A 53,230-nucleotide genomic window follows, 5' to 3' on the forward strand; every position below is an offset into this window, starting at 1 on the left:
GCAATTCTGAACGGGCCTATATCGCGGTGATGCTGCTCACTCCGATCCTTCGCCTGTTCGAAACTTGGATAGATCCCTTCCGCGCCAGCGACAATCTTCAGCCGCCGCGCAATACTTTTGGATTCATCTGGTTCTATATCGGTCAGGCCAAGTGGCCGTTTATCGCCATGCTGGTGCTCGGGGGCATGTCGGCGGCAATCGAAGCAGCCCTCTTCTGGTTCGTCGGGCGGCTCATCGACATCCTCAGCACGATCAAGCCCGGAGCCGGCTGGGGGACGCTTCTGGCCGCCCATGGCGGCGAGATTTTCGGCATGCTGGCGCTGATCGGCATTGTCCGTTTCGTCGTTGCCTTCCTGATTGCGCTGATCGACCAGCAGGTGATCACGCCGGGTTTTTATAATCTGGCGCGCTGGCAGTCCTATCTGCATGTGTCGCGCCAATCGCTTGCCTTCTTCCAGAGCGATTTTTCCGGCCGCATCGTTACCAAGGTCTGGTCGGCGGGGCAGGCGACGGGCGATCTCGTGACGTCGCTGATGGAAAGCGTCTGGTTCGTCGGCATCTATGCCGTCACCACGCTGGTTCTGGTCGGGCAGCTCGATTTCTCGCTGGCGGCGGTGGTTCTCTTCTGGCTGGCGGCTTTCAGCGTGCTTGCCCGCTATTTCGTGCCGCGCATCCGCTATCACTCGCGTGAGACCGCGGAGGCGGCCTCGCTGCTCAATGGCCGCATCGTCGATGCCTACAGCAATATCCAGACGCTGAAGCTCTTCGCACGCGACGAGGAGAGTGACCGCTACATGCTTGACGGCTTCAACGCCTATCAGGAAACAGTGCTGCAATTCACGCGCTTCATCACCGGCGTTCGTGCGTCCATGGCGCTGCTCTCAGGCCTGATGATCGTCACCATGGCCGGCCTCAGCGTCGATTTGTGGCTGCGCGGGCTGATCAGCTCGGGTGGGGTCGCCTTTTCGCTGACGCTGGTTCTGAGGTTGAACTTCCTTCTCGGCCGATTGATGACGCAGTTTAACGGCATCATGCGCAATCTCGGCACCATTCAGAATGCGGCCGAGCTGATTTCCCAACCGCTGCATCTCGTCAACCGTCCCGATGCGAAGGAACTCGTCGTCAAGCAGCCGAGTATCCGTTTCGAGAATGTTTCCTTCCATTACGGCAAGGAAAACGCGGTCATTGACAATTTCTCGCTGACGATCCGTCCTGGCGAAAAGGTCGGCATTATCGGCCGCTCCGGTGCGGGCAAGTCCACGCTCGTGAATATTCTCCTGCGTCTCTACGATCTCGAAGGCGGGCGCATTTTGATCGATGGGCAGGATATCGCCGCCGTCACCCAGGAATCATTGCGCATGCAGATCGGCATGGTCAGCCAGGATACGTCGCTGCTGCATCGCTCCGTGCGTGACAATATCCTGTTCGGCCGGCCTGATGCCGGAGAGGAACGCCTTGTCGAGGCCGCCGGACGCGCCGAAGCGCTCGATTTCATCGAGCGGCTGCGGGACCAGCAGGGCCGCAAGGGTTTTGACGCGCATGTCGGGGAGCGCGGAGTCAAGCTCTCGGGCGGCCAGCGCCAGCGTATCGCCATTGCGCGGGTGATGCTCAAGGATGCGCCGATCCTTGTTCTCGACGAGGCGACGTCGGCGCTCGATTCGGAAGTGGAAGAGGCGATACAGTCGAACCTCAGCCGTGTGATGGAAGGCAAGACGGTGCTTGCGATCGCTCACCGGCTTTCGACGATCGCCGCACTCGACAGGCTTGTCGTGATCGACCGCGGCAAGATCATCGAGGAAGGAACGCATGATACGCTCCTCAAGCAGGGCGGGCTCTATGCCGAGCTCTGGGCACGCCAGTCGGGCGGCTTCCTCGCCTCCGATGACGATACGCGCTCAGTATTCGCGAACGAAATCGCTGACTAGGCCGTAATGGTTCGAGCCGAAGCTGTCCTCCAGCCGGCTCGTCGAGCGGATGAGCAGCGGCGGTCTTGCGAAGATATGGTCGATGCTGATGCCGAACGAGCCGGCGCCGACCGGCCAGGTGGTTGGTTCCGGGAAATCTGTGGTCAGGCCGGTTCCGCGCAGAAAGTGCTGAATCGTCGGCGCGAGGATCGAGGAATTGAAGTCTCCGGCGACCACCAGTGCACCCGTGTGAGACTGCATGAAGGCCGTGAGATCCTGAAGCTCGTCAGCCTGGAAATCATCAAAATATGGCTTTGACAGGTGAGGGAACAGGAGGTCGACAGGCGTTCCGTCGAAGTCGATCGATACCGACACGAGCCGCTGTTTCCAAAGCTCGCCGATGTCATGGATCTCCTGCCGGGCAAAGGGACGCTTCGACAGCACAAGCGTATCGCATGCCTCGCTCGCATCGCAGCCGATACGGTAGGGATAGAGCTGCTGAAGCCGTGGCAACTGCGCAAAGACCGGCTCGGCCTCCATGATGTCGACCACATCGGCGCCTGAAGCCAGTATGGCGTCGGCAATCCGCTCACTGTTTTCAAAATTGTCATTCTCGATGTTGAAGGACATCAGCCGGAAAAGGCGAGGGGCATCTTCAGCGGGATTCTTGCCGGCAAATTCGCGCAGCATGATGACGCCGTGGATATTCAGGAAGGTCGCCACCGCCAGCATCAGAAAGCCATACCAATGCCGCTTGAAAAAGAGGGCAATGACCGCGCCGACTGCGCAGACGATGCTGAGATGAATCTGGAAGCTGTAAACGAGCGAAAGCAGCCAGAAATCGGTGACATAACGGAGCGAAACGAGGGCCAGGACAATGGTGATGAGGACGCTCAATACGCAGAAAACAGTATGCCTCATCGGCGCAAATCCAAATTCGTATGGCAAACTCACCAGCGCCTAACACGGCCCCCGGTTTGTTGCAATGCAGCAAAGCTGCAAGCCAGTGATTGCCTTAAAAAATTCACTGAAATTTCCCGCGACATTGTGCCCTCATCCCCTTGCCAAGGCTGGACATAATTTGCGATCAAGCATAGAACGCGCCGGATTGGTGGGGAATCTATGGCCGAAATATGTTCTGATAGATTCGCCGCCTCTGGAGGGGCAGGGCGGAATTCCGCGACAATTGCGCAGAGGATGGTTAAGCCGTGAGCGAACACGTAACGACAAGCGAGGCCTCAGAGCCCACTCGCCGTGATTTCCTTTATCTCACCACCGGCATGGCTGGTGCGGTCGGCGCCGTTGCGGTTGCCTGGCCGTTCATCGATCAGATGCGCCCGGATGCTTCGACGCTGGCTCTTGCCTCCATCGAAGTCGATGTCGCGAGCCTCACGCCCGGTATGTCGCTGACGGTCAAATGGCGCGGCAAGCCGATCTTTATCCGCAATCGTACGCCGGAAGAAGTGAAGGCCGCAGCCGACGTCCAACTGTCGGACCTCAAGGATCCGATCGCGCGCAATGCGAACCTTCCGCCTGATGCGTCTGCAACGGGCGACGACCGCTCTGGCGGCAAGGGCAAGGAAAACTGGATCGTCATGGTTGGCGTCTGCACCCATCTCGGCTGCATTCCGCTCGGTCAGGCCGGCGAATACAATGGTTGGTTCTGTCCCTGCCACGGTTCTGTCTACGATACGGCCGGCCGTATCCGCAAAGGTCCGGCGCCGCAGAACATGGCGATTCCGACCTTTTCATTTTTGTCCGATACAAAGATCAAGATCGGTTGAGGGGAGACTGATTAATGAGTGGCCATTCCAGCTACGAGCCATCAACCGGCTTGGAAAAATGGGTCGATGCGCGCCTTCCGCTGCCGCGCATGGTCTATGACAGCTTCATCGCCTATCCGGTTCCGCGGAACCTGAACTACGCATACACCTTCGGCGCCATGCTCGCCGTCATGCTGATCGTGCAGATCCTGACGGGTGTCACGCTCGCCATGCACTATGCCGCCGATACGACGATCGCCTTCAACTCCGTTGAAAAGATCATGCGCGACGTCAACCACGGCTGGCTGCTGCGCTACATGCATGCCAACGGCGCATCCTTCTTCTTCGTTGCCGTCTATCTGCACATCGCCCGCGGCCTCTACTACGGCTCCTACAAGGCGCCTCGCGAAATCCTCTGGATCCTCGGCGTCGTCATCTACCTGCTGATGATGGCAACCGGCTTCATGGGCTACGTTCTGCCCTGGGGTCAGATGTCTTTCTGGGGCGCGACCGTCATCACCGGCTTCTTCTCGGCCTTCCCGCTGGTCGGTGAATGGATCCAACAGTTCCTGCTCGGCGGCTTCGCCGTCGATCAGCCGACGCTGAACCGCTTCTTCTCGCTGCATTACCTGCTGCCCTTCATGATTGCCGGCGTCGTCGTCCTGCATATCTGGGCTCTGCACGTGACCGGCCAGACAAACCCGACGGGCGTCGAGGTCAAGACCAAGACGGACACGGTTCGCTTCACGCCTTACGCAACGCTCAAGGATGCGCTCGGCGTTTCGGTCTTCCTCATCGTCTATGCGTACTTCGTCTTCTACCTGCCGAACTATCTCGGTCACGCCGACAACTACATCCCGGCCGATCCGCTGAAGACGCCGGCTCACATCGTTCCGGAATGGTACTTCCTGCCGTTCTACGCGATGCTGCGCTCGATCACCTTCAATGTCGGCCCGATCGACTCCAAGCTCGGCGGCGTCCTGGTCATGTTCGGTGCGATCATCGTGCTGTTCTTCCTGCCCTGGCTCGACACCTCTAAGGTTCGTTCAGCGGTCTATCGTCCGTGGTACAAGCTGTTCTACTGGCTGTTTGTGATCAACGCGATCATTCTCGGCTGGCTTGGCTCGCAGCCCGCGGAAGGTCTCTACACGACGATCTCGCAGTTCTGCACGCTGCTCTACTTCGCCTTCTTCCTGGTCGCGATGCCGGTCCTCGGTCTGGTTGAAACACCGCGCCGCATTCCGAACTCGATCACTGAAGCAGTGCTCGAAAAGCGCAACAAGATTGCTGCGGCCAAGGCCTGAGCGAGCGACGGGAAGGATTAGAAATATGAAAAAGCTTGTTACAAGCATCCTCTCGCTCGCTGTCATAGCTGGCCTTGGTGGTATCGCTCTTGCTCAGGAAGCTGCCGCTCCGGCCGCTCACCACGAGGAAGGCGCCACCCCGCATTATCCGCTGAAGGAGCCGAAGGAGGTCGATTGGACCTTCGCCGGTCCGTTCGGACACTACGACAAGGCCCAGCTCCAGCGTGGCTTGAAGGTCTATACGGAAGTCTGTTCCGCCTGCCACTCAATGAACCTTGTTCCATTCCGCATGCTGAGCGAACTCGGCTATTCGGATGCGCAGGTGAAGACCTTTGCCGCGAATTACGAAGTCCAGGACGGCCCGGACGCAAGCGGCGAAATGTTCACCCGCAAGGCGGTTCCATCCGACCACTTCCCGGCGCCCTATCCGAACACGGAAGCTGCCAAAGCTGCAAACAACGGCGCGGCTCCGCCGGATATGTCGCTGCTTGCCAAGGCGCGCGAAGTCGAACGCGGTTTCCCGCAGTTCGTCTTCGATATCTTCACCCAGTATCAGGAAAGCGGCCCGGACTATATTCACGGGCTGCTGACCGGCTACGAAGAGCCGCCGGCCGGTTTCCAGGTTCCTGCTGGTGCGCATTACAACCCGTATTTCAACGCCGCCGCCGCCTTCGCCATGCCGAAGCCGCTCTCCGACGACCAGGTCACTTATGACGATGGATCGCCGCAGACGGTCGATCAGTATGCCAAGGACGTTTCGTCCTTCCTGATGTGGGCTGCCGAACCGCATCTCGAAGAGCGCAAGCGCACCGGCTTCATGGTCATGATCTTCCTGCTGATCTTCACAGTGCTGATCTACCTGACCAAGCGCTCGATCTATTCCCGGACCGATCACTAAGCGGACCCTTAGTCCCGAGGAAAAGGCGGCTTTATAGCCGCCTTTTTTATTTGGTTTGATCCGACGCAGTTGATAGTGTGCGGGCGCTTTGTGCCCCTCGCAGATACGGATTATCGATGAACAATACGCTTTCGGAGCTTGCGGCCAGCATCCGCTCCATTCCGGATTACCCCAAGCCCGGCATCATCTTTCGCGACATCACCACGCTGCTCGGCAATCCGCGTGCCTTCCGCCGTGCCGTCGATGAGCTCGTGCAGCCCTATGCCGGCCTGAAGGTCGACAAGATCGCCGGCATGGAAGCGCGGGGCTTCATCCTCGGCGGCGCGGTTGCGCATCAGCTTTCCTCGGGCTTCGTGCCGATCCGCAAGAAAGGCAAGCTGCCGCATGATACGGTGCGCATCGCCTATAGCCTGGAATATGGCGTGGATGAGATGGAAATGCATCGGGATGCCGTCCAGCCGGGCGAGAAGGTGATCCTCGTCGACGATCTGATCGCCACGGGTGGCACTGCTGTGGGTGCAACGCAGCTTCTTCGCCAGATCGGCGCGGAAGTGGTCGGTGCCTGCTTCGTCATCGACTTGCCGGATCTCGGCGGCCGCAAGAAGCTCGAAGACCTGGGTGTCGACGTGCACACGCTCGTAGAGTTCGCCGGCCACTGAGCATCTCAATTTCAGTAGAGCCGTTGCAGGCTCTGCTGAAATTGCTCCGGCCGGATCATTCGAATTCCAGCACGCTGCTTTCGAAACGGATGACGGGAATACCGTCCTGATTGACACCTTCGCAAAGAATGGTGTTGAGATGCCAGCCCGGCCGCGATGCAAGCGGCCGGCCGGAGAGAAAGGTCACGGAGTAGCTGACCGTCTCATCAACAAAAACCGGCTTCAGCCATTGCAGCTTCTGGAAGCCGGGTGAGGGGCCGAGGTTCGGTGGCTCCAGGCCCTCCTTCTTCAGCCGGCCAATCTCCGCCATCCAGTATCTGAGGAAGCATTGCATCCAGGCGGCCGTCGTGTGCCAGCCAGAGGCGCAGAGCGCGCCGAACATGGTGTCTTTCGCAGCCTGGCTATCGGTATGAAAACGCTGCGGATCGTATTTCCGTGCGAAGCGGAGGATATTTTCCTCTGTAAAGACGTAGGTGCCGATCTCAATCTTGTCGCGGGCGGCGTAAAGTTCGGTCATTCTCATACGCCAGCCTCCGGGCTGCCACGCATGCCGAAGATGACGGAATTTTCCGATAGGCAGACCAGTTCGCCGCGCTGGTTTTCCACTTCGTGGCGGAATTTGACGATGCCGAGGCCTGGACGCGAGCGCATCGGACGCGCCTCCAGCACCGTCGAATGGCCGGAGAGCGTGTCGCCTGCCAGCACCGGTTTGCGCCATTCCATGAAATCGACGCCCGGTGCACCTTCGCAAAGCGAGTTCAGCACGAAACTGTCGGCCATCATGCGCATGAACATCGCCGACGTGTGCCAGCCGGAGGCGGCAAGGCCGCCGAGGATGCTCGCGCGGCCTGCCGCTTCGTCCAGATGCATCGGCTGCGGGTCGAACTCCGCGGCGAATTCGATGATTTCGGGTGCCGTTACCGGCTTCGGGCCGAGCGGGAAGCGCCGGCCGGGCTGGAAATCCTCATAGGCGAGCTTTTCTGCAGGCATCAGGGTCTCTCATCATAGGCAGGCCTCATTGCTTACAATAGCATCCGCGCGGGCTCAATGATTCCCTGGGGGCGAACCAGAATGACAGAACTAAGGTCGATACTCGATGAGGCGGCGCGGGAGGGGCTGATTACCGCCGAGGCCGGCGAGAGGCTGGCGCCGTTCCTTGCGGAGCGTGGCGTGATCGTTGAGGCGCAGGCGGCCGGGCCTCAAGAACCTGCCTGGTCTGATACCGAGACACCGCGCTTCGTCCGCGGCTTCCACGATGTGCTGATCACCATCGGCATTCTCATCGCACTTGCGGGCCTCTGGGGGCTTGCCTCGCTCTATGCGGTGCTGCCTGCGATCCTGGTGCTGGCTGAAATCCTCGTGAAGCGCCAGCGCCTCGCGCTGCCGGCCGTCGTGCTGACGCTGGCGGTTTTTTTCTGGACCTTCCGGATGATGCTGTCGGTCTATCCCTCCAATGCCGATCTGTGGCTGACCGGCGATGGTATCGATAGGTTCATCGTCGCATTCCCCGTCATCATGGGGCTTTTCTATCTGCGCTACCGTGTGCCGCTTGCGCTTGCGCTTTGCATCTTCTCGGGGCTGGCCCTCGTGCTCGCGCTCGTCTTCCGCCTGCTGCAATGGGGGAGCGGCGACGATGCCTTCATTCTCAACCATCCGACGCTCGTGTCGATCATCCTGTTTGCCTGCGCCGTCGGTCTGTTCGTTGCCGCACTCGGATTCGATCTCAGCGACAGGTTCCGCCGCACGACGCGATCGGATGTCGCCTTCTGGCTTCATCTCGTCGCCGCGCCGGCCCTGCTTTACAGCATCCGGATATTGCTCTCACTAGACGGCGGCTGGCTGGATATCATGGACGCCAACTCCTTCAAGACGCCTGTTGTCGTCATAATCGTCGCGCTGCTGATGCTGATTGGCCTGATCATCGATCGGCGCGCTTTCGTGACGTCCGGCCTGCTGACGCTGGGACTGGCGATCTATGGGATATTCCGGCAGGGGAGTGCGACCGTCGATACCTACATCTTCGGGACGCTTGTTATCGTCGGCGTGATCGTGCTCGTCATCGGTACGGGCTGGATGCCGCTTCGGCGCATCGTGCTGCGCGCTTTGCCCTCAGGCGTAGTGGAAAGGCTGCCGCCCGGCTGAGCGGAAACTGAAGCGTGTCGCGATCTTTCAGATCCGCTTCCCACGCTTCAGGTCTTGTTTTTCCGCATCGTTATCGCAAACCGCTGCACGGCTTTGCGCGACATGCTTTGGTCAATCAGGTGTTGAAGCGGAAGTGGATGACGTCGCCGTCCTGGACGACATATTCCTTGCCTTCGTCGCGTGCCTTGCCAGCTTCCTTGGCGCCGACTTCGCCGCCGAATTGGATATAGTCGTCATAGGCGATGGTGTTGGCGCGGATGAAGCCGCGTTCGAAATCCGAGTGGATGACGCCGGCCGCCTGCGGCGCCTTAGTGCCGCGCTCGATCGTCCAGGCACGTGTTTCCTTTGGGCCGACCGTGAAATAGGTGATGAGATGGAGCAGCTTGTAACCGGCGCGGATCAGGCGGTCGAGGCCCGCTTCGTCAAGGCCGAGGGCCGAGAGGAATTCCTTGGCCTCTTCGTCCGGAAGCTGGGCGACTTCGGATTCGATCGCCGCCGAGATGGTGACGGTTTCGGCACCCTGAGCCTTCGCCATCGCAGCGACGGCCTCGGTATATTTGTTGCCGGTCGAGGCATCGCCTTCTGCGACGTTGCAGACATAGAGAACCGGGTGCGATGTCAGAAGGTTGAGGCCCTTCAGGATGTTGGTCTCTTCGGCATCGAGCTTCGAAAGCAGCGTGCGGACTGGCTTGCCGTCCTGCAGCAGCGCCAGTGAGGCTTCCATGATCGGCAGCATCGCCATGGAATCCTTGTCCTTGCCGGTGGCGCGCTTGCGCGTCTGCTCCGTGCGGCGCTCGAGGCTGTCGAGGTCGGCGAGCATCAGCTCGGTCTCGATCGTGTCGGCGTCGGCAACCGGGTCGATGCGGCCTTCCACGTGGGTGATGTCGCCGTCTTCGAAGCAGCGCAGCACATGTACGATGGCATCGACTTCGCGGATATTGGCGAGGAACTGGTTGCCGAGACCTTCACCCTTCGATGCGCCGCGCACGAGGCCGGCAATATCGACGAAGTTGATGCGGGTCGGGATGATTTCCTTCGACTTGGCGATGTCGGCAAGCTTCTTCATGCGCACGTCGGGAACGGCCACTTCGCCGGTGTTCGGTTCGATCGTGCAGAAGGGATAGTTTGCCGCCTGCGCAGCTGCCGTCTTGGTGAGTGCATTGAAGAGGGTCGATTTGCCGACATTCGGCAGGCCGACGATACCGCATTTGAAGCCCATGGCTGAAACCTGCTGTTCTCTGGAAGTCCTTGGCCGTGCCTATGGGATAAAGGAGGGGAGCGGTCAAGTCTTAGAGAGCTTTTCTCGCGGCTCCCTTGCCGACAGGGTCTAGTGGCCTTATTCTTATTGCGGCGGGATTTTTGCCGACACCAAGTGTCGAAATTCTGCAATCGAAATAGTTTAGTTAGGTCAAACCCCCTTCCCATGTCATCAACGGGCGGATTTCCGATGGTTGACAACGATATTGCCTTGAAACCCAAGACCAGAACGAAGCTCAAGCTGGACAAGCCGAAGCTTTACAAAGTCATTCTCGTCAATGACGATTATACGCCGCGCGAGTTCGTCATCATGGTGCTGAAGATCGTCTTCCGCATGAGCGAGGATACCGGCTACCGCGTGATGATGACGGCGCACAAGCTCGGCTCGTGCGTGGTCGTTGTCTGCACCAAGGACATAGCGGAGACAAAGGCCAAGGAGGCTATCGACCTTGCCAAGGAGATGGACTTTCCGCTGATGTTCACCACGGAGCCTGAGGAATAGGGGTCTGAGAAATAGGACAGGCGTCTCAAGACGGCCGGCGGATCTGGTAGCCGGTCTTGTCCTGCATGAAGCCGCAATTTTCATAGAAACGCAACGTCGCCGGATTTTTCGATCCGGTCAGTAGCATGACCTTGTAGCAGCCGGCATTCCAGGCTTGCGCAATCGCATGCCGGATGACTTTGCCGGCATAACCTTGCTTGCGGTGATCGCCGTGGGTGACGACGTTTTCTATCAGTGCATAGGAGGCGCCATTGCGCGTCAGGTTGGGCACGATGATCAGCGTGACGGTCGCAGCGGCAATCTCGCCGGCAACGCCGATGAGGACCGTCATGCCGGGCTGCGCCAGAATGGCGGAGAAACGTTCCATTGCCACATCAGGCGCGAGGACCGGATCGGTCGGGCTGAGGTGCTGGTAAAGGGTGATCAGGTTCTGCAGATCGCCGACGACCGCAGGTCGGATGATGAAATCCCCGCCAGCCATAGCGTTCAGTCGCCCTTGTTGCCGAACATCTTCTTCAGCATCTCGGCCATGGGACCGGTTGCAGGAAGCTTCTGCTGGCTCTGATTGCGGGCCTGATGGATATGGGACTTTCCCGCCGGCTTCTTCTCCTGTTTCGGCTTTTCCTCTTCCGCCTTACCGCCCAGCGCCAGCGCGATCTTGTTCATGAGCTGGGAATCCTCTTTGCGGACCAGCATCTCGGCATTGTCGGCGAGCGTGTCGAGCAGTGGCTCCAGCCAGTCGCTGTCAACCTTGGCGAAATCGCCGAGCACATGGTTATGCACCAGTTCCTTGACGCCGGGATGGCCGATGCCAAGGCGCAGGCGGCGGTATTCCTTGCCGCAATGCGCATCGAGCGACTTGATGCCGTTGTGGCCTCCATGGCCGCCGCCGGTCTTCAGCCGCGCTTTGCCGGCTGGCAGATCGAGCTCGTCATAGATCGCCACGAGATCGGAAGGCTGCAGCTTGTAAAAGCGCATGGCTTCGCCGACTGCTTCGCCCGACAGATTCATGAAGGTCTGCGGCTTGATCAGCAGCACCTTCTCACCCGCCAGCTCGCCTTCGGAAATCTCAGCCTTGAACTTCTTCGACCAGGGCGAAAAGCTGTGGCGGCGGTAGATGGCATCCACCGCCATGAAGCCAATATTGTGCCGGTTGCCGGCATATTTCGCGCCGGGATTGCCGAGACCCGCAATGATCAGCATGGCCTGTCTTCCTTGCAAGAGCTGTTGGCGTTCACCACCGCGAAATGGCGGCAAAGTCAAGTGGCAAAGGCGGGCGTGAACGGCAGGCGGCCGATCATTTCAGCAGATGCAGACCATATTTCAGGAAGATCTGCTTCTGTTCACCGCTGGCGATCAGCTTGTCCAGCGAGGCCCGCATGCGGCCCAGAAGATCGTCCGGGAAGTTCTTCTCGCAGGCAATACCCATCGGCTGGGAGGACAGCACCGTCACCATTTCCAGCGGCTGGTCGGCCTTCAGCTTGTCGAAATAGAGTTCGGAGATCGGCATCATGTCGATGCGCCCGCCAAGCAGCTTTCGCAGCGTTGCGTTGAAATCGCTGGCGACGTCGAGCTTGGTAAAGCCCTTCTCCTTCAGCGTCACTTCGGTGTAATCGTCGCGCTGCGTGCCGATCACATATTTCTTCGCCTCTTCGAGATTGGTGGCAGAGACGCCCGAACCCTGGCGGGTGATCAGGATGTTGCGGTCTACAAGAAGCGGCTCGACCCATTTGAACAGGCTGTCACGGGCGGCATTGTGGGCGGTCGCGAATACGCAGGTCATCGGTGTCGCGCGCGCGAGACTGAAGGCGCGGGCCCAGGGCATTATCTCGATCGTATACTCGACGCCGATATCGGCCATGATCTTCTCGACCTGCTCGACGGTCGCGCCCTTGATGACTTTTCCGTCGCGGTAGTTGAAGGGGGCGTATTCCTCGGTCACGAAGGATACCGTCTCGGCCGAGGCGGATGCGGCAAAACAGGGCAGGGTCAAAAGTGCAAGAAGCAGCAGCTTTTTCATCGCGATACCTCCCGTATCTCGTCAGTTCATGAAGCACGCGCCACGTTCGGCAGCGAGCTGCTTAGTTCCTCGATCAGCTTGGCGGCATTCTGCGGACGGTGGAACAGATAGCCCTGACCATAATCAAGGCCCATCTGGTGCAGCGTACTGCATTCCTCCTCCGTCTCGATGCCTTCGGCGATGACGGTGCAGTTCATCTTGTGCGACAGCGTGGTGATGCCTTCGATCAACATGCGGCTCTTCTGGCGCACGTCATCGTCAGCATCATTGATGGCGCGCGTGAAGGACTGGTCGATCTTGATGATGTCGACCGGGAAGCGATTGAGATAGCTCAGCGACGAGTAGCCGGTACCGAAATCGTCAAGCGCGATGCGGCAGCCGAAGCGGCGCAGTTCCGTCACGATCATACGGATCTGCGGGTTGTCGTGCATCAGCACAGCCTCCGTGATCTCGACGACGATACGATCCGGCAGGATGCCATGGCGGCCGAGGATGGCGGCAAGGCGGGCGGCAAGCGCCGGCTCGAACTGCAACGGCGAGAAATTGATCGCGAGATAGCTGTCCTGCATGCCGGGCAGGCGAGAAATCTTCGCCAGATTGGCGATCGCCTTTTCCATGATGACATTGCCGACGCGGACGATCTTGGCAGTCTCTTCGGCCACGCTGACGATCTCGGCCGGCGGCATGAGACCCTTCTGGGGGTGATTGAGGCGCATCAACGCCTCGAAGCCGGCGATACCGCGGCCGTTCAGGTTGACGATCGGCTGGAGATAGGCCTCGAACCAGTCGTCGGCGAGGCCGGCTTCGATATGGGCTTCGATCTCGGCGCGGCGGCGGGCATGATCGAGCATGCCGCTATCGAAGATCTGTGCGCCGTTCTTGCCGTCGCGCTTCTTGGCGTACATGGCCATGTCGGATTTCTGCAGCAGTTCGGCAGCGGTCGCGGCGTGGCGAGGATAGATAGCGATACCGACAGAGGCGCTGAGATGCATGTCCGGGCCGAAGGGTGTCTCGAAGATCGAAGCGATCTGGTCGCACATGGCGCGGGCACGCTTTTCGGCATTCTTGGCCGGCAGCAGGATGGCGAATTCATCGCCGCCTAGACGGGCAGCTTCATCGGAGGGGGCAAGCAGCGTCTTCAGCCGTTCCACGAGTTCAATGAGGGCAGCATCACCTGCTGCGTGGCCCATATTGTCGTTGATCCACTTGAAGCGGTCGAGGTCGACGAAGAGGCAGGCGAGTTCCTGATCGGCGGCATCGGCGGCTGCGATCTTGCTGTCGAGCACGGCTTCGAAGCCCTGGCGGTTCAATAGGCCGGTCAGATGGTCTGATATCGCCTGGCGATGGTTGCGGTCTTCGGAGGCCTTCAGCTCCGTCACATCGGTCATGACGGAGAGCGACTGACCTTCCTGTCCATGGGTCGTGAGTGCCGATTCCATGATGAGGACGTCCATGATGCGGCCGTCCATGCAGATGAACTTGACGGTGACGTCACCTGTGCCGTTCTCACGCTGGCTCTTGCGCTTGATGAACTTGTCGCGGGTGAAGGAGGTAACGAGATCGGAGAAGCTCCGGCCGATGACGGCGGCGCGGTGATAACCGGTCGCAAGCAGCCAGTAGTCGCTGACGGCGGTGATGCGGTCTTCCTCGTCGAGGGAGAAGAGCATGGCGGGCGTTAGGTTGTAGATGTCGGTGGCGCGGCGATGCGCGAGCTTCAGCTCGGTTTCCTCGTTTTCAAGCTTCGTCTGCATTTCGTTGAAGCTCTGGGCGAGGCGGCCCATTTCGTCGTTCGACTGCCAGTCGACATGGTGGCGGGAGCCGAGCTGGCGTGTCGCCTCGATCGCAGCCGTCAGGCGCATCAGAGGCTGGATGACGAAGATGCGGTTGCCGATGAGCGCGGTCGCGAAAACGGCTAGCACCGCGAAAATGAAGATTGAGATGAAGACGACCTCTTCCTGCTTCAGGCCGGAAAACAGTCCGAGTGCCGGATAGAAGACGGAAATGCTGCCGAGGTTCTTCGGTCCATCGACGGTGTTGTAGATGATGGCGCGGGAAACCTGAACCAGCTTGCCATCGAAGGACCTTGGAATGGTCGACTGGCTGACATCGAGCTCGCCGGACTGGTCGCGGACCTCCACCTTGACGATGGCGCCCTGCGAAACGACCGTCGCGCTGATCTGGGTCACGCTATCGGCATCGAGATCCCAAAGCGGCTTGGCGAGCGCCTGAGCATTCGCCACAAGAAGAACGGAAATATGGTCGCGTATTTCCTTATCGGCGCGTTCAGAGGAAAGGAAAAGAAAAAGAACAAAGAGGGGAGCTACAAAAACAAGCAGCGCGCCGCAAACAATCGCAAAAAATCTGTTCTCAACGGAATTATTCATGGTTCCGTTTGCTCCACGGGGTCGGAATATTCTGCGGTTGCGCAGCAGGGCGGGGACTTCGCAACCAGCCGGAGCATGCTTCCATGAATGTGTTAAATGTTGCTGAAATGGGCTTTTTTCGATAATGAAAAAGCCCGCCTTCCTCACGGAAAACGGGCCTTATGCTTTACAAATTGGTAGAAGCGATCAGGCTTGTGCTTCGCCTTCGGCAGCAGCTTCGTCGATGCCGCCAGCCGGAGCAATGATCGTCGCGATGGTGAAGTCGCGATCTGCGATGACGGGCGTTACACCCTTCGGCAGGGTGACTTCCGAAATATGAATGCTGTCGCCGATCTTGTGACCGGAAAGGTCAACCGTGAAGAATTCCGGGATGGCGTCAGCCGGGCAGTGAACTTCGACTTCGTGACGAACGATGTTCAGAACGCCGCCGACCTTGAGGCCCGGGGACTTGTCTTCGTTGACGAAGTGAACCGGGATTTCAACGGTAACCTGGGTGTTGCCAGATACGCGCAGGAAATCGACGTGCATCGTGAAGTCGCGGACCGGATCGAGCTGGTAGTCCTTCGGCAGAACCTTGTACTTCTTGCCGTCGACGTCGATGGTCGCAACGGTGGTCATGAAGCCACCGGCATGAATGCGCTTCGTCACCTCATTGGTGTTGATAGCGATAGAAACTGGGGCCTGCTTGTCACCATAGATGACAGCGGGAATAAAGCCGTTGCGGCGGAGTTCACGGGCGGACCCCTTACCAACCCGTTCGCGCGCCTCGGCCTTGAGCTCGTAAGTTTCGTGGCTCATGGCTAGTCCTTTCGAGGTTATTTGGAGAGCCCGCGGCGGCTGCGAAGCCTTGTGCCGTCGGACCGGAGGTGGGCAAGCCCATCCTCATCCGCGTTGCCTCCAAGGGTGTCTACGCGGACGCGTGGCCTATAATATAAGTGTCACGCAAACGCAAGCGGTGACAGGCTCTGTCGAGAAGAGCGATGCCGTTGGCCGTATCCGCTGTACACTCGAAAGATCGCGAAATGCAATCCCTGGTGTTTTGCAAGTAATTCCAAAAACCGCTGATAAGCCTTCGTTGTTCGGGCGTTAATCACAAAGTCGAACAGAAGGTTCCACTTTACCTGTGAAGGCGCCGGATTATCCCTTCTTTAACGCGGCAAGACCGATGTCGAGCTTGAAAAGAATGGGTTTTCTCATGTTTGCGATCGTATACTGCCTGACATACCAACACGACCTGACGCTGGTTCTTCTGGCTGCCGTATTATGCCTTGTGTCCAATTTCGGAACGATCCTGTTCCTGAGAAGCGCTGGCAGGTCAAACGGCGTGCCGCGCTGGATCTGGCTTTCCGTGGCGGGGGCGGCCGGCGGCTTCGGCATTTGGTCGACGCATTTCGTCGCTATGCTCGCCTATGATCCGGGCATCGTTGTCGGTTATGATCGCGATCTGACGCTTATTTCGCTCGGCGCGGCCTTTGCCTCTACCTTTGTGGCAGGCCTTGCCGCGGTGTCGCTTCCGGGTTCTCAGGCCAATATTGCTGCAGGCCTTGTCTTTGGCGTCGGCGTCGCAGCCATGCATTTCGTCGGCATGGCCGGTCTGCAGGTTCCTGGGACCATCGTCTGGGATCGACATCTCGTTATCGCTGCGCTGATCATATCGGCTGCCATGGCGACTTGGGGATTTACGCTCACAAAGAACTGGAAGGGTTCGAACTGGAGCATTCTCGCTGCGGCGTCTACGCTGTCGCTCGGCATCGTTTTGATGCATTTCACCGCGATGGGCGCGCTGACGATTATCGAAGGGGGCGCAAACGCGATCGAGCCGCAGGCGCTTTCGAAACCGTTCCTTCTGGTGACCATTCTCGTCGTATCGATCTCAATGCTCGCCTCGGGCATTTCGGCATCGATCATTGCGTTTCGCGCCGCCAAGCAGGCGAGTGCAAGCGAGACTAGGTTTGAGCTGCTCCTGCAGGGCGTGACGGATTACGCAATCTACATGCTCGATCCTTCAGGCGTCGTGACGAACTGGAATGCCGGGGCGGAACGCGCGAAGGGCTACAGCGCCGCTGATATCGTCGGCCAGAACTTCGCCCGGTTCTACTCCGCAGAGGATCAGCGGAATGGCCTTCCGCAGCGAGCTCTCGAATCCGCTCTCGCCAATGGCAGGTTTGAGGCAGAGGGGCTGCGTTTTCGCAAGGACGGATCCTCGTTCTGGGCACATGTCGTCATCCAACCCGTGTATGACGATGGCCATCATCTCATCGGATACGCGAAGATTACCCGTGATATCACGCAGGCTAAGATCGACGGGGACCGCATCAAAGAAGTATCGAGGAACCTCGATCTGGCACTGGAGAACATGAGCCAGGGTATCTCGATGTTTGACCACAATGAGCGGCTGATCCTCGCAAACGCCAGGTATAGCCAGCTCTTCGGATTCCCTGCGAATTTCATTCGCCCAGGTCTTGCCTATTCCGAGATCGTTCGCAGCGGCTATCAGATCGTTTTTGGCGATAGTGATGCTGCGGATTCGAGGGCGACCGATCACTATCGCAGGCATATGGCGACCATGCGCTCCGGCCAGAAGACCCTGGTGCATCAGACGACGAGCGGCCGGTCAATTCTTGCGACGTTTAATGTTCTCGCGGATGGTGGCTGGGTTACGACATTCGAAGACATTACCGAACGGCTGGCGCGCGAAGAGAAAATCGCGTTCATGGCCAAGCACGATGCTTTGACCGGTCTTCCGAACCGTCCCACCTTCAATGACTATCTCTCGCATCAGCTTACAATTGCCAAAAGGCTGTCGACCAAGGTTGCGGTGATCGGCATCGATCTGGATAAATTCAAAGAAATCAATGACCAGATGGGCCATGTCGCAGGCGATTTCGTGTTGAGCACATTGGCCGCACGGTTGAACGGGATCCTGCGTGACGAGGAGCTCGTCGCCAGGCTTGGCGGCGATGAGTTCGCGGCTGTGAAGCGCTTCAATGACAGGGCAGAGCTGGACGACTTCGTTGCGCGGCTGGAAGCCACGCTCATGGAGAAGATGGATTTCGAGGGGCATCACATCGTCCCCGGCGCAAGCGTTGGTGTCGCACTTTACCCCGAGGCCGGCGAAAACGCCGAAACGCTTCTCGCAAACGCAGATCTGGCCATGTATCGCGCAAAACACGAGGTCGGGCGCAATGTCTGCTTCTATGAGGAGTCCATGGATGAAGTGTCGCGCGACAGGAGAAGGCTGGCGCGTGACCTCTGGGTCGCGATCGAGCGCGACCAGATGTACCTTCACTATCAGGTGCAGAAGTCGGTGGCGACCGGCAAGACGACTGGCTACGAAGTGCTGCTCAGATGGAACCATCCTGAGCGCGGAAATATCCCGCCCGTCGATTTCATTCCGATTGCCGAGGAATGCGGTGCGATCATGCCGATCGGAGAATGGGTCCTTCGCGAGGCATGCAGGGAAGCGGTCAGTTGGAAGGACGACATCAAGATCGCCGTCAATATTTCGCCCATCCAGATCGCCCATGCAAACATCGCCGAGCTGGTTCGCTCCGTCCTCCAGGAAACGGGCCTGCCAGCATCGCGGCTCGAACTTGAAATAACCGAGTCATCGATCATCGTCGACAAAAGCAAGGCGCTGCTTGCAATGCGCGCGCTCAAGCAGCAGGGCGTTGCGATCGCGATCGACGATTTCGGAACAGGCTATTCGTCGCTCGAGACCCTTCGCTCGTTCCCCTTCGACAAGATCAAGCTCGATCGCAGCTTCATGAACGAAGTCGAGACCAGTCAGGAAGCAAAGGCGGTCATTCGCTCCATCCTGGCGCTGGGACGCGGCCTGTCGATCCCCGTGCTTGCTGAAGGAGTCGAAACGCTGAGCCAGCTCGAACTATTGACATCCGAAGGCTGCGACGAAGCCCAAGGCTACTATTTCGGTCGCCCGGCGCGAATGGAACAACAATCGGTCACGTTCAACACTGCGGCCTGACGCAGGGCGAGATCAGGATCGAGGGCCTTCGCGTGCGGCAGTGCCCGGCAGCATACGTTCGCTCTCAGCCGTGATCGCAAAATAACATTTGTCCAAACGTGGCGGGTTGACACCGGAAGATATCCGATCTTCCTATGGCCGCATTCAAAGCGGCTGAGGAGAGTGTGAATGCGTCTCAAACTTGTCACGACAACAAGCCTTGTTGCCCTATCGCTGTTCGGGGCAGCGCAAGGGGCTGAGATCAATCAGGACGGAGCGAACAAGCTTCGCGACAGCCTGACGGGCTTCCTGCCCAAGGATTTCGCAAAGAGCGGTTTCGTGACTGTCAACCCGGCGGGTACCCGCTATGAGGTTATCTACGATCTCGCCAAGCTGCTTTCGAAAGTGGATACGACCAAGTACGTGGTGAACGGGCTGACGCCCTGGTCGGTCTTCGCTACACCGCTCGACAGCGGGCTCTGGAATCTCGAAGGCAACAACAGCTTCAACATCTCCGGCAACGTCAAGGGGCCGGACGACAAGAGCACTGACTTCACCTATTCCATTGCCTCGATGGTCTATAACGGCGTCTTCGATCCGGCGATCGCTTATCTGCGTTCCGGCGATTTCAAGGCCAGCGATATCCACCTCACGTCGAAGTCCGATGCCGACCAGGTCGATGCGAGCTTTGCCGGCATGAATTACAGGCTCGATTCGACTGACAGCGCCAGCGGCAATGGCCGACTGGACTTCAAGGCGAACGGCGCGTTTACCGCGCTGTCGGAGACGGTTACCAGCGCGCAGACGCCGCCGGTCACCATCAAGGCGGATTCGATCGACTTCAATGCCGATGTGGCCAGCCTCCCGGCGAAGGAAATTCGCGATATCGTCTTCTTTGTCCTTGACCATGTGGATGAGAAGGAGCTCAGCAAGGAAGACGGCGAAAAGCTGAAGTCCGTCCTCAAGGCATCCTTTCCGCTATTCTCCTCGGCCAACGAAACGATCACGGTAAATAATCTGACGCTCGGCACCGTCGCCGGAAGTGGCGGCGCCAAGGCCTTCGGCTATAATTTCTCGGTCGACGGACCGAGCGATGCGGTCCGATTTGCCTTCGGCATGAATGCCCAGGAGGTCACGCTCGACAGCCCGGTCGTGCCGGCGAGCTACCACGCCTTCCTGCCGAAGAGCATCGATATGCAGATCGCTGTGCCGGACATGGATTTCGCCGCTTTCGGCGACGAGTTCATGAAGATCGATTTCTCGTCGGGCAACAATTCGGAAGAAAGCGGCAAGCTGGCTGCTGAAAAGCTCTTCCACGACGGCGTCGTCGTCGTCGACCTGCCGAAGTTCACAGCGGTCTCGGATGTCTACGATATCGACGTCACCGGCAAGCTGCAGGGCCGCGTCGATACGCAGAAGGATTATTCGCTCCAAGCTTCGATTTTGGCGCGCGATCTCGACAAGTCGATCGCTGCCATCCAGGAGCTTGCCAAGAGCGATCCGAACCTCCAGCAGGTCTCCTTCGGCGTGATGATGGCCAAGGGCTTTGCCAAGACGGACCCGGATGGCCGCTCGCGCTGGGATATCAGCGTCGCCGGCGACGGTTCCGTGGCGATCAACGGCCAGCAGATCAAGGGGCCGGATGCCGAGGAACCGGATCAGGATCAAGATCAGGGGCTGGAGCCAGACCAGGAGCAGGGGCAGGAACCGGAGCAAGGTCAGCCGCAATAAGTGCTCTGAACTGCAGCCTGAAACGAAAGGAGCCGGCCTCGTGCCGGCTTTTTTGCGTCTGATGTCACAGGCATATTGGTCGGCAAATCGATTGCTGCCGTTCAGGAGCTCACAAGAAAGGACCTGATCTCTGCCAGGTCGGCTTTGGGATGATGATGGCCAAAGGCTTTGCTGACACCGACAGCTCTGACGGCAATGGTGCGCGGAGGACACAGTGACCGTTAATGGTCAATCTCTGAGAGAACCACACAGCACGGATCAGCGGTAAATGTCAGGGAACTGCAGTTCGAAGATCAAAAGAGCCGGTCGAATGCCGGCTCTTTTAGTCGAAGAGGCTGGAGACGGACTCTTCCTGGGCCGTACGGCTGATGGCTTCGCCGATCAGCGGTGCTGTCGTCACGACGCGGATATTGTGGGCCGAAAGCACGGCCGTGGTCGGCTGGATCGAGTCCGTGATGACGAGTTCGCGCAGCTTCGAGGAGGTCACGCGGGTGACCGCGCCGCCGGAGAGGACGCCGTGGGTGATATAGGCGGTGACGCTGGATGCGCCCTTGGCGAGCATCGCATCGGCCGCGTTGCAGAGCGTGCCGCCGGAATCGACGATGTCGTCGATCAGCAGGCAGTCCTTGCCGGTAATGTCGCCAATGATGTTCATGACTTCGGATTCACCCGGCCGATCGCGACGCTTGTCGACGATGGCCAGAAGACAGTCCAGCCGYTTGGCGAGCGCGCGGGCGCGCACCACGCCGCCGACGTCAGGCGAGACGACCATGACGTTGCTGAGGTCATAGTGGCTCTTGATGTCGCGCGTTAGCACGGGAAGAGCGAAGAGATTGTCTGTGGGTATATCGAAGAAGCCCTGGATCTGCCCGGCATGGAGATCGAGCGTCATGACGCGGTCGGCGCCAGCTTCGGTGATGAGGTTTGCGACCAGCTTGGCGGAGATCGGCGTGCGGCCGGAGGCTCGGCGGTCCTGACGGGCATACCCGAAATAGGGGAGAACGGCAGTGATGCGGCGGGCTGACGAACGACGCATGGCGTCGATCATGATCAGCAGTTCCATCAGGTGGTCGTTGGCGGGAAAGGCGGTCGGCTGAACGAGGAAAACGTCCTCACCGCGCACATTTTCCTGGATCTCCACGAAGATTTCCTGATCGGCAAACCTTCGGACACTGGCTTTCCCTAAGGGAACATTGAGATAGTTGCAGATCGCTTCGGCGAGTTGCCGGTTCGAATTGCCTGCGAAAACCTTCATCTTGGTCCGCCTGTTATGCGCTGATAGCCGCGCTTTTTAGCCAGCTTCCCGGTGAATGCAAGGGCTAAGGCGTCACATACTTTTATATTTATAAAAAGCTTGTGACTAACCGCCCTGGCTTTGCCGCCAGGATGTGAACTCGGTGATCGTCTTTGAGGCGATCTGCTGCATCACGGAGGCGGGCACGCCGGCCCAGGGATCGGTCGCCGCCGTCGGCACGCTTTCCTGTCCCTGAATGCGGTGCAGGCGGGCGCCGGCATTGTCAAGCACGTCCCAGACATAGACCACGGTGACCTTGCCCTCGTCGCTGAAAGCGGAGAGGTAACCCTTCAGAATATAGTCGCTGCTGGTGTCGTTGGAGCTCTTGATGGCGAGGCCATGAGCGCGGGCCTCCGCGCCAAGCTGGCGGGACAGCGGGGTGACGGCCTGTACGGGCGCACCGATGATGGGCAGGAAGCGCACCGTATTGCCGCGTACCGAGGTCGATGACGAAACCGAAGGGTCAAGCGCCGCTGTCTGCGTCGGCTGCTGCGGTGCCGGTTGCTCGGTGGCGGCGGATGGTGGCGCTAGTGATTGGCCTTCGATCGGTCCGGAGGCAGCGGTCGAAGAGCCGTCACGGGAAAGCGCATCGGCCTGGGCTTGCATGGTCGTCGGCGGAACGCCGGTGCCGGGCCGGTAGGCCTGCGCTTGGTAGTTCGGCTGGGTCGGATAGGTCTGCTCGCTGTAGGCTGGCGTATAGCCGTTCCGGCGGGGTGCCGCCGGGAAGGTCCGTTGCGGCGCTCCGGCCATACGCTCGGCTTCGCTCTGCGTCACCGGTGTGGATGAGCGCTGACTCATCGAAGAGCCGCCGATTTCCATCGGCGGCGTGAGCGTCAACGCATCGGTCGTGTTGCAAGCAGAAAGCAAGGCAAGACAGATCAGGAGCGTGGGCGCAGTCGCAACTCGCGTCATCCCTCGGTTCGTCCTTCCCACAATCGCATCAGCCCCGTGCGAATTTATGGGGGTGGGGGGACCTGTCTGTCAATTCCGGATTCTTGCCGGTGATTGCGGAGGTTAGACCCCGATGAAATCCAGCGGATGGCGCGAAAGTGCACGCGGGGCTTCACCTGTCGTCAGATAGGTCTGTCCGAGGGTCATGGCCGTGCCGGTGTCGGAATCGGCAATGATCATGTGCACGAAGAGCGACATGCTCGGCTCAATCGGCTGCGGATTGCCTGCATGGAACATCTGGTGCTCCATCCAGGACGGTGAGAAGCGGGCGCCGAGCGAGTAGCCGCAAGCATTCAGGCGATGGCGGGCAAGGCCGCGCTCGTCCATGATCCTGGCATGCATGTCGAAGACATCGCCGAAAGTATGGCCAGGCTTCAGCACGGTCTCGATCGCCTGGATCGTTTCGAGGCAGGCATTGTAGAGTTCTCGGTGGCGGTGCGTCGGCTCGCCGATGACGATCGTGCGCATCATGGCGGCATGATAATGCGCGTAAACACCGGCCCATTCGAGAGTCAGCTGGTCATTGGCGTCGAGCTTGCGGCGGCCGGCCTTGTAGCGGCAGAGCAGGGCGTCGGCGCCGGAGCCGATGATGAATTCGTTGGCCGGATAGTCGCCGCCGCCGGAGAAGACCGCGCCCTGCATGGCGGCGAGGATATCGGCCTCATCGGCACCGGGCTTGGCCAGGCGGATCGCTGCGTCCAGCGCATCGTCTGCCAGCACGGCGGCATGCTCGACATAGGCAACCTCGGTCGGGCTCTTGATGAGGCGCAGGTGGCTGACGAGGTAGGAAGCGTCACTGATCTGGCCGAAGGTCGTCAGCTGCGCGTCGAGCAGTCGGGCGACGCGGCCAGTCATACCATGCGTGTCGTATTCGACGCCGATGCGGGCGCCGAGCAGGTCCATTTCAACGAGCAGGTTCTTGAGGTCCATCGTCGGATCGGCATTGACGCGGTCGACCCAGACATGAATGTCCTCGATGACCGAGGTGTGCCGGGCCTGACGCAGGTCGGCCGAGCGGGTGAGGAGCGTCATTGTGCTGTCAGCCTTGACGACCAACGTCTGGAAGAAGCAGTAGCCGAACGTGTCGTAGCCGGTCAGCCAGTACATGCTTTCCTGCGCAAAGAGCAGCAGGGCGTCGAGCTTTTCTTCCTTCATCTTGTCCGTCAGGCGGGCAAGCCGGCTTGCGAATTCAGCCCGTTCGAAATGAAGTGCCATGCTGCTTACATCTCCCTGATGCTGATCGCCGAAATCTGGCGGCCGTAATCCGGCTCCTTTTTATGTGTGGTCCGCCGATAGGAAAAAAAGCGCTCGCTATCGGGATAAGTGCAGAGACCGAGGCTTTCGGCGCGCACGCCCGCGTTTTTCAGCCGCTCGACGGTCAGGCCTGGCAGGTCGAACATGGCGTGACCCGCTGACGGGGAAGGGATGAAGTAACGCTCATAGGCCGGATCATAAGCAAGGAAGCGCTCGATGAATTCCGGACCGACCTCATAACTTGCCTGGCTGATCGAGGGGCCGAGGCAGGCAACGATATTGGCCCTGTCGGCACCAAGGGCTTCCATGGCATCGATGGTGTTTTCAAGCACACCTGTCAGCGCGCCCTTCCAGCCGGCGTGGGCGGCACCGATGACGCGGTTTTCGGGGTCGGTGAAGAGGATTGGGCCGCAATCGGCGGCGAGCACACCAAGCGCGATACCCGGTGTCGCAGTCACCATCGCGTCCGCCGGCGGCCGCACACCATCATAGTTGGGCCCGATGGTGACGACGTCAGGCGAATGGACCTGATGGACGGTTGCCAGTCGCTCTACCGGCAGGTCGAACCAGGCGGCGACGCGTCTGCGGTTCTCCTGCACATTTTCGCGTTCGTCATGCGAGCCAAGGCCGACATTGAGGCCGCGATAGATGCCCTGCGAAACGCCGCCTGCGCGGGTGAAATAGCCGTGGCGGATCGCGCCGCCGGCCGCTTCGTTCAGCAGCGCGCTTTCGATCGGTGCGGGAGAGGCCGCGTCTGTCATCTGATATTCCGGAACTTTTGGAGAGGGATCGACGTCATCCTGGCCGGACATCGTCCGGCGAAGCGTTGTCATTTTGCGGCGGATGTTGGCGAGCGTAAGGCTGGCTGTCAATCCACCGGACGGAACGGCATCAGGTCGATCGCCGGATAGGAGACGGCGAGCACCTTGAAGAGTTCGCCCATGCGACCTTCTCCTGCACCGGCGAGTCGCTCGACCGCGCTCTGGATGATCTGCTGCGTGTTCGGCTCGCGGTCGCGGCCGAGGGCTGCAGCGCGTTCGAGGATGCCGAGGCCGGTCAGGAAGTCGCCCTGGTGCAGTGCGCCGTTAATGTGGACGCCGGCAGACGCTGCCGTTTCGGCAAGCTGCTGGAAATCGACATGGCTGGTCAGATCCGCTTCGCCGGGATGGGCAAGCGGCGGATCGAATTCGTGCATTCGCACGGCCTGCAGCGTATCGCCGAAACCGGTGACGAGATGTCCGTAGTCGATCGCAAGCGCCGTGCCACTGAAGATCCGCAGCCTTTCGCAGATGGCGCTCATGACCGCCTGGCGGGCAGGCGAAATCTCGAACAGGGTGCCGACCGGCACGTTTTGCGCGGGTTCCGGCAGCAGCGTTGGATCGAGGCCGGCGACGCCGGCCGCAAACATCAGTTCGCCATCGGCGTCGAGGCCGACCATGCGTTCACGAAAGCCGGTCGAGGTGCGGATGAACTGGCGGATCGGGATCGCGTCGAAGAGTTCGTTGGCGACGATCAGCGTGAAGCCGGGGGGCACTTCATCAAACCCGCCATGCCAGCTGATCTTGCCTTCATAGGCCTCCAGCGTCTGGCTCTGGACATCGCGCAGGCGTTCGCTGGTTTCGACGAGATGGATCGTCATGTTGTCGAAGAGCGGCGGGGCGATGCGCGATATCACGCGCAGCATGTCCGCCATCATCGTACCGCGGCCGGGGCCGATTTCGACGAGGCGGACGCCGGCAGGCGTTGCGTGGCGCTGCCAGGCGTGGACGACGAAGACGCCGATCATTTCGCCGAAGAGCTGGCTGACCTCAGGTGCTGTGACGAAATCGCCCGAACGGCCGAAGGGCTCGCGGGTGCGGTAATAGCCGTGTTCGGGATCGGCAAGGCAGAGCGAAAAATAGTCGGTGACGCTGAGCGGCCCGTTTGCCTGGATGATCGTCTTGATCTTTTCGCTTAATGCGGTGGTCATGGCGGTCGTTCCGGGAGCTTCAGTGCTGCAGGGCAGCAGCCTGGCGGCGGGCGCGGAAGATCGCCCAAATGCCGAGCAGGATCATCGGGAGGGACAGGACTATGCCCATCGTCAGCCAGTTTGTGCCGAGCAGATAGCCGAGCTGCGCATCCGGCTCGCGGAAGAATTCCACGAAGATGCGCGAGAGCGCGTAGCCGCAGACGAAGACACCGGTGATGAGCCCGGGGCTCTTCAGGGCCTTGGCGCCGTAGACGAGGGCGGCAAGAACGAGCAGCAGGACGATGCCCTCGAGGCCGGCTTCATAGAGCTGGCTCGGATGGCGGGCGAAGGGGCCGCCAGTCGGAAACACGACTGCCCAAGGCACATCCGTCAGCCGGCCCCAGAGCTCGCCGTTGATGAAATTGGCGATACGGCCGAAGAACAGGCCACAGGGCACGACCGTCGCAACGATATCGAAGAGGCTCCAGATCGGGATGCGGTTGCGGCGGGCAAAGAGTATCATGGCGATCGTCGTGCCGGTCAGGCCGCCATGAAAGGACATGCCGCCGTTCCAGATCTGCACGGCGCGGATCGGATTTTCGATGATGGCGCCGAGATCGTAGAAGAAAATGTAGCCGATGCGGCCGCCGAGAACGATGCCTAGGGCTGCCCAGACGATGAAGTCGTCGAGCTGGGCCCTTGTTATGGGCGAGGTATTGTTCGGCCAGAGTGTATCGTTTGCAGCAATGCGGCGGGCATAGGCCCAGCCGAGCAGGATGCCGGCGACATAGGCCAGGCCATACCAATGAATCGCCAGCGGGCCGATCGAAAAAGCGATCGGGTCGATATTAGGGAAAGGCATTATAGCAAGAAGATCAGCAGCTATCGGCAAGGTTTTCCCACCCGTTGAGATGCGCGGAACATGGCGCTGCGATCTTTGGCGGTCAAGTGCATTGTTCGTCACGGCCCCGTGCGCAAGGGCTTATCCCGTGCAAAGCGCTTGCATCCTTAACGGCGAAGCCCTACCTCCATTTCAGTGGCCGCAAGGCCTGACATTCACGTCGTGCGAAGGGAGAAATACGCCATGACGACCGGAACGAACCGCATCATGGATGAATTCGCCAAGCTGATGACCGATGCGGCAGGTGCCGCGCAGGGTGTGCGCAAGGAGGTCGAGACCGCCTTCAACGCTCATGCCGAGCGCTGGCTGAACAGCATGGATGTCGTCAAGCGCGAGGAATTCGAAGCCGTGCGTGAAATGGCGATCAAGGCCCGTGACGAAAACGAGGCGCTCGCAGCCCGCATCGCTGCGCTCGAAGCCAAGCTCGCCGCAAAGGGCAAGTGATATCAGCTTAAAGAAGATGCTGTATAAGGTGCGGCGTGGCCCATATGTTACATGCCGCATCCTGGATAAAAAAATCGGGTGTGATTTTTCACCTGTGGACACTGCCAAAAAAGCCAATGGGCAGAGTCTTTTACCTCCCCCGCTGAATTTGATTCCATAAGTGCTTTCCACAGCAGGTCCGGCCAAATTTCCGTGAAGGGGGCTGGCAGGGTGCGAGGGGCATTATACACTGATTTTAAATGATGATTCGAAGCGAATTGGTAAGCTCCGGGCAGGTTCACTGCGTTAGTCTGGCAGCGGTTCAGCGATCATCCCCAGTGGTTGTTTCCGGTATTGCGTGTGTCTCGTTTTGTGTTTTTCACGAAGTTAGGCCGCATTCATTCCGGTCAAGAAGGTGCTGCATGAGCCTTATGGAATTGGAAGTCGAACGCCAGTCGAACCCGGTCGACATGATCGAGTACGTGGCTTCAAACAATGACTGGGCCTTCGAACGCTCCGGCGAAGACGAGATCGCGATGACGGTCGAAGGGCGCTGGGCCGACTATCACGTCTCCTTCTCGTGGATGGAGGAATTCGAAGCGCTGCATCTTGGCTGCGCCTTCGACATCAAGGTTCCCGAAATCAGGGTCAACGAGGTGGTGAAGCTGCTCTCGGCGATCAACGGCCAGGTGCTGATGGGTCATTTCGACCTGTGGCGCCAGGAAGATGTCGTCATCTTCCGCCAGTCGCTGCTGCTTGCCGGCGGTGCCGAGCCCACCAACCGTCAGGTGGAAGTTCTGCTTTCCAGCGCGCTCGATACCTGCGAAGCTTATTTTCAAGCTTTCCAGTTCGTCGTCTGGTCCGGTATGGAAGCCAACAAGGCGATGGAAGCGGTCCTCTTTGAAACCGTCGGTGAGGCGTAAAACATGCCTGCGAATGCCTTTTCCGCTGCCAATCCGGTCGTTCTCATCGGTGCCGGCAATATGGGCGGAGCGATGCTCTCCGGCTGGCTGAAGAGCGGCGTTCCGGGTTCTGCCGTGGTCGTGGTCGATCCCGGCCCACCGCCGGCGATGCTGGCAACCATTGCCGATGCGGGTGCCTCCCATGTCACGGCCGCTCCCGCCAGTCTCAAGGCCGGGGTCCTGTTCCTTGCCGTGAAACCGCAGGTGATGGAAGCCGTGCTTCCGACGGTCAAAAGTGTCGTCGGGCCTCAGACGGTGGTGGTTTCGGTCGCTGCCGGCAAGACGCTCGCCTTCCTCGAAAAGCATCTCGGCGAGGCGGCCATGGTGCGCGCCATGCCGAACACGCCTGCCATGGTCGGGCGCGGTGTGACGGGCGCGTATGCCAATGCGCGTGTCAGCGCTGAACAGCGCGACGGCGTCAATGCTCTTCTTCGTGTATCCGGTCCGGTCGAGTGGGTGCCTTCCGAATCCGATATTGATTCCGTGACGGCACTGTCGGGCAGCGGGCCTGCTTATGTGTTTTATCTCGTCGAGTGTATGGCAGAGGCAGGCCGTAAACTTGGCCTGCAGGCGGACCTTGCCATGCGTCTTGCGCGGGAAACTGTCGCGGGGGCTGGTGAGTTGCTGCACCAGTCCCCCGACGACGCTGCGCGCCTGCGCCAGAACGTCACCTCGCCGGGCGGCACGACTGCGGCGGCACTTTCCGTATTGATGGCTGAAGATGGCATGCAGCCACTGTTCGACGAGGCGCTCGCGGCGGCCCGCAAGCGCGCCGAAGAGCTCGCAGGCTGAGAAAGACCGTTATATGGCTGAAGAGATCACTTTTGCCGATTTCGAGCGTGTGGATATCCGTGTCGGGACTGTCATCGAGGCAAATCCCTTTCCGGAAGCACGAAAGCCGGCGATCAAGCTTCTGATCGATTTCGGCTCCGAGGTCGGCGTCAAGAAATCGTCGGCGCAGATCACGGTTCATTATTCGCCGGAGCGGCTCGTCGGGCGACAGGTGCTCGCCGTCGTCAACTTTCCGCCGCGCCAGATTGGTCCGTTCCGCTCGGAAGTGCTGACACTCGGTTTTGCCGATGAGAAGGGCGATATCGTCCTTGCGGCTGTCGAGCGGTCAGTGCCGAATGGCCAGAAGCTGATGTAGGTCGGCCAGACCGGTCAGCTGCGTTTTGCTATTGCATAAATGATCTGGTCTTCGCCGAAGCGCGAAGCGCATGTGCGGCTGACTTCACGGCAAGCAGGCTCAATGGATGTCGCGCGAGAGCGGGTCGCTCAATGTGAAATCGTGGAAGACGGCTTCGAAGCCGGCGCGTTGCGGTGAACAGAAGACAGGCCCGACCAGCGCGTCCTCGAAAGCCGGATCGAACCAGGCGAGGCGGGCCATGCGCCATTCGTCCATGGTGTCCGTGCTGTACTGAATGAACAGGGCGTCGCCGTTGCGGGTGGCGCGCACCGAGATGGCATCAAAGTCATGGCCGATGCGGAAGGCCGACCAGTCGGAATTGCCGTTGGTGACCACGGTGCTGAAATGCCTGGCCCCATCGGTATATTCGATCCCGCATTTCACCCAGTGCTTCTCATCAGCACGGATCATCAGGCCGGCCTGATCGTAGAGCGCTTCATAATTGCCGGAGAAGGTGACTTCGGCGGTGAAGTCACCCTTGCGGCTTTCATGCAGGAAGTGGCCGTCGTCGCGGTGGAAGCCGTAATAGGTGCCCTGCCAGAAATCGGTCTTTTCGCCGGAGCGGACATGGAGCGCGCCGTCACGTTGCTCGAAGAATGGTGGCGGGTTCAGCCAGCTCATATGTTTCATGTTCAGATCTCCCGCAGGAAGGGGTTCTCACGGCGTTCGTCACCGATGCGGCTGCCCGGGCCGTGGCCGCAGATAAAGCCGACATCGTCGCCGAGCGGCAGCACCTTGTCCCTGATGGAATCGAGAAGCTGGCGATGATTGCCACCGGGCAGGTCGGTACGACCGATCGAGCCGTTGAAGAGTACATCGCCCAGATGGGCAAATTTCTGGGCGCGGTTGAAATAGATGACGTGACCCGGCGCATGGCCCGGCGTGTGATAGACTTCGAATTCATGAGAGCCGAAGGAGATCTTGTCGCCATCCTTCAGCCAGCGGTCGGGCGTGACGTTCTGAAGGCCCTGTACGCCATATTTCGCGGCCTGGGTTTCGATGCGCTGCAGGAGCGGCAGGTCGTCCTCATGCGGGCCGACGATATCGACCCCGAGCTTTTCCTTGAGCTCCTTGGCGCCGCCGGCGTGGTCCAGATGACCGTGGGTGAGCCAGATTTCCTTGATCTTGAAGCCCTGCTCTTCGATCACGCCCGAAATGACAGAGACGTCGCCGCCGGGGTCGACAACCACGCCTTCCTTCGTATCGGGGTCGAAGAGAATGGTGCAGTTCTGCTGGAAGGGGGTTACCGGAATGATGCCGGCCTGGAGCATGCCCATGAATGCCTCGCTTCGCGTCTTTCAATTGCCTGTCTCTATAGGCGCAAACGCGGCCGAAGGCAGCCGGAATTTTCGGCCGGCTCACGCGGAAAGACAGGCTGCAACAGGAATTTATCGGCTTGCGGATGGCGGTTCGGCGCTACGGATAAGCGAATTTTTGAAGCGATTTCAGATGCTTGCTGCAGCCTTCTTTATGCCATTCTTCAGCCATGCCGGCCGCGGCGGAACAACCACGCAACCCGTGCGTTCTCAGCCCATCGCAACAAGGAGACCTTAGAATGACCTTGAAGAGAAACCTTTTGCTGGCCGGCGCCTTTCTGGCTGCGAGTGCCGGCCTTGCTCAGGCGGAGATGGTGGCGACGTCCATCAGCGACCTGAACATCCGCTCCGGGCCTGGCCCGCAATATCCCTCCGTCGGCCTTGCCACGCGCGGCTCGACTGCCGTGCTCGACGGCTGCATCGAAGGCAGCCGCTGGTGCCGGGTCGATGTAAACGGCGTGCGCGGCTGGGTCTATGCCGAATATCTGCAGGTCGATCAGGGCGGCTCGCCTGTCATCGTCGAGCAGCATCGCGACGATCTCGGCGTGCCTGTGGTGACTTATGAGACGACCTCCAGTGTCGTGCCGGCTGAACCGATGCCTGCACCTGGTGATGAGCTGATCGGTCCGGTCGGCTCGGTCGAGGCGATTACGCCGCCGGAGGAAGTCCGCAGCTATATCGACACCACGCCGGGGCAGGCCGTGAGGCTTGGCGGTGATGTGGTCGTCGGTGCCGAAGTGCCCGCCGACGTGACATTCGAGAGGATTCCGGATTACCAGTATCGCTATGTCCGCATCAACGATCAGCCGGTGCTGGTGGACCCGGGCACGCGCCGCATCGTGTATGTCTATCAATAAGCTCAATAAGCTCATGGGAAAGACGGCCATGCTGCCGCCTTTCTCCTTTCCTTGACGGATCCGCAGAGCTCTCGCATGGGTTGTCAGAATCCTCTACTTCTCCTCCTAAATATGATAATATTCTAACATGTCATCAGGTGATGGCATGAGTCGGCGATCGGGGAGATCGCCAGAGGAGAAAATCATGGAAGCGCTACTTCCGCTCATCACACAACTGGTTGCAGGCGCAGTCGGTGGCAATGTCGCAAGCGCCGCGCTGAAACAGCAGGCGATCAATGTCGTTGCGCGCACGATTGCGGGCGCCATCGGCGGCATTGGCGGCGGCATGCTGCTCAGCATGGTCGGCGGGGAAGCAGCAATGACCGGGCTGATTGCCGACGGCATTGGCGGATTGATCGGTGGCGGCATCCTTTCGACGGTCGCCGGGCTGGTTATGGCCAAGGCACGCTGAAGGTTCGGACGCGCTGGACGCTGGACAACGAAACGGCCCGGCAGACGCACGCGCCTGGCCGGGTCGGCATGATCGGTGGATGGTTTATTCGGCGGCGATAGCAGCGGCCGAAGAGACTTTCTTCCTGTAGTCGTTCATCAGCGCTTCGGAGATCGTCGCCGGCGTGACGCAATACGGACCGATTTCAGACACGAGAGTAACTTCCGCTGTCGAACCGGTCTGGCAGCGTCCGGAGAAGCTGCTTAGCTCTTCCGGGAAGAGTGCCCGTTCGACGACGTCAATGCCACGGCGTTTGGCGAGTTCAATCACCGTCCGGTGGTGATGCCGTTCAGGAAGCAATCCGGGGTCGGCGGGTGAATGACGCCATCCTCGACGAAGACGGTATTGGCGCCCTCGCCACGTTGATGCGGATCGCCTGGGCGGAAACGCTCATCATCTCACTCCCGCGCGTCGTGCGATCGGCCGGACGTAAGCTTCCGGGAACTGAAACCATCCTTGCCTCCTCTGGCGCGTTTGCGCCATGTCTGTTGATTGTTGTCCCCATTACGTTCTATCCACTGACGCAAGGGGAAATTGCGCGTTGCGTTGGAGATTTGCCGGGCTGGCTTTAGTTTCCGGGGAAAGAACAGTCCGCGCGGAGCCTGCAACGTTCGGGAGAGCTAGCGGCGACGCAAAAATACGTCAACAAAGCTGACATATTCTGCGAAAGTTTCGCAAGGCTCACGCCAAGAGAGAGGAAATGCCGAGTGCCACGACAGACCAGCTCGAAAGCAGGCAAACCTGAGCCGCTGGCCACGCCGATGGAGGATGTCGGGATCATCGATTTCGAGATCATCGAGCTGTTCTTCTTCGCTTATCGCGACTTCGTATCCGATCCCGATGCCATTCTCGAAAAGAGCGGTTTTGGGCGGGCGCATCACCGCGTCGTGCACTTCGTCAACCGAAATCCGGGAATGACGGTCGCCGATCTGCTCGATACGCTGAAGATCACCAAGCAGAGCCTTGCAAGAGTGCTGAAACAACTGATCGATTCAGGCTATATTCGGCAAGTGGCAGGCCCGGAGGATCGCCGACAGCGCAAGCTCTATCCCACCAAATCGGGCAGGGAGCTGGCACTGGCGCTCGCCGAGCCGCAATCACGCCGTATTGAACGGGCATTCGAGGGAGCTACCTCGGAGGCGCGAGAAGGCGTAAAGGCATTCCTCAGAGGCATGCGGGACAGACAGAAGGCGGATTGAATGGCGGTCAAGACAGGCATTTCCGATGACGCGGCGCATCTTCTTGTCGTCGACGACGATACCCGTATCCGCGCGTTGTTGAACCGCTACCTGACGGAAAACGGTTTTCGCGTGACCATTGCCTCTGACGGGGCGGAGGCGCAGCGCAAGCTGGCAGGGCTCGATTTCGACCTCATCATCATGGACGTGATGATGCCGGGCGAATCCGGCATCGAGGTGACACGCGGGCTCAGGGCCGTGAAGAACGTGCCGATCATCATGCTGACGGCGCTTGCCGAATCCGACAGCCGTATTGCCGGGCTTGAAGCCGGCGCCGACGATTATCTTCCCAAGCCTTTCGATCCACGCGAACTCGTCCTGCGTGTCAACAATATCCTGCGGCGCAACAGCGGCGGCGATACACCGAAGATCGAGCAGATCATGTTCGGCCCTTACACCTTCTCGCTGACGCGCAAGGAACTGAAGAAGGCTGCGGAGGTGATCCGCCTGACGGACCGCGAGCAGGAGATCATGCTGCTTTTTGCCCGCCGGGCCGGCGACACGATCCCGCGGCACGAGTTGATCGGAGACGATGCGGAAGTCGGCGAACGTACCATCGACGTGCAGATCAACCGTCTGCGCCGCAAGATCGAGGATGATCCTGCCAATCCGGTCTGGCTGCAGACAGTGCGCGGTATCGGATACAGGCTGAGCATCGACTGAAACGACGGGTTCGGGACCGGCGCAAATGGTGACATTCGACAGCTTGCGGCGAGAAGACCGCTCTCCTGCGCCCGGCTGGCGCTGGTTCGTGCGCTGGCTGCGCCGGCGATTGCCGACGGGCCTTTATACGCGTTCGCTGCTCATCATCATCATTCCGATGGTGCTCCTGCAGTCGGTCGTTGCCGCCGTTTTCATGGAGCGTCACTGGCAGATGGTGACGGAGCGGCTGTCGCTTGCCGTGACCCGCGATATTGCTGCCATCATAGAGGTCATCGACACCTTTCCGCAGGATGCTGATTATAGCGATATAACCCGCATTGCCCGCGACCAACTCAACCTGCAGATTTCGATCGAGCCGGATGGAGATTTACCGCCGCCGCGTATCAAGCCGTTCTTCTCGATCCTCGACGGCATCCTGAGCGACGAGATCACCGAGGAGATCCGCCGGCCGTTCTGGATCGATACCGTCGGCAATTCCAACCTCATCGAGATCCGTATCAAGCTCGACAACCGCATCCTGCGTGTGATCACAAAACGCAGCCAGGCCTATGCATCGAACACGCATATTTTCATTCTCTGGATGGTCGGCGCGTCACTCGTGCTGATCGCCATCTCAATCCTGTTCCTGCGCGGCCAGATTCGGCCGATCCTCAATCTGGCGCGGGCGGCGGAAAACTTCGGCAAGGGACAGAAGGCCGACAGTTTCTATCCGCGCGGCGCCGACGAAGTTCGCCGCGCCGGCCTTGCTTTCATTCTCATGCGTGAACGTATCGAGCGGCAGATGGAGCAGCGCACGGCGATGCTCTCTGGCGTCAGCCACGACCTCAGAACCATCCTGACGCGCTTCAGGCTGCAGCTGGCGCTCGCCGGGGACAACCCTGATCTTGCCGGGCTCAACGATGACGTCAACGACATGCAGACCATGCTGGAGGCCTATATGGCCTTTGCCAAGGGTGAGGTGGAGGAGGATGTCGGCGAGCTGAAGCTCAGCGAGATCTTCGAGAAGCTCGAGATCGATTTCGAGCTGCATGGCAAGGTGTTGACCTATTCCATCGAGGGCGAGGACCATATCTCGGTGCGCCCTAATGCCTTCCTGCGACTTGTGACCAATCTGGCCTCGAATGCAAGGCGCTATGCCGACACGCTCCATATCGAGGCCAAGCATGGTGCGAAGTGGCTGACGATTGTCTTCGATGACAATGGTCCCGGCATTCCGGAGAAGTACCGGGAGGATGTGTTCAAGCCTTTCTTCCGGCTGGATAGCGCACGCAATCTCGATGCTTCGGGCACCGGTCTCGGGCTTGCCATCGTGAGGGATATCGCGCGTAGCCACGGCGGCAATATCACGCTTGGCGACAGCCCGCTCGGTGGGCTGAGAGCGACTGTGCGTCTTCCGGCCTAGCTTTTTGCAGCCGGTTCGGGGACGTCGAATTCATTCAGGTGGATGACGATCCAGCGCCAGAGCGAGACGACCTGGGTCAGCAGTTCGCGGCCGAGCGGCGTCAGCTCGTATTCCACGCGCGGAGGCACCTGCGGATAGAGCGTGCGGATGACGAGGCCGTCGCTTTCGAGCGTGCGCAATGTCTGTGTCAGCACCTTCTGGCTGATATCTTCCACCCGCTCCAGCACCCTTGAAAACCGCAAGGGGCTATCGGCCTCAGAAAGCACATGCAGGACTCGCAGCGGCCATTTCGCAGCGGCACGCTCCAGCATCTGCCGGGCCCGCGCATCCTGCTCGTCGCTCATGTCGCGGCAGAAATCGAAGATATCGTCTTTCATTGTAGTTACTTTCAGGTGTGTATAGATCTCCAAGGTACCTTCTTTCTATTGGAAACAATAGATCCTAAATGGACAGGGAACCGAAAAGGAGGTTTCCCATGTCGAAGGTTTGGTTGATTACAGGAAGTTCGCGCGGCCTCGGCCGGGCGTTGGCAGATGCCGTGCTCGAGGCCGGCGACAAGCTGGTCGCGACGGCGCGCGATCCCGGCCAGCTTGCCGATCTTGTCGATGCGTATGGCCCCCGCGTTCTCGCTCTACCGCTCGATGTGACCGATGAGGCGGCGGCGAAAGCCGCGGTGAAGATCGCGGACGAAACATTCGGCCGGATCGATGTGCTGGTCAACAATGCCGGTTACGGCAATGTCGCACCGATCGAGGATACCAGCCTTGCGGATTTCCGGGCGCAGATCGAGACCAATCTCTTTGGCACGATCATCATGACCAAGGCGGCGATCCCGGTCATGCGCGGGCAGGGGGCAGGACATATCATCCAGTTCTCCTCCGTTGGCGGCAGGATCGGTCCTGTCGGGCGTGCGCCCTATGCGGCGGCAAAATGGGGTGTCGAGGGCTTTTCCGAAGTGCTCTCCAAGGAGGTCGGGCCGCTCGGCATCAAGGTAACAGTGATCGAGCCCGGTGGTTTCCGCACGGATTTCGCCGGCTCGTCGACGGCGATTTACGAAGGCCGCCCGGAATACGCCAAAACGGTTGGTGCCACGGCAGATTACCAACGCAACTATAATGGCCGCCAACCCGGCGATCCGGCCAAGGCGGCCGCCGTGGTCCTGCACATTGCCTCGCTCGATACGCCGCCGCTACGCCTGCTGCTCGGCAGCGACGCGGCCACGGCCGTGGAGAAGGCGGATGCTGCGCGAATGGAAGCCGATCGCACCTGGCGCGTTGTCAGCCAGTCGACCGATTTTGAACAGGACGGAGGTGCCAAGCCTATGCCTTGGGAGAGGAAGGCCGGCTGAGGTGTAGACAAAAGAAAAGCGCCGCACTGTGGCGGCGCTTTTCGTCAGAATATCTTCAGCCTATCAGCTTGCGACGCAGAAGTGTTCTCGACCGTCATTGCCGACATAGGTGCCGCTCTGCGGATCGAAGCTGCGGTAGCGATAAGAGCAATAGCGCTGCCATTGGGCGCTCCAGGGTTCCATGGCGCTGACTGGGCGACCATAGACGGGGCGGCCGTAGACCGGCTCGGAATAGACGGGCTCGGAGTAGACCGGACGCGCGCGGTAAACCGGCGGCGGAGCATATTCCGGCTCATAGACCGGCGGGTCGATGTAGCGGCGCTCTTCATAAACCGGGCCATTATTGGCATTGGCGATGGCAGAGCCGACGATCAGGCCAGTGGCAAGGCCGACCGCACCGCCGACCAGCGCATCGTTGCCGTGGTCGTGGCCATGACGCCAGTAGCGATCGCCTGCAGAGGCTTCGCCGATGGCTGAAAGGGTGAGGGCGGCAGCGGTTGCGGTCAGAAGAATGGTCTTTGCAAGCCTGTTCATGGCGAAAATCCCGGTATCGGGAACCGGAAGCGGTCCCTTCTCAATGGTTCTGAAACTAGCGGCGTCATGCTGAACGAAGGCTGAACGACAAAACCCGGCATCGCTGCCGGGCTTCAACTCGAATTCCACGCCTATGCGAGGTTTCAGCCTGAAATCTGCAGATTGACGGCCTTCGGGCCCTTGCCGCGGCGATCCGGCTCCGTGTCGAAGCTTACTTTCTGGTTTTCCGTCAGGCCGGCCAGACCGGAAGCCTGAACGGCAGAAATGTGAACGAAGATATCGGCGCCACCTTTGTCCGGCTTGATAAAGCCGAAGCCCTTGTCGGTATTGAAGAATTTTACAGTGCCAGTCTCGGCCATGCCTCAGGTCCTTTTGTCTCCGCCCGCCATCCACACGGGCAGCATTACGCTATTGCCTTCTTGCGAAGACGCTGGCAGGCAATCTTGAAATGTGAGAAAAAGGTCCCCTCTACCTCCGCCGGTTCCAGACAGGACTTAACGCCTGCTGTTTTTTGGGACCGGCTGACCGGAATATTAGCGTTTCCGGCTCGCAAATTCTTAAGGACTTCCCATGCTCGCAAAATGCCCGAACGCGCGAAGAGTGCTGCGTTTGAAGGATTTTGGCAAGCAAAAGTTTTTTAACGTGTCCCTAAGAACACACCCGCAAAAATGACCTGTTTTCGCAAAAACGCAAAAAATCCTCCGTCGGGAGCAAATGATTAACGTTTTATATCGTCTGCAATATAAGTTCCGGGCAGATTTTACCAAAAATGCAACGCTAGCGCGTCTTAACACCTGCTTAAAAAAAATTTCAGATGGCACTAAACGCCCCACAAATGGACGCGTGTTCAGGCCGTTTGCGAGCGTCGGCGGGTCATTTCGGGCACGAGCTCGACTACAAGCATAGCGATAAACATCAGCGCACAACCGATATAGCCGAGCGGCGGCATGCTCTCGCCCAAAAGAAGTGCGGCGAGCGTGGCGCCGAACAGTGCTTCGGCGGAGAGGAAGATCGCCGCCTGTGACGGCGTGGTGTAGCGCTGGGCGACGACCTGCAGCACGAAGGCGACACCCGAGGAGAAGATGCCGACGTAGAGGATTTCGGGTGCTGCCGCGCGGATATCTGACAGGCTGATCGGTTCGAAAATGGCAGCGATGATGAGCGCGCAGACTGCCGTGACCGCAAACTGGGCGCTGGACAGGGCAAGTGGCCGACCCGTTTCCCCAACCGTCGTTCCGGCAAGCGTGATCTGGATCGACCAGAAGATGGCGCAGACGACCGTCAGCAGATCCCCTACCGTCAGAGTCGAAAGCTGGCCGCCCGACAGCATGTAAATGCCTGACACGGCCATGATGGCGCCTGGCCAGATGATCCAGTGCGGCGAGCGGCGCAGGAAGAAGACGGCAATCAGCGGCACGAAGATCACATAGAGGCCGGTGATGAAGCTGGAATTGGTGACGGTCGTCGTCTGCAGGCCGACCTGCTGTGTCGACGCGCCGCCGAAGAGCGCCAGTCCGATCAAAAGATAGAGACCGAGATGTCTGCGGCTGGTTGCGATCTTTGCCTTGCGGGCTTCGAAGAGCGTGAAGGGCAGGGTGGCAAGTGCAGCGATGGCGAAGCGCAGGCCGATGAACCAGAAGGGACCGATCGCGTTCATTGCCGTCGACTGGGCGACGAAGCCTCCGCCCCAGATGGCGGCTGCAAGCAATAGAAGGAGGTTCGCCTGAATGCGCGTCATTTTCACCCTCGATGTTGGGGAAGCGTCTGGGGGTTATGCTCAGCGGGTTAGCAGTTGCATTTCTTCTCGGCAAGGATGAGGATTCCCCAAATGGTTCGGAGGACATGCAGATGAGGAGGCGACTGATTGCCGTCGCGACAGCAGTCGTTCTGGCGGGGCTTGAGAGCGCTTCAGCCGAGGGCTCCTCGTCCGTCCGTCTGATTTCGCTCTTTGCCGATCTGCCGGAGTCCGTGCGAGCGGATATCGAGCCTGATGATGGCGACTGCCATATCGAAGAGCGGCGCCTTGCCTATGGCGACGCCTTCGAAGTCACTCAGGAGAAGGGGATGAGGCTGATCATCGTGCCCYGCGGCCCGGCCGGTGCCTACAACATGCCTTTCGCGATCTATGGCGGTCATGGCAGCCAGATTTCTCGAACGGTCTTTCCGCTGAAGTTTTCAGAAACGACGGGCGATACGGCTTTCAACATCCGCTACGATGCGATGGAGAGACGTTTCACCTCCTTCGTGAAGGGGCGTGGCATGGGCGATTGCGGCAGCTATTATACGTGGCGCGTCGCAGAGCCTGAGAACACGGATTTCCTTGTTCTCGAGGAAGTGCGCATCAAGGAAGAGTGCGATGCAAGGGCCGATGGCGGTCCGGCAACATGGCCGCTCGTGTGGACGCGCCAATGACGGCAGGATATTCCGGCACGCCGCTCGCAAGGAAGCTGGGGCTTAAACCAGGACAGACGGCCTTGCTCATCAATGTTCCCGATGGGTTGGCCGAGATCAGCCGGTTCGAGGGTTTCGCTACGGTCGAACGAGTCTTTCCGAAGGCCCCCGATCGGCAATTCGACTATATCCACGTCTTCGAAACACATCGTGTGGCGTTGGAAGAGATGGCGGCGGCGTTATTCCGTGTGATCAGGCCCGATGGCATGGTCTGGATATCCTGGCCGAAGAAGAGCTCGAAGGTGGCGACCAGCATCACAGAGGACGCGTTGCGCGAGATTTTGCTGCCAACAGGCCTCGTCGACGTCAAGGTCTGCGCCGTCGACGAAACATGGTCGGGGCTGAAATTCATGATCCGCAGGGAATTGCGGAACTCGCTTTAGCCGGCCCGGTCTGGGGCGCGGGAAACCCGAAGCAATTCGCCGTCATTCTCATCGGTCACCATCAGCAATGCGCCATCGGGGGCGACGATCACATCGCGGATGCGGCCGTAATCGCCTTCGAACATGCGCTCTTCGGCAGTGAAGGCGCCGCTTGCATCCCGCTGCATGCGCGACAGCAACTGGAACTTCAGGGCGGCGACGATGAAATTGCCGTTCCATTCCGGAAACATCTTGCCGCGATAGACGACGAGAGCGCCCGGGGCGATCGAAGGATCCCAATAGTGCAGGGGCTGCTCCAGACCCTCCTTGGCTGTTCCTTCGCCGATTTTGGCGCCGGAATAGTCGCGGCCATAGGTGATGATGGGCCAGCCGTAATTCTTGCCGGGTTCGGGATTGTTGATCTCGTCGCCGCCGCGTGCTCCATGCTCGACGGTGTAGAGTTTGCCGTCGGCACTGTCGAAGGTGATGCCCTGCGGATTGCGATGGCCCTTGGACCAGATCTCCGGCAGGGCTTTGCTGCTATTCTTGAAGGGATTGTCGGCGGGAATGCTGCCATCGGCATTGAGGTGGACTATGGAGCCGGCATCATCCTTCCAGTCCTGCGAGCGGTTGCGGTCACCGCGGTCGCCGACGCTGATGAACAGCGAGCCGTCGGGGGCGATCGCGATGCGTGAGCCGTACTGGATGTTCCCGCGGGTAAAGTGCCGCATGGTGAAAATGGGCGTGACGTTTTTGAGGCTCTTTTCATCTGAGGACAGTGTGGCGCTGAAAGCCTCGGTGCCGGAGCCTCGGTCGCTGGCAGTTGCGGCAGTCAGGTAGAGCTTTCGGCTGGTGGCGAAATCCGGGGCAAGCGCGACATCCATCAAGCCGCCCTGGCCGCGGGCGCTCACCTTTGGCACGCCATCGATCGGATCGGAAGCCTTGCCGTCGCGGATGATGCGCAGCCGCCCCGGCCGCTCCGTGACGATATAGCCACCATCAGGCAGGACCTCGACTGCCCAGGGATGCTCCAGCCCTTCGGCGAGTTTCTCGACACGAACCGAAACTTCCTGCGTCCTGACGATGTCCCCGATCTGGGCAAGGGCTGGACCTGCAAAAGCAGCGGCTCCTGCCAGCAGTGCGGCGAAACGGAAAGTCGAAATGGCGTCCATCATAATCCCCCGTCGTCAGTTTAAGGGGAAGGTGGCGCGGGGCATGGGGCGCTTCAACCGTAGTCGGCGCTCCATAACGGTTTTGTGTTCTCGGGTTGAATGAGAGCAGGTCAGCTGATTACGCGGGGAGGGAAACGGGTATCGAAATCGGCCTGTTGCAATTCCGCGCTCATTATCCGCTGTGTGATGTAGTAGCCGGTGCGCTTTGCTTCAGCTTTCAGGAAAAGTCCGCAGCCGATCAGCGCCATGCCGTAGAAGGCAAGGCAAACGATACCGACGGCGACCAGTTTCTCGACGATCGAAAGCCCGGGGAGACGGGGTCTTGGCGGTGCAGGCGGTGCCTCGTGGGCAGACGCCGCGGCCATTGCCAGCTCCATGTAGGTCGGCAGCGGCTCGAACGTGTCCGTTTCCTCGGTCCAGCTGGAACGCTGCGGCTTAGCGGGCATCGCGCCGGCCTCCCCAGATGACAAGGCCCTTAATGCGACGCAGCCAGATGGCGAGCCCGTTTGCGGCGACCAATGCGGCGAAAAGCACTGCTACGCCATCGGCAATCTTCTGGTCGGCATAGGAAGCGTGGAGCGAACTAGAAGCCATGGCCGGTCCTGCTTCGGCGACTGAAAAGAGGCCGAACGCCGCGACGACACAGCTTGCAAAAGCGATGACCGCCACCATCAGCGACAGAGAAACCCGGCTTGCGCGCAGACGTCCCGCTGCGTGCTCGTCTTCCAGAAACATGGCATACCCTCAATAACCAATGTCGGATGGTGATAGAGTAGCGGTTTGATCTCGGCGCTCTCACGACCGAATTGCGGCATGCCGCGGCATTTGTTGCGGCTTATTCGTGGCAAATGGTAAACGGGCGATAACCTTGATTTTAAGGAATAAAACGGGGCCGACTTCAGAAACTGATTCAACTTCCTGTGAGCCTGGATCCACCGCTTGCGGCGTCTCTTCGAAGCTCGGTTCAAAATTCCAGAGGCAGGTGCGGCAATCGATCAATAAGAATCATCGTCGCCATCACGCCTTTGCGCTTGAAATGATGTCACACATTGGACATAGAGCTTAGCGCAGAACTCCGGTCCCGGCCTTCTGCCCGTTTCAACCTTGTAGGACCGATATCATGGCCTTCCTTGCCGATGCCCTTTCCCGCGTGAAGCCTTCAGCCACCATCGCCGTTTCTCAGAAAGCGCGCGAGCTGAAAGCCAAAGGACGCGACGTCATCGGTCTCGGCGCAGGCGAGCCCGATTTCGATACGCCGGGGAATATCAAGAAAGCCGCCATCGACGCGATCAATCGCGGCGAGACGAAGTACACGCCGGTGTCAGGTATCCCCGAGCTACGCAAGGCGATCGCCGCCAAATTCAAGCGCGAGAACGGTCTCGAATATTCCTGGGAGCAGACGATCGTCGGCACCGGCGGCAAGCAGATCCTTTTCAACGCCTTCATGGCGACGCTGAACCCCGGCGATGAAGTCGTCGTCCCGGCGCCTTACTGGGTATCCTATCCCGAGATGGTGGCGCTTTGCGGCGGCACGCCGATATTCGTTTCGGCCACCCAGGAGCATAATTTCAAGCTCCAGCCCGCCGATCTCGAAAAGGCGATCACGCCGAAGACCAAGTGGTTCATCTTCAATTCGCCATCCAACCCGACGGGCGCTGCCTATACGCATGACGAGCTGAAGGCGCTGACGGACGTGCTGATGAAGCATCCGCATGTCTGGGTGCTTACGGACGACATGTACGAGCACCTGACCTATGGTGACTTCAAATTCGTCACGCCCGTCGAAGTCGAGCCGAAGCTCTACGACCGCACGCTGACGATGAACGGCGTCTCCAAGGCCTATGCGATGACCGGCTGGCGTATTGGTTATGCGGCAGGCCCTATCCAGCTCATCAAGGCTATGGACATGATCCAGGGGCAGCAGACATCGGGTGCGACCTCGATCGCCCAGTGGGCGGCCGTCGAAGCGCTGAACGGCACGCAGGACTTCATCCCAGAGAACAAGAAGATCTTCGAAGGCCGCCGTGATCTCGTTGTTTCCATGCTGAACCAGGCCAAGGGCATCGTCTGCCCGGTGCCGGAAGGTGCCTTCTACGTCTATCCGTCCTGCGCCGGGCTCATCGGCAAGACAGCCCCGTCCGGCAAAGTCATCGAGACGGACGAGGATTTCGTTTCCGAACTCCTGGAATCGGAAGGCGTCGCCGTCGTTCACGGCTCGGCCTTCGGCCTCGGCCCGAACTTCCGCATCTCCTATGCGACCTCGGAAGAGCTTCTGGAAGAAGCCTGCCGCCGCATCCAGCGCTTCTGCGGCGCCTGCAAGTAATCATCGGCCATCAGCCGCATTAAAAAGCCCGCCAGAGATGGCGGGCTTTTTGCTTGTCCTGACCTTCTAATTGAACGCGCTGCGAAAATGATTCCGATTGTCGCGTTAAGCCGCTGATTTCAGATTCAAAGTCCGATCGCCGTCAGCATGATGAAGGTGGCGAAGAGGATGAAATGGGTCATGCCTTCGATGGCATTCGTCTCGCCGTCATTGAGGTTGATTGCGGCGGCAATCAGGGTAATCGCCACCATGACCGTCTGGACCGGCGACATGGCCATGATGAAGGGCTGGCCGGTGTAAAGCGCGATCGCCTCCATGACAGGTACGGTGAGGATGACGGTCGAGAGAGACGCGCCCATGGCGATGTTGACGGTTGCCTGCATACGGTTGCGGAGCGCTGCCCTCAAGGCCGTCAGGATTTCCGGTGCGGCGGAGATGGCGGCAACCACGATGGCGGTCACGGCAACAGGAGCGCCGGTATCGCGCAGGCCTTCGCTCATGAAGCCTGACATGAACTCGGCCAGCGCGCCGATGATGACCACGCCGATGAGGATGATGGTAATCGAGGTTGCGACCGATCCCTCTCCGTCATGTTCCTCGGGATGTTCCTTCTGCCGTTCCGAGCGCGGATAGCTGTAGGAGAAGAAGTAGCTGTGCTGGCCGACCTGCATGCGTAGGAAAAGGCCGTAGAGCGCGATCATGGCGATGATGGTGAAGCCGGAATAATAGTGCCACTTGTCGCCGGGCACGAATTCCGGGACGATCATCGAGATGCCCATGGCGGTCAGGATCATCACGCCATAGGTCTTGCCGGAATTGTCATTATAGGGCTGCTCGCCATGTTTCAGTCCGCCGAGCAGGGCAGCAAGGCCGAGGATGCCGTTGATATCGAGCATGAGCGCCGAATAGATCGTGTCGCGCACGAGCGTCGGCGACGTTTCCTCGCCGCTCATCATGATGCCAAGGATGATGACTTCGACAGCGACGGCCGAGAGCGTCAGGATCATCGTGCCGTAGGGATCGCCGACCTTGACGGCCAGCAGTTCCGCGTGATGGGCGACACGCATGGAGGCGAGCACGATGGTTGCGATCAGCGCGGCGGCGGCGAGAAGCGCCATGCCCCGGCCGGACTCCATGACCGAATGTTCCAGCAAGTAGGCAATGACCGCGACGATGACCGCCGCGATCAGGAATTTCTCTTCCTTAAGATGCAATGCCATTTCTACCACCAGCGCCGATTTTGATTCCTTCGAGGAATCTAAGCCGGTGATTTTTCTATGCAAGCAGACTCCCCACTGATGAAATTTGCAGTCTGTGACGATTAATGAAATACTGCTTTCATACGGCAGCCGGAACCCAGATCGCGGCGTCCTGGAAATCTTCTCAAGCGGCCCGCGCTGAACCGGACATGATCCGGGAGCCTACGGATGCGCAACGAGAAGAAGAGGAGACACATGCATGGTCAAGGTGGTCTACGAAGTCGTACCGCATGACGGCGGCTGGGCCTACAAGCTTGGAGACGTCTATTCCGAGGCATTCCCGAGCCACTCCGAAGCGCTCGAAGCAGCCCGCATCGTTGCGGCCGAACAGCAGGTCGGCGGCGATTCCGCCGAGATCAGCTGGCAGGATGCGCAGGGCAAGTGGCACGAAGAATATGCCGAAGGTGGCGATCGTCCCGAGACCGAGGTCGTGGACGGCTTTACCAAGGGCCGTTCGCCCGAGGTTTCCCCAGAGCCCTGATCTCCAGCCGATTTCCCGAAATCTTTCAGCGCGTCGTTAGGCGCGCGTTTCCTTGCATGACTTGATATAGTTCAGCAGACCCCCGACCAGTGCGTCGAAGGTGACGCGGCAGCGCGGCGAGGTCTTGAGGCTTTCATGCATAGCAACCCATGTACCGAGTGGGATTTCGAATTCATCTGCCAGAATATGAACGAGATCGGGGTTCGGGCGGGCAAGCCCCGTCTGGCAGACGCCGATACCTATGCCGGCGCGAATGGCCGTGTAATGCGCCAGATGGCTGCTGGTGCGGAAGGCATACGCAAACTCGTCCGCCAGCGGGTAGAGTTTGCGCATCATGCGGATATAGGCCGTCTGCCGGTCAAAGCCGATGAGGCGATGGCCGGCAAGTTCGGTCATGGTTTGCGGTATGCCGTGTCGTTCCAGATAGCCGCGATGCGCGTGGAAGCCGAGCGGAATATCGCCGATGCGCCGTACCACCAGCGCGTCCTGTTGCGGCTCAGCCATGCGCACCGCAATATCCGCCTCCCGGTTCATGAGATCTTCCAGCGCATCGGATGCCGACAGCTCCACTTGCAGACCGGGATAGGCTTCCTGCAGATCGGCAATAATCGGCGGCAGTACCTCAATGCCGATCACCTCGCTGGCACTGATGCGCACGGTGCCTTCCACCTTGTCGCGCTGGCTTGATGCGGTGCGCACGAAGGCGGCCGTCGTCGTCGCCAGCGTTTCGGCATAGGGCTGGAGGTCTAGTGCCATATCGGTCGGCAGCAGACCATTCGATGAGCGGATGAAAAGCTCAGTGCCAACGGCCTCTTCCAGCGCATCGATATGGCGGCCGATCGTCGGCTGCGTCAGGCCGAGTTCCCGGGCGGCGGCCGAGAGTGATCCGTGGCGCAGCACGGTGAGAAAGGAGCGGTAGAAATCCCAACTGGGTTCGATATCCATATATTTATGTATAGCGGCGGAATTTATTTCGTCAATTTTGTTTATCTGCGACTGGAGGCATAGTCGTCTCATCGAACAAGGAGATGATCATGAGCAGCGAATATCAGGACAAGAAACTGGCGCTCGTTCTGGGTGCTACCGGCGGCATCGGCGGCGCGGTTGCCCGCAAACTGCAGGCGCGCGGCTGGACGATAAGGGCGCTCAACCGCAACGCCGCGAAAGCATCTGCGAGCGGGCAAAGCTTCGACTGGGTGCAGGGTGACGCAATGAATGCCGGCGATGTTCGCAAGGCCGCGGAAGGTGCTGATCTCATCGTTCATGCCGTCAATCCCCCTGGCTATCGCGACTGGGAGAAACTGGCTCTGCCGATGCTCGACAATACGATCGCCGCGGCTCGCACGGTTGGTGCGCGCATCCTGCTGCCAGGCAATGTCTATAATTTCGGGCCGGATGCGTTTCCTGTTGTGACGGAGGATAGTTCGCAGCACCCGGTGACGAAGAAGGGCAAGATCCGCGTCGAGATGGAGAAGCGTCTGAAGGCTGCTTCCGAGACCGGCATTGGCGTCATCATCGTCCGCGCCGGCGATTTCTTCGGGCCAGGCGCAACTGATAATAGCTGGTTCTCTGCTGCTTTTGCCACGCCGGGCAAGCCTGTTGGTACGGTCAAGAATCCGGCTAGGCCGGGTATCGGTCACCAATGGGCCTATCTGCCCGATGTCGCCGAGACGATGGTGCAGCTCGTCGAGCGGGCTGAGCGCCTGCCCGCTTTCGCCTGCTATCACATGAACGGCTTCTGGGATGGCGATGGCCGGCAGATGGCGGAGGCGGTCCGGCGTGTTGCCGGCGGTGCGGCGAAGATCGGTCGCTTCCCCTGGTTCATCGTGCCGCTGCTCGCTCCCTTCATGACGGTCATGCATGAGCTGAAGGAGATGCGTTACCTTTGGAAGGTGACGCTGCGTATGAGGAACGACAAGCTGGTCGCCGAACTCGGAACCGAGCCGCACACGCCGATCGATGAGGCCGTGCGGGCTTCGCTCATCGCACAGGGCTCCCTGCCGGAACCGCATGGAGCAACGACCACGGCATCTCTCTCTCATGTCGGGAAGGCGGGTTAAGCCAGTTCGGCGAGCGCAATGCGGGCGACAGTCAGAGGCTTTTCTGCCGACACGTGGTCATCATCTTCGAGGAACCAGGCGGCGGAAAGGCCGGAATAGGCAACTATCCATTTGAGCAGGCGGGTCGGCTCGATATCGGCCTCCTTGGAGACGATCGCAAGCTGGCGCTTCAGACGGGCGGGGTCCGTTATCGTCGGCAGGTCTTCATTGGCGAAAATATTGGCAAAGTCGAAGCCACGTTCGCCCCAGAGACGCTTGGGATCGATCGCCAGCCAGCCCCGTTCGCCGAAGTCGAGGATATTGCGGTGGTGGATGTCGCCGTGAAGAATGCTGAGCTGCTGTGGCTCGGCCAGCAAAGCGCTCGCCGTTTTCCAGCAATCGGCAAAGGTGGCGCCATGGGTGAGGGCGGCCGGCTCCAGATCGCGGAACCAGCGCTTTAACGGGGTGGAGTCATGGAGAGGGGTAGGGCGGGGCGCATGCAGTCTTGCCGCTGTGCGCACCATGATGCGGCTTGCCTCATCATCCTCGCCGTTCATTGCCATGTGCAGCAGCGAGTGCTTGTCCGTCGCGCGCTCCAGCAGGACCGCATCATCTTCCTGGGCATAGACACTGGCTGCGCCATCGCCGTCCCACCATTTCATCAGCAGCGCGCCCTCGCGTTCGCTGCTGTGGGTAGCGACTTTCAGCATGGCCGGCTTGTCCTGCCAGATGACCGGCAGGAGGTGGCTTGAATGGGTGATGATGGGTTCGCCGTCAGCAGTCAGCGACCAGCGTTCGAGATAGGGAGAGAACATCGGCGCAAGCTAGCGGCAACGGCCTGAAATGGAAACCCCGCCGGATGGCGGGATTTCTGTTTGTTCAAGACGATCAGGCGACCTTTTCGAGGGCCGGATAGTCGACATAGCCCTTTGCGTTGCCGCCGTAGAAGGTGGACTGGTCCGGCGTGTTGAGCGGCAGGTTCTTTTCCAGACGCTCGACGAGATCGGGATTGGAGATGAAGGGCTTGCCGAAGGCGACGAGATCGGCCGTGCCGTTTTCGACGGCTTCGATCGCCATATCTCTGATATAGCCATTGTTGACCAACCAGGCAGCCTTGCCACCAGCCTTCTCATAGGCGGCGCGCAGCGCCTTGTAATTGAAAGACGGGTTGTCGCCCTGGCGATAATCGCGCTCGCCACCGGTCTGGCCTTCTACGACATGGATATAGGTAAGGTCGTACTTGGCGAGACCTTCAACGACATGCGTGAAGAGCGCCTGCGGATTGGAATCGTAGGACTCACCCGACGGCGTGACCGGCGAAATGCGGATTGCGGTACGGCGGGCGCCGATTTCCTTGGTTACGGCCTCGACCACCTGGAAGGTGAAACGCGTGCGGTTTTCGATCGAGCCGCCATATTCGTCGGTGCGGTCGTTGACGCCGTCGCGCATGAACTGGTCGAGCAGATAGCCGTTGGCGCCGTGGATTTCGACACCGTCGAAGCCGGCATCGATCGCAGCGCGGGCAGCCTTGCGATAATCCTCGATGATGCCCGGAATTTCGGAGGCTTCGAGCGCGCGGGGCTCGGAGGTATCTGCAAAGGCGCCGCTACCGTCAGCGTTGACCAGATAGGTCTTTGCCTTGGCGATACGGTTGGTCGAGGACACCGGCTTGCCGCCGTTCGGCTGCAGCGTCGTGTGGGAGATACGACCCACATGCCACATCTGCACGATGATTTTGCCGCCTTCGGCATGGACGGCGTCCGTCACGCGCTTCCAGCCATCAAGGGCTTCCTTGCTATAAAGCCCGGGAACGTTGGCATAACCCTGGCCCTGATGCGTGATGGCGGTCGCTTCCGTGATGATGAGGCCGGCCGTGGCGCGCTGGCGATAATATTCGACGTTGAGGTCGTTCGGGATCGCACCCGGAGAACGGTTACGGGTGAGCGGTGCCATGACGATATGGTTCTTGAGAGCGATATCGCCGATCCGAGTCGGCTGGAAAAGCTTGGCCATGGAAGGTCCTTTCTGCTTGGGGGATCACTCGGCAGCAGCGGGGGCAGTCTGCGCCCGGCCGGAGAGATAGGTGAGTGCCGTAGCGGCAAGGCCGATCAGGGCCATGGCGGCTGCGGCGAGGGGAACGCGATTAAGATCGAGGCCGGCATCGATGACCATGCCGCCAACCCAGGCGCCGAGAGCATTGCCCGTGTTGAAGGCGCCAATATTGATGGTCGAGACCAGGTTCGGTGCATGCTTGCCGAAGCCGACGACGCCAACCTGCAGGGCGGGAACCGCGGCGAAGGTGGCGGCAGCCCACAGGAAGAGGGTGATCTCGGCGGGGATGAAGAAGCGGCTCGTATAGAAGAAGATCGCTGAAGTCAGTGCGATTGCCGCGAAGATGGCGGCAAGGGCTGGGCCGAGGCGCCAGTCGGCGAGCTTGCCGCCGATCAGGTTGCCGACTGTCAGGCCGACACCGATCAGGAACAGCGTCCAGGTCACGCCTTCCGGCGAGATACCCGTTACGTCGCCCAGCAGCGGGGCGATGTAGGTGAAGAGCGTGAACATCGAGGCCGAGAAGAAGACGGTGACCGAGAGCGCCATCCAGAGGCGGCCATTCCGCAAGGCGGCGATCTCGCGCAGGATGCTGCTCTGCTCTTCCTGCTTATCCCTGGGCAGGATGGCGATCAGGCCGGCAATGGTGACGATGCCGATCGCGGTAACCACCCAGAAGGTGGAGCGCCAGCCGAATGCCTGGCCGATGGCGGTGCCGAGCGGCACGCCGAGCACGTTTGCGAGCGTCAGGCCGGTGAACATCAGGGCGACGGCGCGTGCCTTGCGGTCCTCGCTGACGAGATTGGCGGCGACGACCGAGCCGATGCCGAAGAAGGCGCCGTGGCAGAGGGCGGTGACGATGCGGGCCACCATCAGTACCCAATAATTCGGAGCGATGGCACAGAGCAGGTTGCCGGCAATGAAGAAGGCCATCAGCATGATGAGTGCCGAGCGGCGCTTCAGCTTGGCAGTTGAGACCGCCATGACGGGCGCGCCGAGGGCGACGGCCAGCGCATAACCCGTGACCAGCCAGCCGGCCTCAGGGATCGTGACAGAGAGATCGGCTGCGACGTCGGGCAGAAGGCCCATGATGACGAATTCGGTGGTGCCTATCGCAAAGGAGCTCAAGGCAAGAACGAGCAGGGCGAGGGGCATGATTCAGAGATCCTGCGTTAGCTGCTGGAGGAAGGTAGCGATCGTTTCTTCATTGCGCTTGTAGAATATCCACTGGCCGACGCGCTTGCTGGTTACGAGACCAGCGCGGTGGAGCGTGCCGAGGTGGGCGGAAACGGTGGATTGGGAAAGGCCGCAGCGTTCGAACTGGCTGGCGCAGACGCCCATTTCAAACGGGTGTTCCTGCGTCGGAAAATGCTTTTCCGGGTTCTTCAGCCAGTTGAGGATGTCCATCCGGGCAGGGTTGGCCAGCGCCTTGAGAATCTCGTCTTTGTCCATCGTCGTTCATCGAAGTATAAATCGGATTTTCCCGATATATGGATCGTTGATTTTCGATATGCAAATCACGGAGGCGTGAGCTGACGATTTTTCCGGCTTGCTTAAATTTTAAGCAAAAAAAGAGGGCCACCGGAGAACCAGGGCCCTTTTAAGTGTGAAGGTCAAAAAACCTCCAGAGGGGAACAGCCAACGCGGTGGCACTGGGAGAGAAACCACCAAATGCATCAGCTATGAGCGATATGGTGGTTCTTTGTGCAGCTTTCAATGCATTTTTGTGCATGTCTGCTATGCACTGCACAAATTTTTCCGCATTGCGGTATCTACCGACAAAAATTCAGGCAAAAAAAGAGGGCCACCGGAAAACCAGGGCCCTTATAAGTGTGAAGGTCAAAAACCTCCAGAGGGGAACAGCTAATGCGGTGGAACTGGGAGGAAAAGCCACCGTGTGCATCAGCTGTGTGCGATATGGTGCTTTAATGAGCAAACAACAACCCTTTTTTGTGCATGTCAGTCATGCGTGGGTTGCATGATTTGAAATTCGTTCCATAAAAATGGAAATCAGAAGTTCCAGTTACGGGCCTTGCTGACGATGAAATCGCGGAATGCCTTCAGCTTGGCGGCGTTCTTGATCTCGTCCGGATAGCAGAAATAGGTATCGAAGGAGGGGACGTCGGCATTGATTGCCAATTGGATCAGACCGGGGTCGCGGCCGACGATATAATCCGGCAGACAGGCGATACCGATGCCGAGCAGGCAGGCCCGCTTGATCGAGGTCTGGCTGTTGATCTGCAGATGCGGAATGCGCTTGTTGTCCGACGAGCGGCCGGCGATTTCCAGCCAGTTGACATCAAGCAGGTAGTTTGGCGCAGGCTCCCCGAAGGTGATGATGCGGTGATTGTCGAGATCCTCGATCGTCTGCGGCTCGCCATGGCGATTGATATAGGAGGGGGCCGCATAGACGTGCATGTGCACGGTGAACAGCTTGCGCTGGATCAGGTCTGACTGCTGCGGCTGGCGAAGGCGGATGGCGCAATCGGCATGGCGCATGTTCACATCCACTTCCTCGTTGTCGAGGATGAGCTGGATCTGGACGTCGGGATAGAGCTGCAGAAATTCCTGGATCTTGTCTGTCAGCCAGCCCTGGCCGAGGCCGACGGTTGTGGTGACGCGCAGCTTGCCGGACGGCGTTTCCGTCGTCTCGGTCAGTTGCATCTTCACGGTTTCGAGCTTCAGCAGCACGTCATGGGCGGTGCGGTAAAGCAGTTCGCCCTGTTCGGTCAGGATCAGACCGCGCGCGTGGCGGTGGAAGAGCTTGGTGCCCACATCCTGCTCGAGCGCGCTGACCTGACGGCTGATAGCCGACTGGGACAGATGCAGCTTGTCAGCCGCATGCGTAAACGATCCGGCTTCGGCAGCTGCGTGGAAAATACGCAGCTTGTCCCAGTCCAATGGCATTCCCCCACCCCTCATGCCACTGTTACTCCGCTGCTACGGCAACGGGCATGTGGCCCGTCAGATAACGTTCTGCCTCAAGGGCGGCCATGCATCCCATGCCTGCGGCGGTGACCGCCTGGCGGAACGTATCGTCCGTCACGTCGCCTGCGGCATAGACTCCCTCCAGACTGGTCGCAGTCGAATCCGGTGCGGTCCAGAGATAGCCATTGTCCTTCAGCTTCAGCTTGCCCTTGAAAAGTTCGGTTGCCGGCGCGTGACCGATCGCCACGAAGACGCCGTCAACGACGACATCGGTGATGGCGCCAGTGCGGGTGTCGCGCAGGCGAGCACCGGAAACGGACGGCGGCATTGGGGGCTTTGCCGGTGTGCCCGTGATTTCGGCGACTTCGGTATTCCAGAGAATCTTGACGTTCTCCTTGGAGAAGAGACGTTCCTGCAGGATTTTTTCTGCACGGAAGCTATCGCGGCGGTGCACGACGGTGACCGACTTCGCGATGTTCGACAGATAGAGCGCTTCTTCGACGGCGCTGTTGCCGCCGCCGACCACGATCACATCCTTGTTGCGGTAGAAAAAGCCGTCGCAGGTAGCGCAGGCAGACACGCCAAAGCCCTGGAAATGCTGCTCGCTTTCGATGCCGAGCCACTTGGCCTTGGCGCCGGTCGCAATAACAAGCGTATCGGCAGTCCAGACCTGGCCGCTATCGGTGCGGGCAACAAAGGGGCGCTGGTTGAGGTCGACTTCGGTCACGAGGTCGTTGACGATCTCGGCGCCGACATGCTGCGCCTGCTGCAGCATCTGGTCCATCAGCCAGGGCCCCTGGATAGGATCGGCAAAGCCCGGATAGTTCTCGACATCGGTGGTGATCATGAGCTGGCCGCCCTGTTCCAGACC

At 59.7% G+C, this 53,230-nt stretch carries 59 protein-coding genes and 1 pseudogene (1 of these 60 running past the window's edge); 27 read left to right on the plus strand and 33 right to left on the minus strand.

The genetic code is table 11. The features are described 5' to 3' along the window. Positions 1-29 precede the first annotated feature (29 nt). Positions 30-1,925, plus strand: coding sequence for an ABC transporter ATP-binding protein (locus AC1DM5_RS05640; RefSeq protein WP_477974760.1), 1,896 nt, complete (start codon positions 30-32; stop codon positions 1,923-1,925). Here AC1DM5_RS05640 and AC1DM5_RS05645 read toward each other — a convergent pair. Then, positions 1,896-2,825 (minus strand): endonuclease/exonuclease/phosphatase family protein, encoded by a 930-nt coding sequence (locus AC1DM5_RS05645; RefSeq protein ID WP_477819818.1) that lies wholly within the window; start codon positions 2,823-2,825, stop codon positions 1,896-1,898. The genes AC1DM5_RS05640 and AC1DM5_RS05645 overlap by 30 nt on opposite strands. A gap of 287 nt (positions 2,826-3,112) precedes the next feature. Between AC1DM5_RS05645 and petA the strand changes: the two genes are divergently transcribed. From petA to AC1DM5_RS05665, 4 genes are all read left to right on the plus strand, one after another. Further along, positions 3,113-3,688, plus strand: coding sequence for a ubiquinol-cytochrome c reductase iron-sulfur subunit (gene petA, locus AC1DM5_RS05650; RefSeq protein ID WP_477819819.1), 576 nt, complete (start codon positions 3,113-3,115; stop codon positions 3,686-3,688). Positions 3,689-3,702: 14 nt separating this feature from the next. Next, positions 3,703-4,971: a cytochrome b gene (locus AC1DM5_RS05655; protein WP_477819820.1), complete on the plus strand. Its 1,269-nt coding sequence runs from the start codon at positions 3,703-3,705 to the stop codon at positions 4,969-4,971. 25 nt (positions 4,972-4,996) lie between these two features. Then, positions 4,997-5,869 carry a cytochrome c1 gene (locus AC1DM5_RS05660; protein ID WP_477819821.1) on the plus strand — a complete coding sequence of 291 codons (873 nt, stop codon included), beginning with the start codon at positions 4,997-4,999 and terminating at the stop codon, positions 5,867-5,869. Between the two features lie 116 nt (positions 5,870-5,985). Then, positions 5,986-6,528 (plus strand): adenine phosphoribosyltransferase, encoded by a 543-nt coding sequence (locus AC1DM5_RS05665; protein ID WP_007824424.1) that lies wholly within the window; start codon positions 5,986-5,988, stop codon positions 6,526-6,528. A gap of 55 nt (positions 6,529-6,583) precedes the next feature. Here AC1DM5_RS05665 and AC1DM5_RS05670 read toward each other — a convergent pair whose 3' ends face one another. Both AC1DM5_RS05670 and AC1DM5_RS05675 read right to left on the minus strand, forming a co-directional pair. Continuing rightward, complete coding sequence (locus tag AC1DM5_RS05670) at positions 6,584-7,051, minus strand: MaoC/PaaZ C-terminal domain-containing protein (RefSeq protein ID WP_477819822.1); 468 nt, start codon at positions 7,049-7,051, stop codon at positions 6,584-6,586. Next, positions 7,048-7,518, minus strand: coding sequence for a MaoC family dehydratase (locus AC1DM5_RS05675; RefSeq protein WP_477819823.1), 471 nt, complete (start codon positions 7,516-7,518; stop codon positions 7,048-7,050). The genes AC1DM5_RS05670 and AC1DM5_RS05675 overlap by 4 nt, the downstream gene beginning before the upstream one ends. Before the next feature lie 81 nt (positions 7,519-7,599). On the opposite strand from AC1DM5_RS05675, the gene AC1DM5_RS05680 reads away from it, so the two are divergent. After that, positions 7,600-8,670: a hypothetical protein gene (locus AC1DM5_RS05680; protein WP_477819824.1), complete on the plus strand. Its 1,071-nt coding sequence runs from the start codon at positions 7,600-7,602 to the stop codon at positions 8,668-8,670. 115 nt (positions 8,671-8,785) lie between these two features. Here the strand turns inward: AC1DM5_RS05680 and ychF are convergent, their stop codons facing one another. Continuing rightward, on the minus strand, positions 8,786-9,889 hold the full coding sequence (ychF, locus tag AC1DM5_RS05685) for a redox-regulated ATPase YchF (protein WP_477819825.1): 1,104 nt from the start codon (positions 9,887-9,889) through the stop codon (positions 8,786-8,788). Between the two features lie 228 nt (positions 9,890-10,117). Here ychF and clpS point away from each other — a divergent pair, with 228 nt between their 5' ends. Beyond that, complete coding sequence (gene clpS / locus AC1DM5_RS05690) at positions 10,118-10,429, plus strand: ATP-dependent Clp protease adapter ClpS (RefSeq protein ID WP_037100028.1); 312 nt, start codon at positions 10,118-10,120, stop codon at positions 10,427-10,429. Between the two features lie 25 nt (positions 10,430-10,454). Here clpS and AC1DM5_RS05695 read toward each other — a convergent pair whose 3' ends face one another. The 4 genes from AC1DM5_RS05695 to AC1DM5_RS05710 form a co-directional block, all read right to left on the minus strand. After that, positions 10,455-10,910: an N-acetyltransferase family protein gene (locus AC1DM5_RS05695; protein WP_477820654.1), complete on the minus strand. Its 456-nt coding sequence runs from the start codon at positions 10,908-10,910 to the stop codon at positions 10,455-10,457. Positions 10,911-10,915: 5 nt separating this feature from the next. Next, positions 10,916-11,632 (minus strand): aminoacyl-tRNA hydrolase, encoded by a 717-nt coding sequence (gene pth, locus AC1DM5_RS05700; protein ID WP_477820653.1) that lies wholly within the window; start codon positions 11,630-11,632, stop codon positions 10,916-10,918. 94 nt (positions 11,633-11,726) lie between these two features. Beyond that, positions 11,727-12,449 carry a substrate-binding periplasmic protein gene (locus tag AC1DM5_RS05705; RefSeq protein ID WP_477820652.1) on the minus strand — a complete coding sequence of 241 codons (723 nt, stop codon included), beginning with the start codon at positions 12,447-12,449 and terminating at the stop codon, positions 11,727-11,729. A 26-nt stretch (positions 12,450-12,475) separates the two neighbouring features. Beyond that, positions 12,476-14,800 carry an EAL domain-containing protein gene (locus AC1DM5_RS05710; RefSeq protein WP_477974762.1) on the minus strand — a complete coding sequence of 775 codons (2,325 nt, stop codon included), beginning with the start codon at positions 14,798-14,800 and terminating at the stop codon, positions 12,476-12,478. On the opposite strand from AC1DM5_RS05710, the gene AC1DM5_RS05715 reads away from it, so the two are divergent. After that, positions 14,705-14,920, plus strand: coding sequence for a hypothetical protein (locus AC1DM5_RS05715; RefSeq protein WP_477820659.1), 216 nt, complete (start codon positions 14,705-14,707; stop codon positions 14,918-14,920). The two genes, AC1DM5_RS05710 and AC1DM5_RS05715, sit on opposite strands and share 96 nt — an antisense overlap. A gap of 99 nt (positions 14,921-15,019) precedes the next feature. Here the strand turns inward: AC1DM5_RS05715 and AC1DM5_RS05720 are convergent, their stop codons facing one another. Then, positions 15,020-15,631 carry a 50S ribosomal protein L25/general stress protein Ctc gene (locus AC1DM5_RS05720; protein ID WP_037100020.1) on the minus strand — a complete coding sequence of 204 codons (612 nt, stop codon included), beginning with the start codon at positions 15,629-15,631 and terminating at the stop codon, positions 15,020-15,022. 397 nt (positions 15,632-16,028) lie between these two features. Between AC1DM5_RS05720 and AC1DM5_RS05725 the strand changes: the two genes are divergently transcribed. Both AC1DM5_RS05725 and AC1DM5_RS05730 read left to right on the plus strand, forming a co-directional pair. Then, positions 16,029-18,818, plus strand: coding sequence for a bifunctional diguanylate cyclase/phosphodiesterase (locus AC1DM5_RS05725; protein WP_477820650.1), 2,790 nt, complete (start codon positions 16,029-16,031; stop codon positions 18,816-18,818). Between the two features lie 168 nt (positions 18,819-18,986). Further along, positions 18,987-20,528 carry a hypothetical protein gene (locus AC1DM5_RS05730; protein ID WP_477820649.1) on the plus strand — a complete coding sequence of 514 codons (1,542 nt, stop codon included), beginning with the start codon at positions 18,987-18,989 and terminating at the stop codon, positions 20,526-20,528. 322 nt (positions 20,529-20,850) lie between these two features. Here AC1DM5_RS05730 and AC1DM5_RS05735 read toward each other — a convergent pair whose 3' ends face one another. The 6 genes from AC1DM5_RS05735 to lgt all read right to left on the minus strand — a co-directional run bounded on the left by AC1DM5_RS05735 (position 20,851) and on the right by lgt (position 26,867). Continuing rightward, positions 20,851-21,783 carry a ribose-phosphate pyrophosphokinase gene (locus AC1DM5_RS05735; protein WP_007824382.1) on the minus strand — a complete coding sequence of 311 codons (933 nt, stop codon included), beginning with the start codon at positions 21,781-21,783 and terminating at the stop codon, positions 20,851-20,853. A 105-nt stretch (positions 21,784-21,888) separates the two neighbouring features. Next, complete coding sequence (locus AC1DM5_RS05740) at positions 21,889-22,734, minus strand: hypothetical protein (protein ID WP_477820648.1); 846 nt, start codon at positions 22,732-22,734, stop codon at positions 21,889-21,891. 102 nt (positions 22,735-22,836) lie between these two features. Continuing rightward, positions 22,837-23,988 carry a M24 family metallopeptidase gene (locus AC1DM5_RS05745; RefSeq protein WP_477820647.1) on the minus strand — a complete coding sequence of 384 codons (1,152 nt, stop codon included), beginning with the start codon at positions 23,986-23,988 and terminating at the stop codon, positions 22,837-22,839. Between the two features lie 5 nt (positions 23,989-23,993). Next, on the minus strand, positions 23,994-24,788 hold the full coding sequence (pgeF, locus tag AC1DM5_RS05750) for a peptidoglycan editing factor PgeF (RefSeq protein ID WP_477820646.1): 795 nt from the start codon (positions 24,786-24,788) through the stop codon (positions 23,994-23,996). Between the two features lie 107 nt (positions 24,789-24,895). Beyond that, the gene (locus AC1DM5_RS05755) at positions 24,896-25,996 is read right to left on the minus strand and encodes a class I SAM-dependent methyltransferase (protein ID WP_477820645.1); all 1,101 of its coding nucleotides are present in this window, start codon (positions 25,994-25,996) and stop codon (positions 24,896-24,898) included. Between the two features lie 19 nt (positions 25,997-26,015). Beyond that, positions 26,016-26,867 carry a prolipoprotein diacylglyceryl transferase gene (gene lgt, locus AC1DM5_RS05760; RefSeq protein ID WP_477820644.1) on the minus strand — a complete coding sequence of 284 codons (852 nt, stop codon included), beginning with the start codon at positions 26,865-26,867 and terminating at the stop codon, positions 26,016-26,018. Between the two features lie 192 nt (positions 26,868-27,059). Between lgt and AC1DM5_RS05765 the strand changes: the two genes are divergently transcribed. From AC1DM5_RS05765 to AC1DM5_RS05780, 4 genes are all read left to right on the plus strand, one after another. Then, complete coding sequence (locus tag AC1DM5_RS05765; RefSeq protein WP_113185736.1) at positions 27,060-27,320, plus strand: accessory factor UbiK family protein; 261 nt, start codon at positions 27,060-27,062, stop codon at positions 27,318-27,320. Between the two features lie 401 nt (positions 27,321-27,721). Continuing rightward, positions 27,722-28,222, plus strand: coding sequence for a type III secretion system chaperone family protein (locus tag AC1DM5_RS05770; RefSeq protein WP_113323648.1), 501 nt, complete (start codon positions 27,722-27,724; stop codon positions 28,220-28,222). A 3-nt stretch (positions 28,223-28,225) separates the two neighbouring features. Further along, positions 28,226-29,053, plus strand: coding sequence for a pyrroline-5-carboxylate reductase (gene proC / locus AC1DM5_RS05775; RefSeq protein ID WP_477820643.1), 828 nt, complete (start codon positions 28,226-28,228; stop codon positions 29,051-29,053). A 13-nt stretch (positions 29,054-29,066) separates the two neighbouring features. Then, positions 29,067-29,408, plus strand: coding sequence for a tRNA-binding protein (locus tag AC1DM5_RS05780; RefSeq protein WP_477820642.1), 342 nt, complete (start codon positions 29,067-29,069; stop codon positions 29,406-29,408). A gap of 99 nt (positions 29,409-29,507) precedes the next feature. On the opposite strand, the gene AC1DM5_RS05785 is transcribed toward AC1DM5_RS05780, so the two are convergent. After that, the gene (locus AC1DM5_RS05785) at positions 29,508-30,077 is read right to left on the minus strand and encodes a DUF1349 domain-containing protein (RefSeq protein ID WP_477820641.1); all 570 of its coding nucleotides are present in this window, start codon (positions 30,075-30,077) and stop codon (positions 29,508-29,510) included. Between the two features lie 2 nt (positions 30,078-30,079). Further along, entirely contained in the window at positions 30,080-30,724 is a 645-nt protein-coding gene (locus AC1DM5_RS05790) for an MBL fold metallo-hydrolase (RefSeq protein ID WP_477820640.1), read from the minus strand. Here AC1DM5_RS05790 and AC1DM5_RS05795 point away from each other — a divergent pair. The 3 genes from AC1DM5_RS05795 to AC1DM5_RS05805 all read left to right on the plus strand — a co-directional run bounded on the left by AC1DM5_RS05795 (position 30,723) and on the right by AC1DM5_RS05805 (position 32,071). Further along, positions 30,723-31,001: a hypothetical protein gene (locus AC1DM5_RS05795; protein ID WP_477820639.1), complete on the plus strand. Its 279-nt coding sequence runs from the start codon at positions 30,723-30,725 to the stop codon at positions 30,999-31,001. The two genes, AC1DM5_RS05790 and AC1DM5_RS05795, sit on opposite strands and share 2 nt — an antisense overlap. A gap of 1 nt (position 31,002) precedes the next feature. Further along, on the plus strand, positions 31,003-31,620 hold the full coding sequence (locus tag AC1DM5_RS05800) for a DUF1236 domain-containing protein (RefSeq protein WP_477820638.1): 618 nt from the start codon (positions 31,003-31,005) through the stop codon (positions 31,618-31,620). 184 nt (positions 31,621-31,804) lie between these two features. Continuing rightward, positions 31,805-32,071, plus strand: a complete 267-nt coding sequence (locus AC1DM5_RS05805) for a hypothetical protein (RefSeq protein WP_007824354.1) — start codon at positions 31,805-31,807, stop codon at positions 32,069-32,071. Between the two features lie 84 nt (positions 32,072-32,155). Here AC1DM5_RS05805 and AC1DM5_RS05810 read toward each other — a convergent pair. Further along, positions 32,156-32,463, minus strand: a pseudogene (locus tag AC1DM5_RS05810) (aminotransferase class IV); the annotation flags it as partial. Between AC1DM5_RS05810 and AC1DM5_RS05815 the strand changes: the two are divergent. The 4 genes from AC1DM5_RS05815 to AC1DM5_RS05830 all read left to right on the plus strand — a co-directional run bounded on the left by AC1DM5_RS05815 (position 32,425) and on the right by AC1DM5_RS05830 (position 35,413). Then, positions 32,425-32,682, plus strand: coding sequence for a hypothetical protein (locus tag AC1DM5_RS05815; RefSeq protein WP_477820637.1), 258 nt, complete (start codon positions 32,425-32,427; stop codon positions 32,680-32,682). The pseudogene AC1DM5_RS05810 and the gene AC1DM5_RS05815 sit on opposite strands and share 39 nt — an antisense overlap. Before the next feature lie 135 nt (positions 32,683-32,817). Next, positions 32,818-33,309: a MarR family winged helix-turn-helix transcriptional regulator gene (locus tag AC1DM5_RS05820; protein WP_310386998.1), complete on the plus strand. Its 492-nt coding sequence runs from the start codon at positions 32,818-32,820 to the stop codon at positions 33,307-33,309. After that, positions 33,310-34,011 carry a response regulator gene (locus tag AC1DM5_RS05825; protein ID WP_007824352.1) on the plus strand — a complete coding sequence of 234 codons (702 nt, stop codon included), beginning with the start codon at positions 33,310-33,312 and terminating at the stop codon, positions 34,009-34,011. 25 nt (positions 34,012-34,036) lie between these two features. Then, positions 34,037-35,413, plus strand: a complete 1,377-nt coding sequence (locus AC1DM5_RS05830) for an ATP-binding protein (RefSeq protein ID WP_477820636.1) — start codon at positions 34,037-34,039, stop codon at positions 35,411-35,413. Here the strand turns inward: AC1DM5_RS05830 and AC1DM5_RS05835 are convergent. After that, positions 35,410-35,790, minus strand: coding sequence for a winged helix-turn-helix transcriptional regulator (locus tag AC1DM5_RS05835; RefSeq protein WP_477820635.1), 381 nt, complete (start codon positions 35,788-35,790; stop codon positions 35,410-35,412). The genes AC1DM5_RS05830 and AC1DM5_RS05835 overlap by 4 nt on opposite strands. 98 nt (positions 35,791-35,888) lie before the next feature. On the opposite strand from AC1DM5_RS05835, the gene AC1DM5_RS05840 reads away from it, so the two are divergent. Further along, a complete protein-coding gene (locus tag AC1DM5_RS05840) occupies positions 35,889-36,761 on the plus strand; it encodes an oxidoreductase (protein WP_477820634.1) in 873 nt (290 codons plus the stop codon). Between the two features lie 63 nt (positions 36,762-36,824). Here the strand turns inward: AC1DM5_RS05840 and AC1DM5_RS05845 are convergent, their stop codons facing one another. The 3 genes from AC1DM5_RS05845 to AC1DM5_RS05855 form a co-directional block, all read right to left on the minus strand. Further along, entirely contained in the window at positions 36,825-37,295 is a 471-nt protein-coding gene (locus AC1DM5_RS05845) for a BA14K family protein (protein WP_007824345.1), read from the minus strand. Between the two features lie 143 nt (positions 37,296-37,438). Further along, positions 37,439-37,654: a cold-shock protein gene (locus tag AC1DM5_RS05850; protein ID WP_007824341.1), complete on the minus strand. Its 216-nt coding sequence runs from the start codon at positions 37,652-37,654 to the stop codon at positions 37,439-37,441. 488 nt (positions 37,655-38,142) lie between these two features. Then, complete coding sequence (locus AC1DM5_RS05855; RefSeq protein WP_477820633.1) at positions 38,143-39,033, minus strand: DMT family transporter; 891 nt, start codon at positions 39,031-39,033, stop codon at positions 38,143-38,145. Between the two features lie 110 nt (positions 39,034-39,143). On the opposite strand from AC1DM5_RS05855, the gene AC1DM5_RS05860 reads away from it, so the two are divergent. Both AC1DM5_RS05860 and AC1DM5_RS05865 read left to right on the plus strand, forming a co-directional pair. Next, positions 39,144-39,707, plus strand: a complete 564-nt coding sequence (locus AC1DM5_RS05860; RefSeq protein WP_477974730.1) for a DUF1176 domain-containing protein — start codon at positions 39,144-39,146, stop codon at positions 39,705-39,707. Next, the gene (locus AC1DM5_RS05865; RefSeq protein WP_477820631.1) at positions 39,680-40,129 is read left to right on the plus strand and encodes a hypothetical protein; all 450 of its coding nucleotides are present in this window, start codon (positions 39,680-39,682) and stop codon (positions 40,127-40,129) included. The genes AC1DM5_RS05860 and AC1DM5_RS05865 overlap by 28 nt, the downstream gene beginning before the upstream one ends. On the opposite strand, the gene AC1DM5_RS05870 is transcribed toward AC1DM5_RS05865, so the two are convergent. From AC1DM5_RS05870 to AC1DM5_RS05880, 3 genes are all read right to left on the minus strand, one after another. Further along, positions 40,126-41,280: a PQQ-dependent sugar dehydrogenase gene (locus tag AC1DM5_RS05870; RefSeq protein ID WP_477820630.1), complete on the minus strand. Its 1,155-nt coding sequence runs from the start codon at positions 41,278-41,280 to the stop codon at positions 40,126-40,128. The genes AC1DM5_RS05865 and AC1DM5_RS05870 overlap by 4 nt on opposite strands. A gap of 110 nt (positions 41,281-41,390) precedes the next feature. Beyond that, on the minus strand, positions 41,391-41,726 hold the full coding sequence (locus AC1DM5_RS05875) for a sortase (protein ID WP_477820629.1): 336 nt from the start codon (positions 41,724-41,726) through the stop codon (positions 41,391-41,393). Continuing rightward, positions 41,716-42,015, minus strand: a complete 300-nt coding sequence (locus AC1DM5_RS05880) for a hypothetical protein (RefSeq protein ID WP_477820628.1) — start codon at positions 42,013-42,015, stop codon at positions 41,716-41,718. Before AC1DM5_RS05880 ends, AC1DM5_RS05875 begins: the two co-directional genes overlap by 11 nt. 385 nt (positions 42,016-42,400) lie before the next feature. Between AC1DM5_RS05880 and AC1DM5_RS05885 the strand changes: the two genes are divergently transcribed. Further along, on the plus strand, positions 42,401-43,603 hold the full coding sequence (locus AC1DM5_RS05885) for a pyridoxal phosphate-dependent aminotransferase (RefSeq protein WP_477974732.1): 1,203 nt from the start codon (positions 42,401-42,403) through the stop codon (positions 43,601-43,603). A gap of 125 nt (positions 43,604-43,728) precedes the next feature. Here AC1DM5_RS05885 and AC1DM5_RS05890 read toward each other — a convergent pair whose 3' ends face one another. After that, positions 43,729-44,823, minus strand: a complete 1,095-nt coding sequence (locus tag AC1DM5_RS05890) for a calcium:cation antiporter (RefSeq protein ID WP_477820626.1) — start codon at positions 44,821-44,823, stop codon at positions 43,729-43,731. Between the two features lie 238 nt (positions 44,824-45,061). Between AC1DM5_RS05890 and AC1DM5_RS05895 the strand changes: the two genes are divergently transcribed. Further along, positions 45,062-45,343 carry a DUF2188 domain-containing protein gene (locus AC1DM5_RS05895; RefSeq protein ID WP_007824317.1) on the plus strand — a complete coding sequence of 94 codons (282 nt, stop codon included), beginning with the start codon at positions 45,062-45,064 and terminating at the stop codon, positions 45,341-45,343. Between the two features lie 36 nt (positions 45,344-45,379). Here AC1DM5_RS05895 and AC1DM5_RS05900 read toward each other — a convergent pair whose 3' ends face one another. Beyond that, a complete protein-coding gene (locus AC1DM5_RS05900; protein WP_477820625.1) occupies positions 45,380-46,288 on the minus strand; it encodes a LysR family transcriptional regulator in 909 nt (302 codons plus the stop codon). A gap of 89 nt (positions 46,289-46,377) precedes the next feature. On the opposite strand from AC1DM5_RS05900, the gene AC1DM5_RS05905 reads away from it, so the two are divergent. Beyond that, on the plus strand, positions 46,378-47,403 hold the full coding sequence (locus AC1DM5_RS05905; protein ID WP_477820624.1) for an NAD(P)H-binding protein: 1,026 nt from the start codon (positions 46,378-46,380) through the stop codon (positions 47,401-47,403). Here AC1DM5_RS05905 and AC1DM5_RS05910 read toward each other — a convergent pair. The 6 genes from AC1DM5_RS05910 to trxB form a co-directional block, all read right to left on the minus strand. Continuing rightward, the gene (locus AC1DM5_RS05910; RefSeq protein ID WP_477820623.1) at positions 47,400-48,197 is read right to left on the minus strand and encodes an aminoglycoside phosphotransferase family protein; all 798 of its coding nucleotides are present in this window, start codon (positions 48,195-48,197) and stop codon (positions 47,400-47,402) included. The two genes, AC1DM5_RS05905 and AC1DM5_RS05910, sit on opposite strands and share 4 nt — an antisense overlap. A 73-nt stretch (positions 48,198-48,270) precedes the next feature. Further along, a complete protein-coding gene (locus AC1DM5_RS05915; protein WP_477820622.1) occupies positions 48,271-49,395 on the minus strand; it encodes an alkene reductase in 1,125 nt (374 codons plus the stop codon). Between the two features lie 24 nt (positions 49,396-49,419). Then, positions 49,420-50,586 carry an MFS transporter gene (locus AC1DM5_RS05920; RefSeq protein ID WP_477820621.1) on the minus strand — a complete coding sequence of 389 codons (1,167 nt, stop codon included), beginning with the start codon at positions 50,584-50,586 and terminating at the stop codon, positions 49,420-49,422. A 3-nt stretch (positions 50,587-50,589) separates the two neighbouring features. Beyond that, on the minus strand, positions 50,590-50,883 hold the full coding sequence (locus AC1DM5_RS05925) for an ArsR/SmtB family transcription factor (protein ID WP_477820620.1): 294 nt from the start codon (positions 50,881-50,883) through the stop codon (positions 50,590-50,592). A gap of 558 nt (positions 50,884-51,441) precedes the next feature. Continuing rightward, the gene (locus tag AC1DM5_RS05930; RefSeq protein ID WP_112543602.1) at positions 51,442-52,338 is read right to left on the minus strand and encodes a LysR family transcriptional regulator VtlR; all 897 of its coding nucleotides are present in this window, start codon (positions 52,336-52,338) and stop codon (positions 51,442-51,444) included. Positions 52,339-52,360: 22 nt separating this feature from the next. Further along, on the minus strand, positions 52,361-53,230 hold the 3' portion of the coding sequence (gene trxB / locus AC1DM5_RS05935) for a thioredoxin-disulfide reductase (protein ID WP_439016019.1). Its footprint extends 105 nt past the window's final position; the window shows 870 of its 975 coding nt (coding positions 106-975); its start codon lies off the right edge, out of view; it ends in the stop codon at positions 52,361-52,363.

Source organism: Rhizobium sp. 01T437 (assembly GCF_056398505.1).

What these genes read in the sequence shown, in the direction of transcription:
- AC1DM5_RS05695 (WP_477820654.1), bottom strand. Translation starts at nt 10,910, where the DNA reads ATGGCTGGCGGGGATTTCATCATCCGACCTGCGGTCGTCGGCGATCTG.
- ychF (WP_477819825.1), bottom strand. Translation starts at nt 9,889, where the DNA reads ATGGGCTTCAAATGCGGTATCGTCGGCCTGCCGAATGTCGGCAAATCG.
- AC1DM5_RS05875 (WP_477820629.1), bottom strand. Translation starts at nt 41,726, where the DNA reads ATGCCCGCTAAGCCGCAGCGTTCCAGCTGGACCGAGGAAACGGACACG.
- AC1DM5_RS05715 (WP_477820659.1), top strand. Translation starts at nt 14,705, where the DNA reads ATGGTCGCGTATTTCCTTATCGGCGCGTTCAGAGGAAAGGAAAAGAAA.
- AC1DM5_RS05850 (WP_007824341.1), bottom strand. Translation starts at nt 37,654, where the DNA reads ATGGCCGAGACTGGCACTGTAAAATTCTTCAATACCGACAAGGGCTTC.
- AC1DM5_RS05855 (WP_477820633.1), bottom strand. Translation starts at nt 39,033, where the DNA reads ATGACGCGCATTCAGGCGAACCTCCTTCTATTGCTTGCAGCCGCCATC.
- AC1DM5_RS05790 (WP_477820640.1), bottom strand. Translation starts at nt 30,724, where the DNA reads ATGGGCATGCTCCAGGCCGGCATCATTCCGGTAACCCCCTTCCAGCAG.
- AC1DM5_RS05640 (WP_477974760.1), top strand. Translation starts at nt 30, where the DNA reads ATGCTGCTCACTCCGATCCTTCGCCTGTTCGAAACTTGGATAGATCCC.
- AC1DM5_RS05830 (WP_477820636.1), top strand. Translation starts at nt 34,037, where the DNA reads ATGGTGACATTCGACAGCTTGCGGCGAGAAGACCGCTCTCCTGCGCCC.
- AC1DM5_RS05825 (WP_007824352.1), top strand. Translation starts at nt 33,310, where the DNA reads ATGGCGGTCAAGACAGGCATTTCCGATGACGCGGCGCATCTTCTTGTC.
- proC (WP_477820643.1), top strand. Translation starts at nt 28,226, where the DNA reads ATGCCTGCGAATGCCTTTTCCGCTGCCAATCCGGTCGTTCTCATCGGT.
- AC1DM5_RS05910 (WP_477820623.1), bottom strand. Translation starts at nt 48,197, where the DNA reads ATGTTCTCTCCCTATCTCGAACGCTGGTCGCTGACTGCTGACGGCGAA.
- AC1DM5_RS05920 (WP_477820621.1), bottom strand. Translation starts at nt 50,586, where the DNA reads ATGCCCCTCGCCCTGCTCGTTCTTGCCTTGAGCTCCTTTGCGATAGGC.
- AC1DM5_RS05670 (WP_477819822.1), bottom strand. Translation starts at nt 7,051, where the DNA reads ATGAGAATGACCGAACTTTACGCCGCCCGCGACAAGATTGAGATCGGC.
- pth (WP_477820653.1), bottom strand. Translation starts at nt 11,632, where the DNA reads ATGCTGATCATTGCGGGTCTCGGCAATCCCGGCGCGAAATATGCCGGC.
- AC1DM5_RS05755 (WP_477820645.1), bottom strand. Translation starts at nt 25,996, where the DNA reads ATGACCACCGCATTAAGCGAAAAGATCAAGACGATCATCCAGGCAAAC.
- AC1DM5_RS05930 (WP_112543602.1), bottom strand. Translation starts at nt 52,338, where the DNA reads ATGCCATTGGACTGGGACAAGCTGCGTATTTTCCACGCAGCTGCCGAA.
- AC1DM5_RS05705 (WP_477820652.1), bottom strand. Translation starts at nt 12,449, where the DNA reads ATGAAAAAGCTGCTGCTTCTTGCACTTTTGACCCTGCCCTGTTTTGCC.
- AC1DM5_RS05895 (WP_007824317.1), top strand. Translation starts at nt 45,062, where the DNA reads ATGGTCAAGGTGGTCTACGAAGTCGTACCGCATGACGGCGGCTGGGCC.
- AC1DM5_RS05805 (WP_007824354.1), top strand. Translation starts at nt 31,805, where the DNA reads ATGGAAGCGCTACTTCCGCTCATCACACAACTGGTTGCAGGCGCAGTC.
- AC1DM5_RS05835 (WP_477820635.1), bottom strand. Translation starts at nt 35,790, where the DNA reads ATGAAAGACGATATCTTCGATTTCTGCCGCGACATGAGCGACGAGCAG.
- AC1DM5_RS05905 (WP_477820624.1), top strand. Translation starts at nt 46,378, where the DNA reads ATGAGCAGCGAATATCAGGACAAGAAACTGGCGCTCGTTCTGGGTGCT.
- AC1DM5_RS05925 (WP_477820620.1), bottom strand. Translation starts at nt 50,883, where the DNA reads ATGGACAAAGACGAGATTCTCAAGGCGCTGGCCAACCCTGCCCGGATG.
- AC1DM5_RS05845 (WP_007824345.1), bottom strand. Translation starts at nt 37,295, where the DNA reads ATGAACAGGCTTGCAAAGACCATTCTTCTGACCGCAACCGCTGCCGCC.
- AC1DM5_RS05795 (WP_477820639.1), top strand. Translation starts at nt 30,723, where the DNA reads ATGAATGCCTCGCTTCGCGTCTTTCAATTGCCTGTCTCTATAGGCGCA.
- AC1DM5_RS05725 (WP_477820650.1), top strand. Translation starts at nt 16,029, where the DNA reads ATGTTTGCGATCGTATACTGCCTGACATACCAACACGACCTGACGCTG.
- AC1DM5_RS05665 (WP_007824424.1), top strand. Translation starts at nt 5,986, where the DNA reads ATGAACAATACGCTTTCGGAGCTTGCGGCCAGCATCCGCTCCATTCCG.
- AC1DM5_RS05870 (WP_477820630.1), bottom strand. Translation starts at nt 41,280, where the DNA reads ATGGACGCCATTTCGACTTTCCGTTTCGCCGCACTGCTGGCAGGAGCC.
- AC1DM5_RS05890 (WP_477820626.1), bottom strand. Translation starts at nt 44,823, where the DNA reads ATGGCATTGCATCTTAAGGAAGAGAAATTCCTGATCGCGGCGGTCATC.
- AC1DM5_RS05900 (WP_477820625.1), bottom strand. Translation starts at nt 46,288, where the DNA reads ATGGATATCGAACCCAGTTGGGATTTCTACCGCTCCTTTCTCACCGTG.
- AC1DM5_RS05785 (WP_477820641.1), bottom strand. Translation starts at nt 30,077, where the DNA reads ATGAAACATATGAGCTGGCTGAACCCGCCACCATTCTTCGAGCAACGT.
- AC1DM5_RS05680 (WP_477819824.1), top strand. Translation starts at nt 7,600, where the DNA reads ATGACAGAACTAAGGTCGATACTCGATGAGGCGGCGCGGGAGGGGCTG.
- AC1DM5_RS05770 (WP_113323648.1), top strand. Translation starts at nt 27,722, where the DNA reads ATGAGCCTTATGGAATTGGAAGTCGAACGCCAGTCGAACCCGGTCGAC.
- AC1DM5_RS05660 (WP_477819821.1), top strand. Translation starts at nt 4,997, where the DNA reads ATGAAAAAGCTTGTTACAAGCATCCTCTCGCTCGCTGTCATAGCTGGC.
- AC1DM5_RS05915 (WP_477820622.1), bottom strand. Translation starts at nt 49,395, where the DNA reads ATGGCCAAGCTTTTCCAGCCGACTCGGATCGGCGATATCGCTCTCAAG.
- AC1DM5_RS05730 (WP_477820649.1), top strand. Translation starts at nt 18,987, where the DNA reads ATGCGTCTCAAACTTGTCACGACAACAAGCCTTGTTGCCCTATCGCTG.
- AC1DM5_RS05880 (WP_477820628.1), bottom strand. Translation starts at nt 42,015, where the DNA reads ATGTTTCTGGAAGACGAGCACGCAGCGGGACGTCTGCGCGCAAGCCGG.
- AC1DM5_RS05840 (WP_477820634.1), top strand. Translation starts at nt 35,889, where the DNA reads ATGTCGAAGGTTTGGTTGATTACAGGAAGTTCGCGCGGCCTCGGCCGG.
- AC1DM5_RS05675 (WP_477819823.1), bottom strand. Translation starts at nt 7,518, where the DNA reads ATGCCTGCAGAAAAGCTCGCCTATGAGGATTTCCAGCCCGGCCGGCGC.
- AC1DM5_RS05865 (WP_477820631.1), top strand. Translation starts at nt 39,680, where the DNA reads ATGGCCGCTCGTGTGGACGCGCCAATGACGGCAGGATATTCCGGCACG.
- AC1DM5_RS05655 (WP_477819820.1), top strand. Translation starts at nt 3,703, where the DNA reads ATGAGTGGCCATTCCAGCTACGAGCCATCAACCGGCTTGGAAAAATGG.
- AC1DM5_RS05780 (WP_477820642.1), top strand. Translation starts at nt 29,067, where the DNA reads ATGGCTGAAGAGATCACTTTTGCCGATTTCGAGCGTGTGGATATCCGT.
- AC1DM5_RS05745 (WP_477820647.1), bottom strand. Translation starts at nt 23,988, where the DNA reads ATGGCACTTCATTTCGAACGGGCTGAATTCGCAAGCCGGCTTGCCCGC.
- AC1DM5_RS05720 (WP_037100020.1), bottom strand. Translation starts at nt 15,631, where the DNA reads ATGAGCCACGAAACTTACGAGCTCAAGGCCGAGGCGCGCGAACGGGTT.
- pgeF (WP_477820646.1), bottom strand. Translation starts at nt 24,788, where the DNA reads ATGACAGACGCGGCCTCTCCCGCACCGATCGAAAGCGCGCTGCTGAAC.
- clpS (WP_037100028.1), top strand. Translation starts at nt 10,118, where the DNA reads ATGGTTGACAACGATATTGCCTTGAAACCCAAGACCAGAACGAAGCTC.
- AC1DM5_RS05800 (WP_477820638.1), top strand. Translation starts at nt 31,003, where the DNA reads ATGACCTTGAAGAGAAACCTTTTGCTGGCCGGCGCCTTTCTGGCTGCG.
- AC1DM5_RS05740 (WP_477820648.1), bottom strand. Translation starts at nt 22,734, where the DNA reads ATGACGCGAGTTGCGACTGCGCCCACGCTCCTGATCTGTCTTGCCTTG.
- AC1DM5_RS05765 (WP_113185736.1), top strand. Translation starts at nt 27,060, where the DNA reads ATGACGACCGGAACGAACCGCATCATGGATGAATTCGCCAAGCTGATG.
- AC1DM5_RS05645 (WP_477819818.1), bottom strand. Translation starts at nt 2,825, where the DNA reads ATGAGGCATACTGTTTTCTGCGTATTGAGCGTCCTCATCACCATTGTC.
- AC1DM5_RS05885 (WP_477974732.1), top strand. Translation starts at nt 42,401, where the DNA reads ATGGCCTTCCTTGCCGATGCCCTTTCCCGCGTGAAGCCTTCAGCCACC.